The sequence below is a fragment of the Chitinophaga sp. genome, from assembly GCF_039596455.1.
GTDB lineage: Bacteria > Bacteroidota > Bacteroidia > Chitinophagales > Chitinophagaceae > Chitinophaga.
In genome coordinates this window covers 1-57,671 of record NZ_JBCNJR010000008.1, presented here as the reverse complement: position 1 = coordinate 57,671, position 57,671 = coordinate 1, and the positions used below count along the sequence as shown (strand labels likewise).

Sequence of the window (57,671 nt, the reverse complement as noted above, 5' to 3'; positions counted from 1 at the left end):
GCATCAGGGCGCGGTCACGGGGCTTTCAAGATCGCAGGTATGGGGGCAGCGGTGGCCACGCTCCATGGCCTCCGCATCTTCGGCGGGCGGCAATGCCATGGCCCTGCTCACACCAGGTATCCAGGGCGTTTCGTAAGCTATCAGTTTCTCCGCAATATCTTTTCCCTTCGCATCTACCGGCAGCAATACAAATACCACTTCTTTCTTGGGGTTCAGGCCCAGGTAGATCCTGATACCGTCTGCGCCTTTTTTATTCAGCAGGGCGGCAATAGCATGCCGGTTGAAAGATTCAGCTTTGGGGAGGTTAAAATTGCGGTTGAGGTACCCTGTATCCTGCAATTGCTTCTGCAACTCCATTTTGGCGCTTGAAAAAGCCTTGGTATAGGCCGCAGCTTCGTCTACCGGGATCACATGCTCCCTGGCCCTTTCCTTGTCTACAGGAATGCCGCCATCCCGTCCAAATTCCCGGTAAATAAGCAATATGAGCAGGATGAGGATGATGAAATAAAGCACTGTTTGGGATCTTTTCATAACAATTGTATTTTTTTATGTGAGTAATTGCAAGGTAAAACGATGAATGGAAGCGCGGGCAGGTACAATTGCCCGAAAAAAAACGTATAAATACCTGTTGCATTTCCCGGAGGGGTATAACCGGTGCCGCCCAATGTGTACAAGATAGGAATTTTCTTTAATTTCAATTATGGACGCAACTACCCTGTATATCTCGAAAGCAGCTCCCTTTGCGCAGCCCATCCTGCAGCACATCCGCAAGCTGGTGCTGAAAACCTGCCCGCATGCCACCGAGACCATCAAGTGGGGCGTACCTTTTTTCGAGACCTATGGAGATAACCTTTGCAGCATAGCCGCCTTCAAAAAACATTGTATCGTGAACTTCTGGAAAGCCTCGCTGCTGAAAGACAGCCACGGCCTCTTCACCCAAATCGGGGAAACCGCCATGGGGCAGCTGGGGAGAATTACCAGCCTGGAAGACCTGCCGTCAGACAAGATACTGGCCGCCTACCTGAAAGAAGCAGACCAGCTCAACAAAAAAGGTATCAAGCCCAGCAAAGCCGCTAAAACAGATAAAAAAGAGATCAGCACCCCCCCGGCGCTGGCAGCCGCGCTGAAGAAAAACAAAACCGCGGCCAAGAACTTTGAGGCATTTAGTTACTCTGCGCGTAAGGAATATATAGAGTGGATAGAAGACGCCAAAACGGAGGCTACGCGCAATAAACGGCTGGAAACGGCGGTGGAGTGGATGGCGGAGGGGAAGCACAGGAACTGGAAGTATCAGAAGTAGAAAGGATTTATTTCCCGGAAGCATTATAAAAACAATGCTGCATTCTCTCCATATCGCGCCGTGGAATGCCAATACCGGTAGCTACTTCACGCCAGTGCCCTGCAACTTTGGAAACCTCCTTTATAATTGCTTCACGTTTCTTTTCCTGAATGCGGAACCGTTCAGCCACTTCTCTTGCCAGGTCCAGCTCCAGTTCATTCCCGTACTCAGAAATATTCAGGCTCAGCCCCGTAGCGTTGGGCACGGGGTTAATATCATACGCCGGTGATAAACGCCAGCCGCGTGGCGTAAGCAGAAAGCCGTGATTGCGCAGGTGATCGTCACTATTACTGATGCAGATGTAAAAAACGATTCGCCGCCACAGCTCTTCCAGGTCTTCATCAGGGGCAGCACCATGCCGTACAATAAACTCGGCAAGGTGCAGGTACGATACATTGGCCGCAGCGTCAACCCCGTCAGTTTTTCCCAGCAGCGTCATTGCGGACGCGAAATGAATACGGCCGGCTGCTGTGCGGTCAAAGCGCTTTGAGAGGAAAGTCTGATTATCCTGCGAATATCGTTTTGCCTTACTTTGCGCTACATTCAAGCCCGCCTGCGTGGCAAGCATATGGGATACCTGTTCCCATCCACCGATATCCCAGCCATCACGCCCGCTGGGAAATTTGGCTATCCATAAATGTCCTTGGGGGTCAACAACACTGGCCTTGGGCCTGGCCCCACCCAGTGAGGAACCCGGAGACATCAGCATGTTCAGCCATTGAGAAAAAGCAGGGTCTTCCGCAGCGTCGTCCCTTTCCAGAGCCAGGCTGGCTTCTTCAAGCGTACGCAACGATGTCATGGGTGGCGCTGCCATAGCCGTATTATCATTCAGGAACGGGCCGTCAGGGTCAAGTTTAAAACGCAAGGCTCCCATCCGGTAAAGGTCATGTACACCCAGCAGATAATCACTTTCCATCAATGCCCTTGCTCTGCGCCCTTCCTGCCGTGCATTGTAAGCTTCCCGCCGCTCCATCAGCACGCGGCCCCAGCGGTCAGGTGAAGAATCTGTAAAGAGTCCGAAATTCGGTTTCTCATCACGCACATACTGCGGGCCTGGGTATAGCATCAAGTCCGGGTCAAGAAGAAGAGCCGGCGCCCCTTCCAGCCACACAGGGTTATAAGAGAATGAAAAGGTTTCCCGTCCGCGCCCTGATCCTACCGTCAGCACTCCCATTAATTGGGCGCCGTTTAGCTCAAGCCAATCCGCGTAAACAAAGATCTCCTTCTGTAAAGCTACTTTTGCCATGTTCAATTTCCTTTTTTCAATAGCCGGGCATCCTCCAATTTCCTTCCCAATGGATCATCCGCAGCCACTTTCATAATATCCTTGTCCAAACCTAATACAAAGAGTACCTGCACGTATGAAGACATAGCCACGCCGGGGTCGCCCTTCTCGATCAATTGCAGGGTAGACCGGGCAATGCCTGCCCTTTCCGCAACCTGGTCCGCAGTTAGCCTGCGGCGCTTGCGGGCAAGCTTCATATTGCTTCCCAACTCCTTCAGCGTATTTTCAGCAGAAGGAAGTAATATGGTCTTTTTAGGTTTCATTCTACCGATATTTCAGTCAAAAATACAAAAAAATACCGAAATATCAGTCAAATAAGTAATTATCTGTATTCGTAAGAGCACATAAAAAACGGGCGCTGACCAACAACGCCCGTTACCTATAATATCCTCCAGCTTACACCACCTTCCCCATCAACGGGTCACTCATACTCGCCGCCCCCGTTTCCACATGCCCCGCATACCGCCGCATAAAATTGTTTTTCCCTCTCACAGAGATCAGCTGGTCATACCAGCCATGGCTGCCCCCCAGCGCCACCGCTACTTTCTGCCGGGCGCCTGCGGGCAGGGTGAGCTTCCGGCTTTTGCCGCCGTAAGAAACGTCTGCTACCGCAATTTCCAGGGAGTGTGACGATGTGTTGTGCAACAGAAATGCAACGTTGCCGTCAGCCTTTTTACCGCTGCGGGTGTATTCCATTTTTACGGTGAGGCCCGGGTCTGATGCGTCTCCCTTCAGGTCACGGTAAAAGCCGTTGGGGCCGTATACTTCCAGGGAGTAACCATCGGCGGTGCTCCATTCGTCCGTCAACTTGTCTCCCGCCGCTACGGCATAGGCCCTGCTGTTGCGGTTGTTGCCGGTGTATACATGAAAAGGCGCGCCGGCGGCCTGTTTGCCGAAAAGCGTATTGCCCGCTTCCAGTTGCAGCACCACCTGTTTGCCGTTGGCGCTGAGGGCGGCATCCGCGTACAGCTCGTACGGAATGGCGCAAGCGGGGCGTATGCCGGGCTCCTGTTCGGGCAGCAGGCCCAGCTCCTGCCCTTCTCTTACGGAAAGCACCGCCTGGCCGGTAACGTTTTTAAAATTGGCCGGTGGCGCCTTGAAACGGGCCTTGTGTACCGTTTCAATAAACGCCTCTTTTTCTACAGATGCGGGCGTGGCAATTTTCTCGCCGTTATAAGGCCGGAAAATAGAGGAAAAGTCTCCGCAGACGGTACGCCGCCATGTAGAAATATTGGGTGATGCAATGTTCCTTTTCAGTTTATGAGACAACCATTTTTCCAGGAACTGCAGGTCTGACGTATGGTCAAACACCTGCGAGTTCACGAAGCCGCCACGGCTCCAGGGAGAGGCCACTACCAGCGGCACGCGGTAACCAAGGCCAATGGCGCTTTCCCGCGCGCCGCGGCCGGGGTCTTGCTCTGTTGCCGTTACGTATTCCACCGCCGTGTTAATCCCTTTGGATACCTTGCCGCCTTCCAGGCTGCCGGGCGTGGGCGGCACAAAGGGCGGTACGTGGTCAAAGTAACCATCGTTCTCGTCATAGGTCAGTATAAAAATGGTTTTCTTCCATATTTCGGGGTTCTGCGTGAGTATGTCCATCACTTCAGACAGGTACCAGGCCCCATACCAGGGCGCGCCGGGGTGATCAGAAAAATTCTCCGGTGCCACTATCCATGACACGGCGGGCAGCTGGCCGCTTTTTACGTCTTGCCGGAACTGGTGCAGGATGTCTCCTTTCGGCAGCTGCACTTCCCGCTCCGTATCTCCGTCTTTATACTGCAGGCGGGTGAGAGAATGGTAGTCAGGGTCGTTCACATTGGTGGTGAACGCTTTTTTATGCAGCTGCTGCTCCCGCTGCGGCAAAGCGCCGAAAGGGGTTTGGGCCACCATATTCAGCGTTTTTTCCGCATAAGCCAGCAGGTCTTTCCGGCGTTGTATTTTGCGTTGCAGGTCTTGCCGCTCTTTGCTGCCTGCCGGCAGGCCCGCCAGCTCCTTTTCCATCGCGGCGAGTTGCTGCGGCGCTTCCTGCTTCACCTTGCGGAGGTAAGCCAGGTGCGCTTCCGAATATTGTACATGGTATTGGGAGAACCATTCTATGGGATTATCTGTAAAGTTGGCCAGCCATGAATCTTCTTCGCCTTCAAACCCAACGTCCGCGCTGATCTCGTTCTGATAAATTTTCCATGATACGTTATTGGCTTCCAGTATTTCGGGGAAGGTAGGCCAGGAAGCCGGCTTGCCGTAATCTACATCGGAATTGTAGACGTTGGCCTTTACCCCGCTGCGCTGCTCCTGGCGGATGGTGCCTGTCCAGAAGTAAAGGCGGTTGGGCGTGGTGCCGGTGAGAGAAGAGCAGAAATGCTGGTCACATACCGTGAAAGCATCCGCCAGGGCGTAGTAGAAGGGAATGTCTTCCCGGTCGTAGTAGCCCATGGTGAGCGGCATTCGACTGTACTCCCGGTTGCCTGACTTCTTCACGTCCAGCCAGCGGTCGTACTGCCCGTTATTGCGCGCGTCTACCTGGTCTGCCCAGGAATGCGGCAAGGCGCTCATCCAGGTGGCTTTCGTGTCTTTGATGTTGAGGCGGAAGGGTGCATAGGTCTCTCCTGCCGTGTTTTTCTGGAGGAACACGGGGCGGCCGTCTTCCAGCTTCAGCGCGCGGGGGTCGTTAAAACCGCGTACGCCTTTGAGGCGGCCGAAGCAGTGATCGAAAGACCTGTTCTCCTGCATCAGGAACACTACGTGCTCCGCGTCAAGAAAAGTGCTGCCTGGAGCGGGGTTGATGGCCAGCGCGCGTTGAATGGTTTCAGGGAGCATGTTGGCAAGACCGCCCGCGCCGGTGAGCAGGGCCGCTTTCCGTAAAAATTCTCTTCTCGTGTCCATAAGCTGTTGCTTTGATGTTTTTATTCCACGGATCAAAATAATGATAAATGACGAATGGGCTGCAGGGATTAATGCCTTTCCTGAAAATATGCCGGAAAATTAATTTGGCTGTACCAGTACTTATTCTACATTTGTAGAGCATACTCTAAACACGTAGAACATGGTACAATTGTCAAAGGCGGAAGAACAGTTGATGGAGCACATCTGGCAGCGGGGAAAGGTGTATATGAAAGACCTGATAGAAGCCCTGCCGGAGCCGCGCCCCGCCTCCACCACGGTGGCCACCCTGCTGAAGCGCATGCAGGAAAAGGGTTTTGTGGCATATACGCAGCATGGCAATTCAAGGCAATACTATCCGCTGGTAGACAAGCAGGTTTATTTTTCGAACCACGTGAACGGTATTATCAGGGATTTTTTTAACGATTCAGCGGCACAGTTCGCTTCTTTCTTCACACAGTCCGCCAACCTTTCCAAAAGTGAGCTGGAAGAGCTGAAGAAGATCATTGACGCTGAAATTAAAAAGAAAAAGAAATGATACTCTACGCTCTTAAAGTGATCATTTGCTCCGGCCTGTTGCTGCTCGTATACCGGCTGCTGCTGGAGCGGGCCAGGCTGCACCGGTTTTCCAGGGCGTACCTGCTGGCTGCGCTGATGCTGCCGCTGCTGGCGCCGCTGGTAACGGTGCAGGGGCCTGCGGGCGGCGTGGTGGAGAGAATGGCGGAATATAGCGGCGTAGCGGGATGGTTTATGAAGGCGGATGCTGAAACGAATACCGGGAGCCTCGCAAAAGCAAATCCTGCAAGCCTGACAGAAACAAATGCAGAAAATTCTTCAAAAGCGAATACGGCAAACGCTACGGGAACAAATACAAAAGCTGCTGAAACAGGTCCCGGAAATTTCCCGAATTCCAATGCCGGAAACCATACTACCATAAATACCGGAAGCATGTCTGCAGACGCAGCCTATTATAGTACCGGCACACCTGCCCGCTGGTTGCCGGCCATCTACATAGCCCTCACCACCTTGCTGCTGCTGCGCCTCATCCGCAACCTCTACCGCATATATGCAAAAACACGCGGCTGCAAAAAAACACCTTACCACAGAGCCTGGGTAATAGAGACAGGAGAAGCTGTGGCGCCCTACGCTTTCCTCCGGTACGTTTTTGTTGGCAATGCAACTACCATCCCCACTCCCATGCTGCAACATGAGTATGCACATGCCAGGGAGCTGCACAGCATAGATATTCTGCTGGCAGAACTGTTGCTGGTATGCTGCTGGTGGAACCCCGTGCTTTGGTTATACAAAAAGGCCATCCGCCTCAACCATGAGTTTCTGGCAGATGGCGCGGCGCTGGGTCACTGTTCGCTGCAAGACTATCAGCAACTGGTGTTCAATGCCCTGGCCAACCCGCAATATATACCCATCACCAGCGGCCTTCATTTTGCCGCCATCAAAAAAAGGTTTCTTATGATGACTACCCACACCACCCGTACATCAGCCCTGCTCCGGCAACTGGCCATTATTCCGCTGGCCGGCACAGCGCTGCTGCTGGCTGCCGCGGCAGCCCCGGGAAAGCCGCCGGTAAATGCACAAACTGCGGTCGCCCCACAAGACACGCTACCTGTTAAAGCGCAGCAAAAAAGAAAAGCAGTACCGCCCCCGAAGATCGAGCGTATCAATTTCACACCGTCTCCGAAAGCAAAAACCGCTGCCAGAGATACTTTCCCTCCTCCCAGGATCGAGCGTGTCAACCTCACTCCATCTCCCAAAGCAAAAACCGCTGCCAGAGACACCTTCCCGCCGCCGGTCATCACCCGCCGCACCCTTGCCCCCGGCAAAGGCGCGTCTCAGGAAGAACTGGATGAGTACGCAGCCCTGGCAAAAAAAGTCAATACAAAAATCCGTACGGAAAGCGGTCGTGATATGTACCAATTGGACGGAAAAACACATGCCCGCATGATCGAGATATATAGGAAGATGGACGGCCCTCAGCGTCTCAATGCGCCGGCACTCAAAATAAATGTAGACATGACGGGCAACCCGCCCCCGCCGCCTGTTAAGATATCTCCCACCGCCAGTCAGCTAACGGCCTGGAAAAATGCCTCCAAATACGGGGTTTGGATAGATGGAAAACGTGCTTCTAACGAAGCGCTAAACAAGTACCGCCCTGCTGATTTTGTGCTGTTCCATGAAAGCAGGCTGGAACACAATGCCATAAACTATGGTAAACACTACTTTCAGGTAGACCTTTACACCGCGCCCTACTACAATGAGGTGTTCAAGTCAAGGCTTTGACCTTGCAAAAGCCGCAATTTCCAGAATACTATATATAGTGTAAGCATGAACACGGGTTTCAGGGCGCCGGCTTGCCGGTGCCCAAACCCAATTTATAACAACCCGCCTATTCCCGAAAATCCCTTAGATTTAGTGCAACATTTTTGCCCCTCACCTGTCTAATCCACCCAGTGCATGCTTTAACAGGAAATACTCCAACAGACCACCACCTCGTAAACCAGGTGCTGCGTGGTGATGCGCAGGCTTTTAGCGCCATTGTCAGGAACACCGAGGCCCTGGTGGCGCAGATCGTCTGCAGAATGGTGAAGCATGTGGAAGACCGGAAAGACCTGGTACAGGAAATTTACCTGAAGGCCTACCAGCACCTGCCCGGCTTCCGGTTCCGGTCAAAGTTATCTACCTGGGTAGGACAGATCGCGTATCATACCTGCATCAATTATTTGGAAAAAAAGAAGCTGCTGCTGCCGGGAGATTCGGGAGAAACGGCATTGCCTGACACCGAGCCCCCTGCCGCTTTCCTGTCACGCAAGGAGCTGGCGGGTATACTGCAGGCCGCCATAGAAAGGCTTCCGCCTGTTCAGCAAACCATTATTTCCCTCTACCATCAACAGGAATGCAGCTACGATGAAATTACCCAGATCACCGGTCTCCCCGCCGGTACGGTAAAAAGTTATTTATTCAGGGCCAGAAGGGCCCTGCGTGACCATTTATTGCTTCAGTATAAAAAGGAAGAGCTATGACATTGAAACACCTTTCTGACGATGTTATCCAGCAATACGCGCTGGAAGCCGGCACTGAGCCGGGAGCACAGGAGCACCTGCAACAGTGCCCCGCCTGCCGCGCCAAAATGGAGATGTACCGCAACATGGCGGCTGCCTTCCGGGAACTGCCTGCCCCCTCCTTCAGTTTCGACGCCCACGCGCTGGTAATGGCGCGCCTCCAGCCTGCTGCCCTGCGCCCGGCGCGGCGCATAGCCGGCCTGGTGCTGTATGTGGCGCTGGCGGCATTGCTGCTCCCCGCAGCGGCCGCTTTTTACCTCTTCCGGCATGATGTGGCACAGCTCTTTAGCGGCGCCGTTTCCATGCTGACAGGGCTGGCCGCCACTACCATACTGACCATACTGGTCATGCAGGGGCTGGACATGCTGCAATCCTATCGGAAAAAAATACACAAGATCCTGCAACATTAACTGACCTGCCATTGTCTAATCCATAACATCATGAAAAAGATAACCATTACAACGGCCATCCTCACAACTGCCACAGCAGTGCAGGCGCAAGACCTCACCCGGCCCATCCCCATGGGCAGCGTGCTGGAGCTTTCCTTCCGCATCTTCGCCATCGTGCTGTGCATGTACCTGGTGGGCACATTCATTATCACCATCGTAAAACTGGTACTGGACCATCAGTTAAAAAGCAGGATGGTAGACAGGGGGTTTTCCGGCAGCGAGATGTCCAGCTTCTTCCGCGCCGGCAATACCGCCGCCCGCAATACCGCGCTGAAGTGGTTTGCCGTGCTGTCAGGAGTGGGGTTCGGGCTGATGCTCATTACGTTCTTCCAGCCCCTGGGCATGCACTCGCTGGTGATCATGACCTTCAGCGTGGCGGCCGCCTTTCTGCTGTACGCTCAATTCATTAAACGGTCAGATACTTAACGCTATGAATACGGCTTCTCTCCCTTTCCTGGCTGCCGCCCTGCTATGCCTGCATGCCTTTACCGGCTGCCATCACCAGCCCGTAAAAGCAAAGGAGCGCAAGCCCAGCCAATACCGGTTCAGGCCGGTGTCAGACATCCCTACCACCCCTGTGGCAGATCAGCAAAGCTCCGGCACCTGCTGGTGCTTTTCCACCACCTCGTTTCTCGAAACAGAGATACTCCGCATCACCGGCCAGGAAACAGACCTCTCCGAAATGTACTTTGTACGCTGCGCATACATTTACAAAGCCCGCAACTACATCATGCGCCAGGGCGCGGCCCGGTTTTCGGAAGGCGGCCTCAACCATGACCCCGTGATCAGCGCCGCAGAATTTGGCATGGTGCCGCAAAGCGTATATACCGGGCTGGTGGGCAAAGATTCCGTGCACAACCACTACCGCCTCTTTGAGGAACTAAAAGAACGGGTAGACGGCTACGCGCAGAAAAAACTGCGCCCCGCCACCGCCTGGAAAGAGGAAGTACCCGCCATTCTTGACAAATACCTGGGGCCCGGCGTAAAAACGTTCACCTGGAAAGGCAAAACCTATACCCCGCAAAGTTTTATGGCGGCCACAGGCCTCCGGTTATCAGATTATGTGACCATCACCTCCTTTACCCATGAGCCTTTTTATAAACGCTTTATATTGAACATCCCCGCCAACCACCTCAACGAAAGTTTTTATAACCTCCCGCTGGATGAATATATGGCCAATATAGACCATGCCCTGGCCAATGGCTACAGCCTGGCGCTTGATACGGACGGCACCGAAAATGGCTTTGCGGACGGCCTGGCAGTGGTAGCAAACCGGCAGGAAGATGAAGAAATGATACTCACGGAGCCGGCCCCGGAAAAAAATGTGACCCAGGCATACCGGCAGCAGGAGTTCGAGAACTTCAACACCACAGATGATCACAACATGCACATCACCGGAAAGGTGCAAGACCAGACAGGGAAAATATACTACAAGGTCAAAAACTCATGGGGCGTACGCAGCGGGAAAGACGGGTACTATTACATGAGCATCCCTTACATTAGGCTGAAATCCATTTCTGTAATGCTGCATAAGGACGGGCTGGCAGACTCCACCCGCGCACGGCTAAATTTATAACGGTATGAACAGAAATCTTCTATTATTCATTTTCGGTGCGCTCTGCATTCTTGGCGCCCTTTACATCTACGGCAGGCAAACCGGCTGGGGCGGCCATCTTTTTAACGACGGTAATTTCTCCTACCACGTAATGGACTCGGACAATACGTATGAAATAAAAGCACAGTACAACAGGGCGCAAACTGACAAGGTGCGCGCCTACCTGCAGGAGCAACTGGGCCCATACACCAACCTCTCCTTCCGGGATGTTGAGCTGGATGCCACCACCACCCTGAAAAACGGCGCTATTTTTTACATCCTGCTGAAGCCGGGGAGGCTGCGCATCAAGCTTAATAAAAAAGAAAACAGCCAGGCCACTTATGAACGCTTTAGCCAGATGGGCAGGGAGCTAAGGCCTGTTATGAGCCGGCAGTGAAAAAGGCTCGCTGTGCCGCCAGGCGCAAGCCAGCCACGTAAACCCAATTTTACCACTGCTGGTACCGCCGCATAGCTTCTGTAAAATAATAATCCGCATAGATCAACGGCACGTCAATATCCGCATTACGGGGGTAGTTGCCTACCCCGTGCATCAGCAGAAAACCGCCATTGGTACCGGCAGCCGCCAGGTAAGCAGGTGAGCACATGGCTTGCAGCATGCTCTCCGCTGCCTTGAAATACGTGCGGGCGGTGCGGCCATCTACATATTTCGCGAGTTCGAAAAGCGCGGAGCAGATCACCGCGCCGGCTGAAACGTCTCTTGGCGCGTTGGGAATGCCGGGTGCGTTGAAGTCCCAGTAAGGTATTTTGTCTGCCGGCAGGTTGGGATGCCGGAGTATGAACTGCGCAATATGATTGGCCTGATCGAGATACTTTTTGTCTTTTGTTTCCCGGTACATCACGGTATAACCATACAGGCCCCAGGCTTGCCCCCGCGCCCAGGCGGAGCTGTCAGACGCGCCCTGCACGGTCTGTTTTTTAGACACCGCGCCGGTGGCGGGGTTGTAGATCACCAGGTGGTGAGAGCTGTAATCCGGCCGGAAGTGATGCTGCATGGTGGTGTTGGCGTGGGTAACGGCCACCTTGTAATACGTTGAGTCACCGGTGAGGCGGGTGGCGGCAAACAGCAGCTCCAGGTTCACCATGTTGTCTATGATCACCATAAAGCGCGCGGCATCTGAATCCCAGGAGCGGATGCAGCCTACCTTTTCGGAGAAACGGGTGCAGAGTGATCTGGCGCTGTTGATCAGTACCTGGTCATATTCCGGGCGGGGCGCAATGCGTTTGGCGTTGCCGAAGGAGCAGTACATCATAAAACCCAGATCGTGCGTGGTTTTGTTGAACTGTTCTTTTTCCATGGGGCCCAGTTTGCGCATGGCTTCGTTGAAGAGCGCCGTGTCTTTGGTGCCTTCGTACAGGTACAGCAGCGCGCCGGGGTAAAAGCCGCCCACCCAGGGTTCTGAGCCGCTGGTCACCAGCTTGCGCGTCTTTTCATAATAGGTTACGGGAAAGCGGTCTAACGGCAATTGCTGCATGAGCAGCTTGTACTGCGCCGCGGATGCCTGCTGGCTTTGCGCTACCGTTCTCAGCAGCTTTTTATTCGTTTTCAGCCGCTGCGCCGTTGAAGGCATGGCGGCCAGGCAGATCAATAACAAAAAGAGTATGTGGCGAATGTGTAACATCTGTGTCTGTTTTATAAGATTTCCTGCAGTTGCGCCATGCTGAGGCTGGTTTGCGGCTGAAAGCGGTTGCTGCGCATGTACTCCAGCATGCTGTAATAAAGCTGCCGGGCTTCCGGCTGCTGCTGTATGGCGGGCAGGTTGGCCATGCATACCAGCAGGCTGCCTTTGCCCGCGCGGCATTCGAAGATCAGCCCCAGCTTGTGGTTGCGGTCAATATTGTCTATCACCTGCACAATAGGCCGGTAAGCGGTATCTGTTTTATCAAGCACCAGCGGGCGGGCATTTTTGAGAATATGCCACCACTGCCAGTTGGTATGGAACTCCGTAGGGAAATGCCGGAACAGCGGATGCTCCGGGTCTGTAAGAATGCCCAGCGTACCGGCAGATACGGGTCTTTTCATGCGCTCCGCCCCGCCTTTGAACACCAGCCAGTTCCAGAACTCGGCAATGAACTGCGGGCCTACGGTTTTGTTTTTTACTGCCTGATGGTCAGGGAAAAGCAGCACCTTGCCGCCGGCGTTCAATACCTCTGTAACCTCCGGCGTGAGGGCGGTGGCTATGGTGATGTCTGCGTTTGGCTGCGGCACGTTGCTTTGCGCGGCACCGGGGCGGGCGGCAAGCGCTACACCTTTGCCCGGATACACGGCTGCCTGCTGCGGGTACACCCACACCGGGTATTCCACCGCACGCACACCGGCAGCCTCCAGCCTGATGGTCAGTTTAGCTGCCGCCCTGACCTGCTGCAGCGGAATGCGGATGCGGCCTGCGGGCTGAATGCCGCCATTGCGTGCCAGCGGTACGGGCAGACTGCCCTGCGCTACTACCCTGCTGCCATCGGTGGCCGTCCAGCGGATGGTTTTATTGCGCAAAGCGGCCGGACTATAATTCACTAACTGCACGTCCGCGGCATAGGTTTCATTGCTGGCCCAGGTGTACTTGTCCATGAGCAGCTGCAGCACTACATCACTGTTGAAGCTGCGGAACGTGGCCGTATCTATCAGCCCCTTGCTTTCCATAAATGCGTTCAGCAAACCTACCAGCGCCGTGCCCTGGCCGGGAAAATCCTGCAGGTCCAGCAGCTGGAAGCCTGCCATGCCCGGTGTTCTGAACACCATTTCAATTTCTTCGCGGTACAGCAGCGCGGTCAGTTTACCGGAGGCTTTGAAAAAGTCTTCCGCCTGGCCGCCCATGCCCGCTTTTTGCAGCCTGTCCCTGAAAATGCCCAGGTTGGCGGCTTTCAGCACGCCGGTGTATTGCGGTATTTCCTGGTAGTTGGGGTATACCTGGTATTGCCCGGTTTCATGGCCCACCACGGGCAGGCCAAAGCCTTTCAGCGCGGCGGAAAAGTTGCGGCGGGTATTTGGCGGGCAGGCATTGAGCAGGCCGTTCTCCACATCTTCTGTAGTAGCAAAAGAGCCGCGCACGTCCGTTTCCCGCTGCGGAGATTCTTTGCCGGTGCGCATGGTTACCCAGAAATCATCTGCCGGGCCCGGCCGGGGGTCTGCGTAGAAAGCGTTGGTGCCGTGCGCGTAAAGGCGCCGCGGGTCATGCGCTTTGAGGGCGCGCACCAGCTTGTTATGCACCTCATCGTCCCCGCTCAGCTCGTTGCCCAGGCTGCACATCACAAAAGAGGCGTGGTTGCCGTAAGCATCCAGTATGGCCAGGCCTTCCCGCAGCTGAAAACCGGCGCGGAAGGTATCTGCTATCTTGAGATCAGACCAGTTGGGCAGCTCCGCCTGAATGTAGATACCTTCCGCATCGGCCGCCGCAAATGCGGCCTGCGGCGGGGTGTAGGAATGAAAACGGTAATGGTTGATGCCGTAGCTTTTGGCTATACGGTACAACCGGCGCCAGGCGGCAGTATCTGTTGGGGGGTAACCGGTGAGCGGAAAGATGCAGCCATCGTTCTTGCCCCGCAGAAAGGTAACAACGCCGTTCACGGCAAAGTGCGTACCGGCGGTTCTGAACTCGCGCAGGCCAAAGTCTGTAACAGACCGGTCCAATATCTTTTTCCCGTTCCGCAAGGCAATGTTCAGCCGGTACAGCGCGGGGTTATATTCGCTCCACAGGGCGGCCTGCGGGCCCAGGGGATATGAAAGTGTTATCACCGTATCCCTGCCTTTCACTTGCAGGGCCCGCTGCAACGGCGGGGCGTTGTGTTTGCGCGGGCTGTTCCACAGAGCGGCCTGCAACTCGAGCGTAGCGGTCTGCAGAGCCGGAAGGTGGTTGAGCACACGCAGCTTCACCAGCGCCCGGCGGTTCTTCACATCCGGTGTAATGCGCACCTGCGTTATCTCCAGCGGGGGTAACGCCTCCAGGTACATGTTGCCGATGATGCCGTTCCAGTTGGTTTGCGTATGCTCGCTGAGAATGTGGGAGCCGCCTACGGGCAACAGCTTCGGGTCATTGTTCACCATAATGGTGAGGGTATGTTTACCAGGCGTGAGCAGGTGGCCCAGGCGGTATACCTGCGGGGCGGACAGCAGCGTGCTCTCCCCTGCCGGGCGCCCGTCTACCCACACGCGGGTGGCTTTGGTGCGCTCCAGGAACAGCTGCGCCTGCCGGCCGCTCCATGATGCGGGCACTTCAATTTCTTTCCGGTACCATGCCGCGCCGGCGTATTGCCAGGTCTGGTTCAGGTATTGGGGTGATGCTTTCTGCACCGGCCTCCCCTTCCTGTTCTCCTCCATGGTGCCGGGCAGTTGCACGGTTTCGGCAAACGCGGCGCGCTGCCAGTTTTCCTGCAGGCCTTTGCCGGTACTATCTATCCTGAACTGCCACGTTCCTTTCAAAACGATCTGCTCCCGCTCCTGCGCCTGCGTTTGCAAAGCGGGCAGGCAGCAGAGCATCGTCCATATCCATATCCTGTTCCTCATCATTCAGCCAGTTTTACGGCAGACCCGTCTTTGGGAAGGGTCACTGCCTGGGTGGTATGACGCATGGTAACGTTCACCGTAATTCCCTGGTGCGCAGGGTCACTGAGGTGAATGCAGTTCTTTTTCCGCATCAGCAGGCAGGGCTGGTCTACAGCAATGCCACCCGCTTCCCCGGCTGCATAGAATACGGCCATCAGCGTACCATCTTTGAACTGTACGGCCTGGCAGGTAGTATCGTTCCTTAACACTTTCCACTGCGGACGTTTGGCTAGCTTTGCGGCCTGCGCGGGCGTTTCGCAGAAGGCCAGCGCATAGCCGGCGGCAGATTGCCCGCGGTGCAGCATCACCGGGCTGAACACTTTTTCAGTAACCGGCGCACCAGATTCGGAGGCGTTTACGGCAGACCAGGCGCCGGTCACTTCTTCGAGCTTTACATTGAAGGGCGCAGGCTCTAGCGGAATGTAAGCAAACCCGGCATGATGCACCCATTTCACCTGCTCCACCGGGTGCACGCCGGGCTGCAGCTGCTGCCCCGGTTTATTGACGGTAACCGGGCCCTGTACGCGGCATTGGTCAAGGGCGGTGTAAACATCGCCGGTTACCTGCTGCGCCTGCAAACCGGCTATGAGGCAAACCACCACGTTACCATGAAAGGCCCAGTACTTGCGGGCCCTGAGCGCCTGCCTGCCCGTTTCGTCCTGCATGTTATAGTCCATGGCGGTAAGGCCGCTGGTGCTGTCACTCACGCCGCCGGTGAACGGCAGGCGTTTGATGTGGTCTGCGCCTTTAAAGGTGGTGATGCCGGGCAGGGCGGTATAGTCCCACACGGGCATCATGTTATAATATTCCTGGCCGTTGCGTACCAGGTACGCATCCCCGCTGTTGAGCAGGCGGCCTTTCAGGTTTTCGTTGTTGATAGATTCTGTAGCCAGCGTGCGTGTGGAAATGGTTTTCAGGAACACGCTGAAGCCGGGGCGGTGGTAAACGGTAAAGTCTGAATAAGGATAATGACGATGGCCATTCAGCGCGCCCCTGCCGTTCTGCATCTCTTCCATGCGGGCCAGCGCAGCAGCTTCACGCGGTTGCAGCTCCGCCAGGAAGGGAATGGTAGGGCGAAGCTCCGCGCCGTGCATTTCCCCTACGCGGGAAGAAGAACGGTCCATGGTGCCGGGTACGGTATGAATGCCGCGGCCCATCCACTGCCAGCCTTTGAGCGCAAAATTGCTGAGGATGTCTATTTTCTCCTGCGGGAAGGCCTGCGGCGTGCCGCGCAGCTGCCAGGCTATGCGCACGCTCTCCGTCAGAAAAGCTTCACCGTACTGGTACATCTGCAGCCGTGCGCCGTGCTGGTGAAAACTGTAATCTGGCTTCACGCCTTCCCCGTCGCTGATCTGGATCTCTTTCAGGATGAGGCGGATGCAGCGCTCCACCATTTTTTCATTGCCGGTAAGGGCGCCGTAATTCAACCCAAGGTCTGCGCACCAGATGAGGTTGCTGCCCACATAGTTCTCACGCACGCGCAGCTGCGCCATCACTTCGAGGCACTGCCGGAGCCGCGCCGTGTCCAGCTGGCGGCGGAGCAAAACAATAATATCCCGCATGTACCGTGGCACGCCAATTTCGTTATGCCACCAGTTGGCGCTCTGGTAGCGGCAGGCCAGCCAGTGGTCTAAGGCCTGACCGGCCTTTTCCAGCAGCTGCGGGTTGTTGCGCACGGACGAAGCAGGGTGCGCCCATGCCAGCGCCATATCCCGCACGCGCGCCAGGTGGAGGGTTACTTTCCAGCCGGAAAGCTGCTTGTCGTCATACGGTATGTCTGCCCATTGCCCTTTAGCGTTCAGCGTGGCGGCCCAGTCTTGCGCAACGGCGGGCTGCGGTACATTAGTGCGCAGCAGGTAGGCCTCATAGCGGTTCACAATAGTGTCCAGCTGCGCATGGGCTGTGCTGAAAAATATGCATTGAAAAATGATGGCTGCTAAAAGTCTTTTATTCATCTTCATGATCACTTCGTTATTCCCCCAAAGCCCGGTACCGCATCAGCGCTTCCAGGTAATAATAGTCCGCGTAAGAAAGCGGCACGTCTACTTCAATATTGCCCGGCACGCCGCCGGAAGCATGTTTCAGGATGAACCCGCCGTTCTCCCCTGCCGCCGCGCGGTATTGCGGGGAGCTTAAGGAGCGCAGCATGGCTTCTGCCGCGGCCAGGTATTCTTTGCCTGCCTTGCCTTTTACGTAGCCAGACAGTTCTATGAGCGCGGAAGATACCACCGCGGCCGCGGAAGCATCTCTCGGCACTTCAGGGTAGCGCTTCGGGTCAAAGTTCCATACGGGGTTGTAACCCGGCTGACCCACGTTAAAATCCCAGTAAGGCACCTTGTCTGCCGGCAGGTTGGGATGGTGCAGGAAAAAATCCGCCATCTTGCACGCGGCCTTCAGGTATTTTTTGTTACCCGTTTCGCGGTATACCATGGTGAAACCGTAAATGGCCCATGCCTGCCCGCGTGACCAGGTGGAGTTATCAGAAAAACCCTGGTGGGTTTCCTGGCTTTTTACGGCGCCGGTTTCCCCATCGTAGTTCACTACGTGGTAGCTGCTGTAATCAGGCCTGAAATGGTTCTTTAGAGTGGTTTCCGTATGCGTTACGGCAATGTTCCGGTAGCTGGGGTCTCCCGTTACGCGGGAGGCAAAGAACAGCAGCTCCAGGTTCATCATATTGTCTATGATCACCGGGAAGTCCAGCATCCTTTTCCCGTCAAGAGATTTAACGCCGTCCCAGCTCTTGATGCAGCCCACTTTCGGGTAGAAGCGGCTGGCCAGTGATTTGGCGGATTGTACCAGCACGTCTTTATCATGCGGTTTATTGAACAGGCGGTAGCCGTTGCCCACGCTGCAGTACATCATAAAGCCGAGGTCATGGTTGGCGGTGACGGTCTGCAGCTTTTCCTGCTGCCGCAGTCTTTCTACACCTTCCCGCAGCAGCGCGGTATCTTTCGAGTACTCATAGAGATAGAGCACGGAACCGGGGTAGAACCCGCTGATCCAGGCATATGGCGTTACGGTGAGCAATTGCCCTTTCTCGTACGTACGCGGCAATTTTTTCGGCGGCAGCTGTTTCATCAGCAATTTATACTGCTGCACTGATTCGCGCAGCGCCTGGTCTGCCATTTGCAACACGGCCGCATCTGCCCGGCGACTTACTTTTTTCTGTGCGATTCCGTTCTGCGCGGTAACTGCCATACAAAACAGCACCGCCATCATTTTCAATCTGCTTATCATAACTGTCCGAAGTAAGTTAAAACCTGTTGAGCGATCAGCGTGTGCCCCTTCCTGTCAGGATGGTTGCTTTGCGCCATCAGCTCTTTTAATGCCTGCCCTTGCGCGGCTACGGCCCTGAAGGCGGCGTAGCTGTCTGCCAGCCCTATCTTGTACTGCGCGGCCAGGGCTTTCAGCTGATTGGTATGCTGCTCCAGTACGTTGCCGTCTTCCAGGAGGTCTACCTGCAGGTCTGGCGAAGGGGTGAGCAGTATTACAGGGATGTGTTTCTTCAACGCCATTTTGATCATCTTCTCCATGGCCTTGCGTGACCTTTCCAGGCCAATAGCCCTGTCGTTCAGCGCATAGTCTATGAACAGCACATCCGGTTGATGCACCAGCACGTCTTTTTTGAAACGTTTTTCGCCCTGTTCGGAGTTTTCACCGCCAATGGAGGTGGTGATGGCGTTCACTACCGCATAGGGGAAGCGCTCCTTCACCGCGGTCAGTACCTGCATAGGGTACGCGTCCATCGTTCTCACATCTGGCGTTCTGAAATAGCCGCTGGGCACGGAGTGGCCGTGAAATACCAGGTTGATGGTGCGGTTCTTCGGCCATTTCTTCACCAGCTCGGCCTTTACGCCGGCCAGGTACGTAGCCGTATCCGCCACCTGTGCGCTGGCGCTAAACAGGGTGCCTGTGCACAACAGCGCCGTCAGCATAAATCTGTTCATCCTCATCATTTAAAAAGTTTATCTATCAGTGCCGCATCTACCTGCTGCACCGGTGCAAAATCTTTGCTATTGGCGTACGCCTTCAGGCTGTACAGCATTTGCCGGGCTACCGGGCGTTTCTCCATATCGTTCCGCAGGTCTGAAGCAGTCACCAGCAGGCTGCCTTTGCCTACACGGGCCTCAAACACCAGGCCTATTTTACGCGGGCGGTTCCAGTCTGGCACCATCTGCACCAGCGGCGTAAAGCCATACGGCAGGCTGTCCAGCACCATTGGTTTGGAATTGCGCACCACATCCCACCACTGCCAGTTGGAGTGAAACTCTGTAGGGAAGTGTTTCAGCGCCGGGTGTGAGGGATCGCAGAGAATGCCCAGCAGGTTGGGCGGCATGCCAGACCATACGGTGTTCCAGGATATGCCGGAGAATACCGGGTCTGCGTCTGATCGCACTTTGGCCGTATCTGCCAGCAGCAGCACCTTCCCTCCTTTCTCCAAATAGTTTTTTACTTTATTGTCCCAGTTGTAGGCGATCATTACATCTTTACCGGGCAATGCGGGCAGTTGCTGCGGGTACACCCAGATGCTCCACTGGTTGCTGTACTCCGTGCCTTTCACGCTCATGGTTAAACGAAGCTGTACAGCTTCCTCCACTTTGTTCAGGGGTACAGACAGCTCACCCAGTGTAAACGGAGAACCTACCGGTATGTTGGCTGCGGGCAGGTCTCCTTCGGCATACACTTTCCCGTCAGGGTACTGAAGCGCCCAGTGTACTACCGCGTTCTCCATGGGTGCGGCCCCGAAGTTAGCGAACTGGGCGGTAGCTGCAAACAACTGGTTATTGGTATACGTGAAGGTATTGGTTCTGAGCAACGGCGTTCTGGCCGCCTGGAACTTGCTGAACTCTGCGCCGTTGGTGTAGGGCTTGGGACGCCAGAAAATGTCTACCACGCCCACGGGCGCCGTGCCCTGGCCGGGGAAGTCATTCAGCTGCAGCATGTGGTAGCCGCCAAAGCCGGGCGTGCGCAGGTAAGATTCCACTTCTTCCTTTTTCATGATCACATGAAACTTGCCGGAAGCCATGGTGAAATCCCTGGCCTGCGCCAGCATGCCGCTTTCCCGCAGCATTTCACGGAACAGCTCGTAGTTGTATGGTTTCAGCACGCCGGTGTAGGCGGGTATTTCGTCAAAGTCGGGATACACGCACCACTGCCCTATTTCATGCGTGATCATGGGCACGGGGTGTTTGGACACGTAGTCTGCATAGTCATACCGCGTATCCAGCGGGCGCACGTTGAAGCGGCTTTTCAGCCCTTCCTTCCAGCGGTGCGGGCGGGCGCCGTACAACACGTTGTACTGGCTTTCCGGCACTATGGGGTAAGCGGCGCTGCCGGTGTACAGGTGGCGGGGATCGTACTCCTTCCAGTGTTTCACCTGTTCGCTCAGGAACTCTTTTACTTTCGGGCCTACCATTTCGTTGCCTTCGCAGAACATGATGAAAGAAGGGTGATTGCCGTAAGCATCCAGTATGCGCTCCCCTTCCTCTTTCAGGAAACGGTTGGTGGCGGAGTCTTTACCCACAGTGAAACGCCAGTCAGGATTTTCTGCCTGCAGGTAAAAGCCCAGGCTGTCTGCCGCAATGAAAGCGGCTTCCGGCGGGCACCAGCTATGGAAGCGCATGGCGTTGAGGCCATAGTCTTTACATACTTTAAAGATGCGCATCCATTCTTCCACGTCTGCCGGCGGGTAACCGGTGAGCGGAAACTCTGAAGAGTTTACCGTACCGCGTATGAAAGCAGGGCGGCCGTTGAAAACGAACTGCGTGCCTTTTGTGGCCAGCGTTCTCACGCCAAAGGGCACGGTGGCGGCACTCTGGTATTCTGTACCAGCGCCGGTAGCGGTGAGCTGTACCTGCATGCGGTATAGGTTGGGCGTAAACTCGTCCCACCACTGTATGTTATTGCCCAGCGGCACGTTGGCCGTGAGCACCATTACGGAATCTTTACCCGTTACGGCCATGCTGTGGGAGGCGGCGTCTCCCCCGCTTTGCGGCGGCACTACGGCAAACTGCAGCTGCCCGTTCACGGCCAGCTTGCCGGGGTTGCGCAGCGTTACCTTCACCCGGGCGGTTTTAGCGGCCGCATCCGGGTATACCTGCACGTCAGCCACATGCACCTTGTCAAATGCGCGCAGCTCTATTTTGCCGATGATGCCGTTCCAGTTGGTTTGTGTTTCCGCACTGATGGCATGGGCGTATTCTATATCATAGATCTTGTCATTGTTCACCCTGATCCGCACCTTGTTCCGTTTACCCGGCTCAATGAGGGAAGAGATGCTGTATACATGCGGTACGGAAAGGCTTTCCCGGCGCCCGGCGGGTTTGCCGTTCACCCACACGGTGGTTTCCCAGTGGGCGCGCTCCAGGAAGAGGTCTATTTCCTTGCCCTTCCACTGCGCAGGCACAAATATTTCTTTTTCGTACCAGGCAATGCCTTTGTACTCAAAAGCGCGCGTAAGGCGCAGGGATGTCATGCCCTGCGTTTTGATGCCTTTGCCGCCCACGTCTGTAGAGCCGGGCAGCGTAATGGTCTCTGCCAGTTGGGGTTGCAGCTGCACGCCGTTGGCATTCACTCCTGTCTCGAAAGGATCGGGTTTAAAAGCCCAGATGCCGGCCATGGGTAGCACCTCGTATTGGTGCTGCCCCGGCCGGCCCTGTGCAAAAAGCTGAATATTAAAACAGATGATTCCCGATAAAAAGAAAAAAAAGGATTTTAACATGATATTTTTAGAAAGTTATTGGCGCTAGTTGCCGGTTCTGACTGCTCTCATTCTCTGCAAAACAATATCGTACGTCACTTTGAAGGTGCCTGCCTGTGCCAGGGAGAAGCCCCAGTTGGCCCCGCCGCCGCTGGCGCCTACCGGCCCCACTTTGGTGATCAGGCTGCCGTAATCGTCTTTCATATTGGCGCGGGCGGCAACCATCCTGAACCAGCCTTTGCCCCACACATCAGTGTTGGCGGCCAGGGGCGCGTTAAAGCTGATATTCTCCGAGTTGCCCTGTGTTTTGAACGTACCGGTGTAGAGGTACGCATGGTTGGCCTCCTTGTTGAGCTTGGGTGAAGTGGCTACCTCCGTCCATCCGGCCGTACCTACCACGGAAGCGCCGGTTACGGCCAGGTAAGCCCAGGGGTTGGCGGCCGTCCAGCCGGGGTATTTGGTAGCGTCTGCGGGCGCGGGCGGCGTGAAAGAAGTGACCTTCACGGTGCGGGCCGTCATGTCTACCGTCACTTTATAATACCCTTTCTGGCTAACGGGCAGCTTGAAGCCGGCCGCGGCCAGGCTGGTGGTGATCTTGCCTGACTCCGTGGCGCTCATGGCCACCACGTTGGGGCCTGTGAGGGTGTAGTTCACCTTGCTCTGGTTGGTGATGAAGGGCATGTCTGTACCCAGGAAGGCCACAAAGCGGATATTGTCCGTGGCTTCATTGCGGTAGTAGAAATCCGCTTCAAAAGTATTGGCGCCCTGCTTTTTCATGGAAAGAAGGGTACCGATGCCGCGGGCGTTGCCATAGTGGTCAAAGCCCTGGTTCAACACCTCGGCCTCAGTTTCGGCGTCCGAAAGGTACAGCCTGTCTATGTACCCCACGGTAATGGTACCGCCTTTCACTGATTTGTTGCCGGCGGCATCGGTAGATCTTACCACGTACTGGTACTCGCCTACTTTACCGGCGGGCAGGGAGAACGTTCTGGCATATTTGAAATTCTTTTCCTCATCTGCATTAGCGGGCTTTTTCACGTCTTCCACCAGCAGCGGCTCGCCGGCGGCCGTTTCGCCCCATACCCTTACTTCCACAGAAGCGATCTTCGAGTCTTTGATATCCGCCTCCACGTCCAGGTTGATGGCATCGTTGCTGAAGCCCAGGTATTTGGTAACGGTGGGCTTGGTAACGGTGATGGCGGGCGGCACCAGGTCAGGACTGTAGCCGGGTATCTGGTTTTCCGCGGAAAGGTCTTCCACGTTTATGTTCGTTTTTACCACGCCGCCTTTGCTGTTGGTAATGGTCAGCTCCACAATGTGTTTGGTGGCGTTCACGTCTTTCACTACCAGGAAGGTATCGTTGATGGTGAAAGACTGCTGGTTGTTCACGGTGAGCACGGAATCAATTTCCCACTCGCCGTTCTTGATCCTCACCTTGCTGATACCTTCACCGTCTTCCAGTTTGGCCTGCAGCGCCAGCTTGTATTCAGGGCCTATCCACAGGAACTGCGCGGCGGCCTCTTTCAGCTGGGGCACTTTGTCTGAAACAGTATCGGGGAACAGGCGTACCTTGGCGCAAGCGGCCAGTAATACCACTGCCGCTGCTGCCGAAAATTTTAGAATTGTGTTTTTCATTCGTACTAATTTGAAAGCATCAATACTGAAATATTGTTACCAGCCCGGGTTCTGTGTGATGTTGCCATTGCTTTTCAACACCTCCACTTCCGGGATGGGATACAGGTACATGCGTTCGGTAAATTGCCTGTCTTCTGCTTTTATGACCTGGTAGCTGAACGTATTATTGGCGTTGCGGGTAATGCTCATGGCCATTACGGGTTTGTTTTCCGTTTGCATGGCTATTTTCCAGCGGCGCACGTCAAAGAAACGGTGCTCTTCAAAGGCCAGCTCTACCCGGCGCTCGTTGCGGATGCGCTCGCGCATTTCAGCTTGTGAAAGGCCGGGCGGCAGCGGCGGCATCTGTATGCCGGCGCGGGCGCGCACCATGTCTACCGCTTTTTTGGCGGTGAGCGTCATGCCGCCGGTGGTTTCAGGGCCGTAAGCTTCGTTCATGGCCTCTGCGTAGTTCAGCAGCACTTCCGCGTAGCGGAACAGTATCCAGGTGTGCATGCTGGACTGGTTCTGCGCCAGGTTCAGGCCTTCGTCCACAAACTTGCGGAGGTAGTAGCCGGTGGTAGTGGCGCGGGGCTTGCCGAGACCGTCCAGCCCGCCTACCCAGCTCTCCACCGGCCTGTTTTTAAAGGTGGTGTTGTTGGTCAGGATAGACAGGGCCAGGCGCGGGTCCCGGCCGGTATAGGGATTGGCAGGGTCATAGCCTGAGCCGGGCTCGCCAATAGGCTGGCCGGTGGCTTTCATCTCGTAGGCGTCTACCAGGTTCTGGCTGGGCGATGTGCTGCCACGGCCGCCCTGGTCGTACCCGATGGGATAGTTGTACATCTCGAAGTCGTTCCTTGACCAGCCATGCTGCGCAAAGATCACTTCGGCGTTGCCGTCTGCGCCGTTGCCCAGCCTGAACAGGTCTTTGTAATTGCTGTGCAGGGAGTAGCGGTTGAGGGCAATCACATCATGAGCGGCTTGTGCGGCCTTTCTCCATTTAGCCACGTCGTTAGACGGGTTGTGGAGCGGGCTGGCGGCATACAGCAGCAGGCGGGCCTTCAGGGCCAGCGCCGCGCCGCGGGTAACGCGGCCGCGCCACTTCTCGGAGTCAAAGCCTACCCAGGTCTCTTTCAGCAGGGGCAGCACGGCGTCACACTCGCTCACAATATATTCCACACATTCATCAAAGCTCTTGCGCGTCATGGCCTGCAGCTCGGCTACATCGGTAGTGGCCTTCTCCATAATGGGCACGCCGCCGTAGCGCTTCACCAGCTCAAAGTGATAGAACGCGCGGAGGAAGCGCACTTCCGCACGCAGCCATTCTATGTCACGCACGTTGTACTCGTATTTGGCTTTGTTGGCCACGTCTATAGTATCCCGGAAAATGATGTTCTTGTAATCTTCAGAGTTCTGGAGGAAGAGGTTGGCGCGGCGGATGCCCTGGTAGAAATACGCCCAGCAGTCTTCCGGGTTGGAAGCGGCATTCCAGGTGCCCATGTTGAACCGCTGAATGGAAGAGTTCACGTCCGCATGGTCTGCCTCATCACTGGCGGAGGCCAGCATGGCATTGTCTATACGGTGAAAGCCGAAGCGGTTGAACAGGAAGGTATACACACCGTAGCCTACCTTGCTCATGCGTTCGTAACTCACAAATATCTCGTCTTCGCTGTAGTTGACGGGTATTTCCCTTTCCAGGAAGTTTTTGCTGCACCCCGTGAGCATGGCCAGCAGCAAGATGAGCCCTGATATAAGTTGTGAAAGTTTCATGATATATCTTTTAAAGTCCACGGTTCTAGAAATTGACGCTTAGGCCTGTTGTATATGTTTTGAGCACCGGGTAGCCTATGCTGAGCGTTTCCGGGTCTATGTTCGCATCCAGGTTATCCCAGCTCAGCAGGTTCAGCCCGCTCACGAATATGCGCAGGTTTTGCATGTGCAGCTTGCGGAGCATGTGTTTGGGGAACGTATAGCCCAGCTCCACGTTTCTCAGCCGCAGGAAAGAACCGGAGCGGAACCAGAAGTCTGACGCGCGGTAGTTGTTCGGGTTAGGCTCCGTGGTCAGGCGCGGCGCAGTGGCCACGGCGTGGCGTTCCGGCGTCCAGCGGTTTTCCATGTACCAGTCGGTAATGTTGGCGCCGTTGGCAAAGGGCTGGAACAGGTAACCTTCCATGTAAATAGTTCTGTTGGCCATACCCTGGAAGAACAGTTCCAGGTTGAAGCCTTTGTATTCCACGCCGGCGTTGAAGGAGAAGTTGATCTCCGGGTAGCTGTGGCGGCCCAGGGGCACTTCGTCATTGATGTCTATAATGCCGTCGTTATTCTGGTCTTTATACTTGATGTCTCCGGGGCGTACGTTGGAGAAAGTTTGCGTGGGACTGGAAGCAATGTCGCTCTCGTTCTTGAAAAAGCCCAGCGCCTCCAGGCCGAAGTATTGCGCCACCGGCTGGTTTTGCCGGGAAGCGTAGGCTTCCTTGCGCGGTACATCGTACGCTTCGGTCACTTTGTTGCGGGCAAAGGAAAACTGGCCGCCCGCAAAGTAGTTCACGCTGCCGGCCTTGTCTTTCCAGGTGGCAGATACTTCCGTACCGTAGTTGAGCACCTTGCCCCTGTTCTCCATGGCCGCGGTGGGAATGCCCGCCAGGCCGGGTATCACGTTGCCCATGTTCACGAGTATATCATACCGGTTTTCGCGGAACACGTCCAGCGTAAGGCTGAGTTTGTTTTGCAGGAAAGCCGCATCTGCGCCGAAGTTGTAGATCAGGCCTTTCTCCCAGGTAATGTTGGGGTTGGCCATGCCCAGCTGCACAAAGGCCGGGGAAAAGGAAGTACCCGTGCCGAAGTAATAACCCTGGCTGGACTGCTCTCCCCAATACTGGTTGTAAGCAAAGCGGGACGCTCCCCTGTCATTCCCCACCAGCCCGGCGGAGGCGCGCAGCTTGAGGTAGCTGATGGTGCGGCTGTTTTGCAGGAAATCTTCCTTGTGCAGCAGCCATCCGGCAGACAGCGCGGGGAAAAACCCGAAGCGGCGGCCGGGAGGATAGTTTTCCAGGCCGCTGTAGGAGAATGAAAATTCCGCCAGGTATTTCTGCTGGTAGTCATAAGAAATTCTGCCGGCCAGGTTCTCCATGGCAAAAGCGCTCTGGTTGTTGAGCACGGTATATTTATCCCGCTGGAACATCACCATGGCGGCCAGCCCGTGCTGGTTGAAGCGGCGGTTATAGTTGAGGCCGCCGTTGAAGATGATGCGGTTGTTCTCGTAGTCGTTGCCCGTGGTAACGGTGAGGTCTGTATTCAGCCCGCGTTCCAGGAAGCTCACCTGCGGCAGCCCGTCAGGGCCGGTGGTGCGGATGGGTTCATAGTAGGCGTAATTGCGCAGCTTGTCATACCGGCCGTTGAACTCGTTGTCAAACATCATGGCGCCGAATATTTCCAGGCCGGGCGTGATCACGTCCAGCTTTTGGGTAACGCGCACGGTAGATTGGATGTTCCTGTCATGCCGGCTCTGGTAGCCTTTCTCCAGCAAATAACCCACCGGGTTGTTGGGGTAGTTGGCGCTGCCGGTGATCTTGCCCTCAGGCGTTCTCACCGGGTAGAGGTTGGGCGCGTAGGTCACCATGTTGCGCCACATGTCTGCCGTGCTGATGGGCGGAAACTTCCTGTCTTGCATATTGCCGCCCAGGCCTGCCTGTACGGTAAGGCTTTTGGTGATGTTCAGGTCTACGTTGGCCCTGAAGTTGATGCGCTGAAACTGGATGTTGGCGTTGTTCTTCCCGTCTGTACCGGCGTAGAGGCCCTGGTTGTTCATATACCCCAGCATCACAAAGTACCGGGCCGTTTCGCCGCCGCCGTCAAAGGTGAGGCTGTAATCATGCAGGGGCGAGCTTTTGCGCAGCACCTCATCATACCAGTTCACATTGGGGTACAGGTAAGGGTCTGTGCCGGCCCTGTAACCGTCAAGGTCTTGCTGGGTATAGAGCGGCGCCAGCCCGTCATTCTGCCGGGCTTCGTTATGCAGCCTGGCATAATCGTAAGAGCCTGCCAGCTTGGGCATAACGGTAGGCGCCTGGAAGCCGTAGCGGGCGTTGAAGCCGATGTTGACCTTTTTGCTTTTGCTGCCCCTGCGGGTGGTAACCAGCAGGGCGCCGTTGGCCGCTTTGGCGCCGAAGAGGGCCAGCGCGGCGGCATCTTTCAACACCGTTACGCTTTCAATTTCATCTACGGAAAGATAGCTGAGGCTGTTGATCTGGATGCCGTCTACCAGCACCAGCTGGCCGTTGTTGCCGGTAGTATGGCGGCCGCGGATGAAAACGTCCGGGTCGTCAAAGCCCGGCTCCCCGCCGTTGTTCATGATGGCGAGGCCTGGCAGGCGGCCTATGAGGGTATTGGAGAGGCTGGTGGTATGCGTTTTGCGCAGCTCCGCGCCGCTCACAGAGGCAGCGGAAACGGTTACCTGGTCTTTGGGCTGGGAGCCGTAAGCCAGCCGTTGCAGCGAGTCTTGCGCGGGGGCAGACTGTGCGGCTGCCGTGCCCGGCCATGCGGCCAGGGAGAGCAGCAGCGCGGCGGCGGGAAGTATATGTTTATGCGGTTGAACTTTCATGACTGTGGTTGTTGAATAAAAACAAATAGCTGTTTTTGCATGGCCTTACCATCCGGGGTTTTGTACAATGTATCCCAGGTTGGTCTCGCTCACGCGGAAGGGGTACAGGTACATTTTATCTTCCCAGGCCCGGTCTTCAAACTTCTGCAGCGTGTAGGTGGGGTTGGCGCCACCGGCCAGCTTGAGGCCCCACATGCCGCCTTTCATCACGCCCTCCTGCCCTGCAATTTTCCAGCGGCGTACGTCAAAGTAACGGTGCTGCTCAAAGGCCAGCTCTACCGCCCTTTCCCGGCGTATCTTCTCCCGCATCTCTGCCTGGCCGGTGTAGGCAATGCCAGGCATGTTCACCCTGCTGCGCACTTCGTTCAGCGCCCAGGTGATTTCAGAAGAGGAGCCGTTGATCTCGTTCAGCGCTTCCGCATAGTTGAGGTAAAACTCCGCCAGGCGGAAAGTGATCCAGCGCGGCGCCGGGCTGGAGTTGTTGGATACGCCCTTTACGAACTTGCGCAGGAAACCTACGCCGTTGTAGCGGTCCAGCTGGCGGGCGGCATGCTCGTAGAAATGATAACGAACGTTGGTACCGCGAGACCATTCGGTGCCGGACTGGAACACCGACGCCTGGAAGCGCGGCTCCAGCTCGCCCAGCTTCCGCTGGTACTCCGAGTAGGGATAGGCCGTGCCCGGTGTTTCATTCCACACCTGGTCCGTACCGTCCGCTTTCTGGTAGAACCTGGTGAAGTTGAAGGTGATGCCTACGTTCACGGGGTCTGTACCGCCGTACACCACCATGCCGGGTGTCAGGAAACGTACAAAGTAGTTGTTGGTATTGGTGCCCATCAGGCCCGCATCGAGTATGATCTCGTTATTATTGGGATTGATGAAGATCTCTTCATAACGGTCTACCGGATTGTTTTTGCCCATGTACAGGCCACACCAGCCGCTTTCCGTTTTAGCCCAGTCCAGCACCGCCTTGCTGGCCTCTGCGGCCAGGCGCCAGCGGTCTTCTTTATACCCGTCTGTATACCCTACCATGGCGCGCAGGGCGGGGTCTGATACCGGCACGTACGGCTCGCCGGAATTATACAGCGGGCTGGCGGCGTACAGCAGCGTTCTGGCCTTCAGCGCCAGGGCGGCGCCTTTCACGATGCGGCCGCGGAAGCGGCTCTCATACACGTTAGGCAGGTCTTTAGCCGCATCGTCACAGCTTTTTACAATGAAGTCTACTGTTTCCGCAAAGGTGCTGCGGGGAATGGTCACTTCAGGAATATCTTCCGCAGAGCTTACTTTCAGCACTTTGTCTACAATGGCCACACCGCCGAGGCGCTGCATCAGGTCAAAGTGCATCAGCGCACGCAGGAAAATGGCCTCCGCTTTCATGGCGGCCTTTTCCTGGTCTGAGAAAGGAGACTGGTCTATGTTCTCTATAAAGATGTTGGCGTTGCGGATGCCTTTATAGCAAAACTCGCTACGGAACTCGTACCAGTAAATATCAGAGGGCCCCCAGTTTCCTTTGTTGAAGGCTTCGGCGCCGGTGTAGTTGGCGTAAGCGTCTGCCTCGTCACACGCTGCTGCCAGTATGGTGTATGTAGCGCCGTAGTGGTAATAGCCGCTGCTGGTAGAGTTCCAGTAATACGGAAATTCGAATATGGAACAGGTGCTGTACACGTTCCAGAGAAACTGCTCCGCCTTGTCTTTGGAGCCGAACACCTCTTTGAGCGTTACCTCGCTGCTCACCGGCTTCTCCAGTTTTTTGCAGGCTGTGAACAACAGGGTGAGTACCACTACCAGGCTGCCTTTTAAAAATACATTCCTTCGCATATCAGGTAAGTTCAGGTTCTTTAAAATTGAAAGTTTACGCCGCCGTTATACACCCGCATGGAAGGGTATACCCTCCCCCACAGTTCCCGCGCATCGGGGTCTTTGGCGTATTTCATGTTCGTCCAGGTAATCAGGTTGTTGCCGCTCATGTACACGCGCATGGATTTTAAGCCGATGCGTTGCAGCGCCCTGGAGCTGAAGCGGTAGCCCAGCTCCAGGTTTTTGAGGCGTACATAAGAAGCGTCCTGTATCCAGAAGCTGGAGGCCTGGTAGTTGTGCTGTTTGTCTGGAGACAGCTCCACGCGGGGGAAGCTGATCTTCTCCCCTGCGGCATAGCGCTCCGGCGTCCACCGCTCCAGGTGCCACTTTTGCGCAGAGCCCCATTCAGCCGTGAAGGGATAGGCGGCGGCGGAAGCAAAGCTCACAGATACCCTGTCTGTTCCCTGGAACAGTACGGACATGTCAAACCCTTTCCAGGCGGCGCCTGCAGATACGCTGTAGGTCACTTCCGGCCAGTTGGAATAGCCCACCGGGCCCATATCGTTCACGGTGATGCGGCCATCGCCGTTCAGGTCTTTATATTTCATGTCTCCCGGCTTCAGGCCCGCGCCTTCCCAATCTGATTTGGGGCGCTTGGGGTCATCTATCTCTTCCTGTGTATTGTAAAACCCTTCGAAGACCAGGCCGAAGTACTGGCTCAGGGGGCGGCCGGTGCGCCGCAGGTACTCATGCGGCAGGTTGGTAGCCTCATCCTGGTAAATGATCTTGTTTTTGGCAACGGAGTAAGCGCCTTTCACCCAGTAGTCCAGTTTGCCCACATGATCTTTCCAGCCCAGCTCCAGCTCGTAACCTTTGTTCTCCACCTTGCCGATGTTGGCGGCGGGCAGATCTGCAGATACCAGTTCCGGAACAGTGTTGAGCCGCCATAAGATGTTATTCCTTTTTTCAGTGAAGTAGTCGCCGGTGAAAGAAAGGCGGTCTGAGAAGAAACGCATTTCAGCGCCGAGGTCCATTTTACGGGCACGTTCCCAGGTCACGTCAGGATTACCCAGCTTACCCTCCCGGTACATGTTGTAGCGGGCCATGTTAGAGCCGGCCTCTCCAAATACCACGGCCTGAAAATCTCCGTTGGTAAGTGTGTACGGGCCGTCCAGGTAGAGGTACCGGTCAAAGCCTATCTTGTCATTCCCCACTTCGCCGTAAGAGCCCCTGAACTTCAGGAAAGTGAGCACTTTGTTTTTAGGCATCCAGGGCTCTTCCGTTACCGTCCAGCCCAGGGAGAACGCCGGGAAGAAACCGAAACGTTTGCCTTCCATGAAGTTTTCCGAACCATTGTAACCTGCATTGATCTCCGCCATGTAACGGTTGGCATAGTCATAAGTAACACGCCCTACCACCCCCAGGTAACCGGTGGGCAGCTTGAACGCCATGTTGGGGTAATAGCCGTACTCAAAGTTGCCCAGTGCAAGGCCTGTTACGGTATGTTTGCCGAAAGTGCGTTTATAGTCAATAGCCGCTTCCGTGTACATCTTGCGCCATTTATTGTTGTCAGAAACGCCTTCGCTCAGGCCCTGGAACGGCCCGGTGTCCGAGCTTTGGTACATGATGTATTTGGAAGGATCATTCGGATCTTTCATGATGGTGTACGCCGGGAAGAGCTTGGTGCGCCGCGCGCTTTTCATATAGTAGCTGTCATACGCGCCGGTGGCCCGTACAGACAGGCCTTTTACAAAGCGGCCCAGGTCATAGTTGATCACCAGGTTGGTATTGAGCGTGCTGGAATAATCTTCCGTTACAAAGGCGCCGCCGGTGCTGGTGGGGCCGGCCTGTCCCCAGGGGTTGAAGTTGGGCACGCCGGAGGGCAGGCCCATAATTCTTTCTATGTATTTCCCTTCCACAAAACCGGGGCTGGTCATGGGCGGCAGGTTGGCCGCCTTGTCAAACGCGCCCCAGGCGCCGCCGTTGGGAATGTAGTTATCCGTGATCTGGTTGCCCAGCCGCACGGAAATGGTGAGGTCTTTTACCGGGTTGAAATCAAAGTTCATCCGGATGTTGTACTTGTCATATTTATGTTTGTACGGAAAGCCGAAGCTCTGCTCCGGCTGGTGGTAACCGCCGCTCTGGCTGAAATAGCCCAGGGAGGTGAAGTACCGCAGCTTTTCCGTACCGCCGGAAACGTTTGCATTATAGTTCTGCTGGAAGGAGAACGGTTTGATCATCTCGTCTATCCAGTTCTTGCTGGGGTGGAAGATGGGATCTTCACCGGTCTTGTACAGGCGGATGTCTTCTTCCGTGAAGCGGGGCGTCACGCCTGAATTGCGGGCCGCTTCGTTGTGCAGCAGCGCATAGTCGTACGAGGTCAGCAGCTCCGGCAGAATAGTAGGCTGAATGGCCGCCAGGTTGCTGCTTACGCTTACCTGCGGCTTGCCCACCTTACCTTGTTTGGTAGTGATGATAATAGCGCCGTTAGCGCCGCGCACCCCGAAAACCGCTGTGGCGGAAGCATCTTTCAGGATGTTGATAGATTCAATTTCGTTGGGGTCGAGGTTGTTGTACGTTTCACGCACCACCCCGTCTACCATAATGAGGGGATTTCTGCCGCTGCCATTGAGCGTGGCCATGCCGCGGATGTAAATGGTGGCCTTGTCGTTCCCGAACTCACCGGAGTTCTGCACGGCCTGCAGGCCCGGCGCCATGCCGATGAGGGCGTTGCTGATGCCTGCTACCGGGGCTTTTACGAGGTCTTCTCCCTTTACGGTAGAAATAGCACCCGTCACCGTGGCCTTTTTTTGTACGCCGTAGCCCACTACCACTACTTCGCCCAGCTGGCTGTCTCCCTCCGCCAGCGTTGTGCTGATAAAGGTTTTACCGCCTACCGGCACTTCTTTGGTGGTATAGCCTATAAAAGACAATACCAGGATATCCGTCCCTTTTGCATTGATCGAAAACTCGCCGCTCACGTTGGTAATGGTACCCGTATTCGTATCCTTGATCTTTACGCTTACGCCGGGCAGCGGTTCTTTTCCGTCAGTTACCCTGCCTTTGACTACCGTGGTCTGAGACATTGCATTTTCGAAAAACAAAAGGGAAAATACCCATGTAAAAATGAGTATAGCGTTTTTCATCATTATAAGTTTAACGTTTTGGTTTATTTGGTTGAATCAAGTTGGCAGTATCTATGTGCATAAAAGCAAAAGAAGCATTGATCATTTCATAACGAGATTTTAAGATCCTGAATAATTATGTTAGTGAAAGCTCCGGCACGTTCTACAGGTGATAGGAGGTTTGTTTAAGTTCTATTGCTGCCGTGGAAAAATGATGATCTTCTCATGTTCCGGTACCAGGCTAAATCAGCAGTTCAAACCTACTTTCCTGCGGCAAAATATTAAATAGCGGATTCCATGAAAAAGATGGATTATTTTACGTTTTCACGTGGCATTTTATTAATTTATAATTAGTTCTTAGTTTCATCCATCATATTATGGAAGCCATTCGCACAGCATATCTCGCCCTGCCGCTCCTGTTTGCGTGCAGCCTTGTTGCCGCACAGGCGCCGCCTGTAAATACAGACAGCCTGCGGCAGCTGATAGCGGCTGAAAAAACAGACACCGTAAAAGCCAACCTGCTGTTGCGGCTGGTAGACGCATTGCGGCTAACAGACTCTGCCGGCGCCATGCAGGCCAACCAGCAGGCGCTGGCCCTGCATACAAAGCAGCGTTACAAGCCCGGTATTGCGCTGGCGCTTTTTTCTCAGGGAAGAATTTACCACGCCTACAATCGTCTTGATTCCGCAGAAGCCCTCTATAAACGCGGGCTGGCCGTCATTCCGCAAGATACGTCCATACCCGCCACCTACGCCCGTGCTAGGCTTACCGGCAACCTGGCCAATATCTACGGCCAGCGCGGCATGGCGGAAAAAGAGCTGGAAATGGTGCTGAGCGCCATACCCATGCTGGAGCGCGTGAAAGACACGCTGGCCCTGGCCGTGGCCAATTTTAACGTGGGCGTAAAGTTCTATAACGGGCAGCAGTTCTCAAAAGCGTACAACTACCTGCAAAAAGCCGTGGCCCTGCATGAAAGGCGGCCCTCCGCGCAGCTCACGGAAGCCTATCTCATCACCACCTGGTGCGCCATGAACCTGGACAGTATTGACGCCATGGCGCGCTACCTCAACAAGGCGGAGCAGATCATAGACCGCTCCAACGCAGGGGTGCTGGAGAGCTATGAAATAGCATGGGGCCTGTATTATTTTAAAAGAAAAGATTTCGCTAACGCTGAAAAGGCCTACCGCCGCGCGTTGGCGGTCAAGAGCACCGGCCTGCCGCTGAACCGCGCCAATGCCCTGGAAGCGCTGTCTGAAATGTATGAAGCACAGCGGCGTTACGGCCCCGCCAAAAAAAGCATGGAGGCCTACCTGTCGCTTTCCCGCAGCATTCCCTGGCAAACCAACATCCTCTTCGGGCTCAAAAGCCTCTCCCGGCTGGAAGAAAAAGACGGCCGGCATGCCGCCGCCCTGCGCTACCTGCGGGAGTACGTGCAGCTGAATGACAGCATCAGGGAAGATGAAGGCAAAGTGCGCCTGCATGAACTGGAAATGAAATACCAGGCGGCGGAAAAAGAAAAGAAGATATTGACGCTGGAAAACGGCAACAAACAGCAGCAGCTGGACCTGCAGCGCAGCCGCACCTACAACGTCCTGTTGCTGGCCGGCCTGCTGGTGGCGGCCCTCGCGGCGCTACTGGTATATATCATCTACCGCCACAAACACCGGCTGGCGGCCCAGCAGGAGCAATTGCAACGGCAGGAGCTGGAAAATATCAGGCAGGCCCGGCGCCTGCAAAACTACGCCGCCATGGTGGAAGGCCAGGAACAGGAGCGGCAGCGGCTGGCGCGAGACTTGCATGACGGCCTGGGCGGCACCATGGCCAGCATCCGCCTGAAGGCCGCAGACCTGGCAGACAGCTCCCCTCCCAACACCGCGCTGCAGCAGATCGTAACGCGGCTTGACGGCGCCGCGCAGGAGCTGCGCCGCATTGCGCATAACCTGATGCCGGAAATACTGCTCAGATCAGGACTGGAAGCGGCACTCAAAGATCTTTGTGAGCACATGGGCAAAGACGGCGTTCACATGGTATGCCAGGCGTACGACCTCCAGCATAACATCCCGCAGCAGCAGCAGATCATGATATACCGCCTGGTGCAGGAACTGGTGGGCAACGCCCTCCGCCACAGCGGCGCAAAGAACATACTGGTGCAATGCCTGCAAAGAGAGCAGGAAATATTTCTCACCGTGGAAGATGACGGAAACGGTTTCGATACCAGCGCCACACGCGCCGGTACCGGCATGGGCCTGCAAAGCGTACGCGCCCGTGTAGATTACCTGAAAGGCCGGCTTGACATACAGTCTGCCCCCGGCGCAGGCACCACCGTAAATATCGAATTTGATGTACAACAAACAAACGCCCATATCACTGCTCATTATTGAAGACCATCTGCTGATGATGGAAGGCCTCCGCTCCCTGCTGCTGAACAGGCCGGAAGTAGAGCTGGCCGGCAGCTTCTCCGCCGGGCTGGAAGCGTTGGCCTTTCTGGAAACGCACCCCGTAGATGTGGTGCTGTTGGACGTGAACCTGCCGGATATCAGCGGCGTTGCGCTCTGCAGCAAGATCAGGGAGATAGACGGCACGGTGAAAATACTGGCATTGAGCGCCTCCGGCGAGCGTTCCGTTATTCTGCAAATGCTGCAGAACGGCGCCAACGGTTATTTGCTGAAAAACACATCGTCCAAAGAGCTGATGGATGCCGTTCAGCAGGTGCTGGAACAGCGTATTGTGCTGGGGCCTGACGTACAGCGCATCATGGCCGCATCCGGCAGCACGGCGGAAGCGCCCCGCCTCACCCGCCGGGAAAAAGACGTGCTGCAGCTGATAGCCAAAGGCCTCACCAACCCCGAAATAGCCGTCCAGCTCGGCATCAGCACCCTCACCGCGGAAACCCACCGCAAGAACATTATGCAAAAGCTGAAGGTCAACAACGCCGCCGCGCTGATCAAAGCCGCCATAGACCATGCATTGATCTGATATCTACCATGAATATGGTAGATGCGCCTACCCCCGCCATGGTATTGTTGCCGCCTCTGCACGCGCCTAATTTTGTTGAACGCAAAAAACGTTTAAACAAAATAAATGCATATGACCATTTCAGTATTTAAAAAGTACCTGCAGCGGATGGCCGTGGTGGCGCTGGCGGCCGGGTTGTTTGTTTCCTGCAAAAAAGACAAGAAAGATGACGTGCCTGAGCCCGGTACAGGCTACCCAAAAGAAGTGAACGTAACCTACAAGGTAACGGTGGCCTCCGGCGCCATCCCCTCCTGCCGCTTCGACTACTTTAATGAAACCGGCGGCATGACCATAGAGCAGAACGTGCCTGTTCCCATTACCAAAACTTTCAAACGCACCGTGAACCGGTTAGATTATGTGGGTTTCACCGTTGCCTCCACTGCTGGCGGCAGCCTGAAGCTGGAAATACTGGTGAACAACACCCCGGTAGAATCCCAGACGTTCAGCGGCAGCGGAACGTTTGCCGGCACGGTGAAATATATTTTCCCGTAGCTGCGGCAGCTTGCCAGCGCTTTACCGCATAAGGTGCCATGCTTATGGAACGCCACAGGGCCGGCCGTTCTTCCTTCATGGAGAACGGCCGGTTATTTTTTTTCGCTCATATTGCTTATTTTACCATACGCCGCCCGGCGCCTGATGACCCTGTGCAATGCTCCACCCCCGGCGGGTAACAATGAACAATATGAAACACCTGATCTGCACCCTCTTTCTAAGCCTCTGCCTTTACACCGTCCATGCGCAGGATAATCCTTTGCGCATTGTAATGATAGGCGCACACCCTGATGATTGCGACATCAAAAGCGGCGGAACGGCCGCATTGTTTGCCCAAATGGGCCATGCCGTGAAATTTATTTCCGTTACCAATGGAGATGCGGGGCATATGGAACAGGGCGGCGGCGCGCTGGCCAAACGCCGCAGGGCCGAAGCCGCGGAAGCCGCCAGGCGCCTGGGTATTACGTATGATGTTATGGACAATCACGACGGCGAGCTGGAACCCACGCTCAATATCCGCCTTGCCCTCATCCGGAAAATACGCGAGTGGAAGGCAGACATCGTGATCTCCCACCGGCCGGTAGACTACCACCCTGACCACCGCTACACCGGCATACTGGTGCAGGACGCGGCCTTTATGGTGATGGTGCCCAACATTGCGCCTGATACCCCTCCCCTCACCAAAAACCCCGTGTTCCTGTATTTCCAGGACCACTTCACCAAACCTTCCATTTTTCAGCCGGATGTATGCATAGACATCACCGCCGTGATAGATAAAAAAATAGACGCGCTGGACGCGCATGAGTCACAGTTCTACGAATGGCTGCCCTGGGTATCCGGCTACAAAGGCGCCATACCCGCCGGCAAACAGGAGCGCAAAGAGTGGATCAAGACCACGCGGTGGCCATCCATTCCCCCTGCCCTCAAAACCGGGCTGGAAAAATGGTACAGCCCCGCGCAGGCAGGCGCGGCAAAATATGCTGAAGCGTTTGAGTTATGCGAATATGGCGCACGGCCTACGGAAGAGGAGATCAGGCGGCTGTTCCCGATGTTGAAGAAACAATAACGTGTAAAACAGTATATTGCCGGAAACATACGTGAAAATGAAAGCCATAGGATTCAAAACATCACTGCCCATTACTGATAAAGACAGCTTCATAGAATTTGATACCGCCATCCCCACGCCCACCGGCAGAGACCTGCTGGTGAAAATTACCGCCATCAGCGTAAACCCGGTAGATTTCAAAATACGGCAAAACAGCGCCAAAGACACGGTGCTGGAAACACCGAAGATCATCGGCTGGGATGCGGTAGGCGTAGTGGAAGCCACCGGCAGCGACGTCTCTTTGTTCCAAAAAGGGGACGAAGTATTTTACGCCGGGGATATTACCCGCAGCGGCAGCAACGCGGAATACCAGCTGGTAGATGAACGCATCGTGGGCCGCAAACCGCAAAACCTCACTGCCGCCGAAGCAGCAGCCATGCCGCTCACCGCCCTCACCGCCTGGGAATCTCTATTTGACCGCATCCGCATCAATGACAAGGACAAAGGGAAAAGCATTTTGATACTTGGCGGCGCCGGTGGCGTAGGCTCCATCGCTATTCAGATAGCTAAAAAAATAGCCGGCCTCACCGTGATTGCCACCGCGTCAAGACCTGAAACGGCGGCATGGTGTAAAGAAATGGGGGCAGATGTAGTGGTGAACCACCGCCACCTCGTGGAAGAAGTACGCCGGGCAGGTTTCCGGTACGCAGATTTTATTCTCGACTTTGTAGATACCAATGCTTATTGGGATGCCATGGCAGACCTCATCAAACCGCAGGGCCATATAGTATCCATCACCGGCTCCTCCACCCCCGTTGCGCTCAACAAGCTGAAAAGCAAAAGCGTTACGTTCAGCTGGGAGCTGATGTACACCCGCAGCAGCTTCCAGACGGAAGACATGCAGGAGCAGCACAACATCCTCAACAATGTTTCAACGCTGCTGGATAACGGCACGCTGGTCACTACCCTGAAAACCACCCTCCGCGGCCTTACGGCGGAGAACCTGAAAGAAGCCCACCGGCTGCAGGAAAGCGGGAAAAGTATTGGTAAAACGGTGATCGTTTATTAAGCGGCTTCCTGAAAAGGCCGTCCCGGCAACAATTACAAAGCCATCCTGAAAAAGCATGCAGCGCCATGCCCGTCAATGCTGTCTTGCAACAATACAGAGCCCTCTTCCCTAACTCCGGAAAATAAATTTGCGCAAGTAAACCCTTGCACATATATTTGCAAGCAAATACTTGCATATAATGGAATCCAGACGAGACGTATTTCAGGCCATTGCCGATCCTACCAGGAGGCAGATCATAGAGATGCTCTCCCGCCAGCCCCTGAACGTAAACGCCATTTCGGAGAAATTTGACGTAAGCCGCCAGGCCGTTTCACTGCATGTGAAAATCCTGGAGGAATGCGGGCTGATTGTGGTGAAAAGACAGGGCCGGGAAAGATATTGCGAAGCGAAGGTGGACAAATTGAATGAAGTAGCAGACTGGGTAGATTATTGCCGGCAATTCTGGACGCAGCAGTTCAAGTCACTGGATAAATATCTCACCAACGTACAAACCCAAAAACCCAAAAAATGAGTACCGTTCAAACAAGCTCTCAAAAGGACTTTTCCTTGACGTATGAATTTAACGCCCCGAAGCAGCTGGTGTTCAATGCCTTTAGCACCGCAGAAGCGCTGAATGAATGGTGGGGCCCCGCGGAAAGCAAAAACAGCGCCATCAGCCTCGATTTCAGGCCCGGCGGCATGTTTCACTTCAAAATGGAATTCGGGGAACAGGTTTCCTATGGCAGGTTGATCTTTGATAAAATTGAACCGTACGACCTGTTGGAGTTCACAAACGCGTTTGCGGACGAACAGGCCAATGTGGTAAAAGCTCCGTTTGATATTCCGCTGCCGCCGGAGATCGCCTACCGGCTTGTATTCAGCGAAGAGAACGGCAAAACCCGCATTGTTATCACCGGCAAACCGGTGAACGGCACGGCGGAGGAAACAGACGGTTTCCACTCCATCCGTGAAGACATGCAGCGCGGCTTCGCGTCTCAGTTTGACCAGCTGGCCATCTACCTCAGCAAAACCGGCAGCCGTCAATAAATGCCATTACCGGGAGTCATGCCCCCTTCATCATCGCCGGCGGGAATCTTTCCCTTCGTGGTTGCAGATAAGCCTCTCCTCCGCTACCCTGCTTTCCCGTTCATCATCCTGGACGAACCTGGCCATCATGAAACCTTCCCTATGCCGTCATAGGATGAAAGGGGAAGGAACATACCGGGGAAAGCGTAGGGAAAGCGAAGGAAAAGCGAATGGTAGGTGGACTTGATGCGGAAATGGTGCGGAGGTGGTGTGCAGATACCCTGTTGCGGGTGATTGGCTGAAAAATGCGGGCGCTCTTCATGGGAAATGGGAGATTTTCACTTCACATGGCAGCAAATGTGCTGTGCGTAGGCGGAAAATATCGGAAAAATGAGGGGAAAGCGCATGGGGAGGCGCTCTGCGTGGACAGAAGTGGGAAAACTAAGGGTAAATAAACGGAAACGGCGGAAAAACGGCAGGCGCTATTCCCGTTGCGGGAAATTGATGACCAGTCCAGGCACCAGCGGAAGCGCTCCGCGCCCGGCCAATGCTTCTTGCTCCGGCTCTGCTGCGTGGCTGTGCTCCTTCGGTTCCTTCCTGCTCGTCAGCACGGCAATCACCTCCGCAGCGGAATACTTCCTGTTCAGCAGCATCACCATCCGGCCATTTTCCTGCTTGCAGCACATGACTTCCAGGATGACGGTACACAGCGCGCCTTTTTGCGCAGGCACCACCAGCGTCAGCTCTTCACACGGCCGGCTAACGTCTACCAGCACCGCTTCAGACGCCGTTGCCGCAGCTTCCGTAAAACCCGGCTGCAGGAACACGCCTACCGCTCTGATGCGCAGGTGCGTGGCCACAGGGTTGCAGGTGTAGGAAGACATAGCCGGAACAGTAACGTGCAGGTTGCCGTAAAAATCCCGGGTAACCACAGGAGTTACCGTCAGCACCTCGTCAAGCGCGGTGTGCTGGTTGAAGCTGAACCCCTTCAGGCCGCGGAAGTTTTGCGGGATGAACGTTTTGGAATGGTGCAGGTCGTCTTGCCGCAACACGCCCAGGAGCGCCCTGTTCAGGCGGTTGCCCAGCCCCATTTCCCCCGGAATGTCCAGCAGGCCGTACGCGGCATGCCGCATGGCGGCGCCCAGCGTACTGGCCTTGCCAAAATAACGCGCGCTGATCTTTGTGCGGGGGCTTTGCCGCACCTCAGCGGGCATGGAGCGGAGGTAGTGCTCCTTGCCTACGCGGTAACCAATCAGGTCTCCTACCTTCTTGGTGAATTTGATGAGCCCGGTTTGCTTTGCCATAATGGCCAGCTGCCCCAAAAAATACGCCAATCACTGCGCAGAGGCCGTCTAAACATGAAATGGCACAGCGATTTTAATATATGTTAACTTTTATGGGAGAGAATATTCACTAATCTGCCGAAAGGGTCGCGCACAAAGAAGCGCCTCACGCCCCAAGGCTCATCCGCCGGGCCGTACTCAATGGCAAAACCCGCCGCTTTCATTTGCACAAATGCCTCATCCACCTCATCTACCTCAATGGAGATATCAGGCACAGGCGTGCCGGAACCGCCCTGCTCCGCAAAGCTGACCTGCACCCGCATGGATTCGTCATTGCCGTAGGTGCGTATCCATCCATGGTCCATCAGTACATCGAGGCCCAGCACGTCTTCGTAGAATTTGCGGGCGGCTTCTATATGGCTGGTCTTGATATTGGTGACGATGCGTTTTACTTTCATGATCTTTTGATTTACTGACCAATCAAGGTAGCGAAAATGACGTAAATTGTTGCCGGTATTCTCTTCAACATGACACAACAGATCGAAAAGGCCGTTATCATTCACGCGGCCCCGCATACAGTATGGAACGCGCTCACCTCGCCCGGCCTGATCAGGCAATGGATGGGAGAACCGGAGATGAACATTACGGTAGTGACCGACTGGCGGGTAGGGCAACCTGTCGTTATCAGCGGCTTCCACCATGCAACATTCGAAAACAGGGGTACCGTACTGCAATTTGAGCCGGAAAGCGTGTTGCAATACGACTATATCAGCTCCCTCTCCCGCCTCCCGGACATACCCGAAAACCGGACTTCCCTTACGTTCATGCTAACGCCCCAGGGCAACCAGACCCTGCTGACGCTGAGGCTCGGCAATTTCCCGACGGAAACCATTTTCAGGCATGTGGATTTTTACTGGAGGGGTACGTTGATGGTGTTGAAGAAGTTTGTGGAGGAAAATGGGCCGGAGACGATTCCATCGGCGACTAGTGCCAGTATAACGCAGACCTCATAAAAGACTGCGCAAGTTGTGCACGATATAGTCCGTTCGGTTACGTTCGGAAAAATCGAGGCTCGCAGCGATCCATTCCTCCACGTATGGGACTTGCAACAATTGAGCAAAGCGGTCTTTAAAATACTCTAATAAATGGAGGTCTGCCTCCCGCATTTCATTCCAGATCGTTGTGCGGTTATTGAAAATATAAACAATATCTTCAAAATCGGTGCTGGTTCTACCATCTCCACGCCCGCGACCTATAAAAGCTTCCAGTTTCGTGGCGATAAAGTATGCTGGTCGTAATATGCGAAAAGAGTATCCCTCTTCGGGTGCAATCACAACAGCAGATGCGAATGCGGGTTTATACCACCTGTTGGAAAAACCAAGAATGTTTTGGTCTGTAGGCATCACATCCACAATAACGCCATTAACCTGATAGCGGCATATCACACGGGAGTTTTGATCATTAGTAAAACCCTTCCGGCGCAGTTTTTCTTCTAACGCTGAATATCCCCCATATCCTGCTACTTCCACCATGATGTCAACATCGTCCGTTGGCCGAATTTCGCCGGCAGGACGGTCAGCATAAAGGGATACTGTTGCTCCACCTACAAAAACCACTTCATCCGCGATCTCCCCTAATGCATTGTAGACAATCTTGATCCGTTCGATGTTTTGGGCGTGACTCATAATATTAAGGGAATGATATCATCAGGATCTTGTAAGATCATCTTTTTCAATAATGCAGACGCGGTTTCTATTTCCCGTTTTTTGCCTACTCTGAGGATATCTACACTTGCCAGCAGCTGATAAAGCACCGGGTCTTTAACAGCCGCACCGGGAACGCCAGGGTGCAAGGGGTCTATGGCCTGTCCCCTGACTTGACCATTTGAATCCGGCCAAACATATTTTTCCACCGATATGAACTTTTCTTGGAAATAAGGATGGGAGTGTGCTGTAGGCATACCTATAACAACACTACCAGGCATTTCGGGAAATACATAGCGTACGCCGTGTTGCAGAAACTCCAACAATGCCTGCCGATGTACGCGCTTCTTTGTTCCGTCAACCAACCCCGCAATTTGGCTTCTGTTCAAGGATACGGATATTTCGGAAACAGAGATACCCAGTCCGGTTGCCAGATCCCGTTGCTGCCATGACCTATGGCCTATACTTATAATTTTTAACAGGATAACGATGTCCTGTGGACGCATTCCATGATGTCCCGTCATAAGGCAAAAGTAATGATTTTCTGTTCGCGAATCGCGAATCAAAAAACAAGTAAGTAGACAGCACTGTACTTACTGATATTCATATTTTTATACTTTATAAAATATATATGATCAATGTCGCGGTTCGGCTATGGCTACGCAGAACGAACTGTCTGCCTTAACCATGCCCCTTCAGGAACCCCACCACATCCGCCATATCCTTCTCCGTAAGCTGGTTGCTTACAGGGTCTGGCATCAGGCTCTTGCCTTGTTTCTTGCGGGAGCTGATCTTCTTTTTGTCTATCACATGTTTTTGCCCGCCGATGTCTTTGATCACAATAGACCGTTCGTTTTCCGACAGCAGGAAACCGAACAGCGTGGCGCCGTCGGTTGTATTGACCAGCCATGATTCATAGCCGAATACAATGCCCGCGCTGGGGTTCACAATGGCATCCAGCAGGGCGGCATTGTCAAACTTTTTGCCGATGTCGGTGAGGTCTGGCCCAATGCTGCTCCCCGCCCCGTTCAGCTTGTGGCAGCTGCCGCAGCGGGTGGTAAATACCGTTTTGCCGTTGGTCACGTCGGGCTTCATCTGCAGCATGGCCGGTATGGAAAAAGACTTGTCTGAGCCGGGCTGTTTAAAGTATTTGCCGGCTTGCATGCGCACGGTAGCGTCAGGGTTAAGGAAGATCTTTTCCGCTACAAAACCCATCAGGTCTTGCGGCAGCGTTTTCTCTTCCGCCATGCCGATGATCATCTGGCCGCCCACGGAATCTGCCGCCATTTGCTGTACCTGGTGCTTTCTTTCCGGAAGCGACTGATGTTCATCCAGCACCATTTGTTTTTTAACACGCATGCGCGCCAGCTTGCGCTCGTAGGCAGTATTGAGGCTGATGCTGCTCCAGTCAAGCAGGTTGAACCAGTCATTCCCCTGCCGGAAAGAAAGCCAGTAAGCGGCCATCTCCGCCACATCCTGCAGGCTGTCTTTTGCCAGCGCGGCCATGGCCTGCGCAGCGGGTGGGGTGTTCACAAAGGCCAACGCGGTTAAGGCGGCGCGCCGGGCTTGCTCAGGGAGTTGTTTATTGCCTGCCCTTTCTGCTAAAGCGGGTACTGCTTCCGGCGGGTGCAGGCGCCAGGCAAACGCGGTCATTTGCGGGTTCCATTGGGAGGGGACTTTCCCTTCCCCGAATATGTTCACGATCTCCGGGTAGATGTCTGATGCATGGCCTTCCAGGCCGGCGCCCAGGGTTTCCAGGTACCAGCGGTCTGCGCCGTCAAATTGTTTGATCAGTTCTACCAGCAGCGGTTTCTTTTGTTCATAAGGCATATCCCGCAGGGAAATGGCCACTTCTCTTCTCACAAAAGCAGACGTATCCCGCAGCAGTTGCCGCGCATAGGGCAATATGTCCGCATTGCCCTGCCGGAGGGCGCGGTATGCGGTGGCCCTTAGTTCCACATCCGGGTGTTTGAGCGTTTCTTCCACCACTGCCCTGCCTTTTGCGCCCAGTTGCGCCAGCAGCCAAACGGCCCTTGCCCTGATGTAGGGATTGTCATCTTTAAGCAGGGCCTGCACGGGCGCTACAGCTGCTTCCCCCTGCTGCCGGAGCCGCTCAAAGCCCTGGTTGCGCACGTTGATGGCCGCGCTCTTCAAAGCGGCGATCTGGCCTGCTGTAGTGTGAAGATCTATTTTGGGCGCTGTCAGTTTTTTGCCGCGCGGCGTTATGCGGTAAATTCTTCCATAGCCTATACTGTCTTGCATCTGGTGGCCGCCTACCACGGGGTCATACCAGTCGGAAACATAGATGGCGCCGTCTGTGCCAATGGTCACATCACTGGGGCGGAACCATTTTTCCTGTTTCCTGTTCTGCGCCGTGTCGTTCCATACGTACGGCTCGTCTGCGTTAGAGATGGAGCTGATGAAGTTTTCCCGCTTGCCCAGGTTGTAGCCTGATTGCTGGATGGCGGGGTAATATCCGAAAATAACGTTCCGGCCCGCATCTGCGCTTAACAGAAGGCCGCGGTAACCGCTGCCCAATGCATCACTTTCGTTGACGGTGATGCCGGTGGGCGCGCCTGCGCCAGACCGGTCTCCTGCGGGCATCACACCGGGATCGTCCTGGTGCCAGTGTGCGGCAAATATATCCTGCCCGGGGCGCTGGTCTGCCTGCCAGTAGCGGGTACCGTCTGTGCTGAAAAAGCCTGCATTGCCGCCTTCCATCAGCCAGGTTGTTCTGCAGGTGACCACCTGGTCATCATTATCATTCTGCCAGAGGTTGCCGTAAGAGTCCGGTATTATTTCATAAGAGTTCCTGAAGTTGTGGCCCAATACCGTCAGGCCCGTGCCGTCTGGTTTGATGCGCAGGGCCAGGCCGCCAACCCACACCTTGCCGTCATCACTCTTCCTGTTGCCGCTGTTCTCTTTGTTATAGGGCGAGCCGCCGGTGTAGATGCTGCCGGAGCGCAACGTCCACCCGCTTTTGTCTGTCACCAGGTGCGGCCCGGCATTGCCGGTGTTAAAATACCAGTTGCCGTCCGGGCCGGCGTATACAGCATGCAGGGAATGATCGTGGTCAACGCCACCGAAGCCGGTGAGGAATATTTCTTTTTTATCAGGCCGGTCATCTCCATCTTCATCTGTGTAGATAATGAGGTTGGGAGAACAGGATACCAGCACCTTGTTGCCGATCACGGCAATGCCCACGGGGGCAATGAGGTCGCGGTCTTGTACAAACACTTTGGCCGTATCTGCCTTGCCGTCACCGTCCGTATCTTCCAGCACCATTACACGGTCTCCCGCAGTATGGTGCAGGTGTTGGAGAGAGTCGTTGTTGTAGTTGCGGTAATCTACCGCTTCGGTGATCCACAGCCGGCCGCGGCTGTCTACGTCCATATTGGTGGGGTTGTAGAACATGGGAGATTCCGCCCAGAGGGTGGCCTCCAGGTCTGCGGGCAGGTAGAGGTCAAGGCTTTTCCATGTTTCCGTTGAGCGCTGGCGTTCTTTTTCTCCGGCAGGCTGCCCGCAGGCCATGGTGGCCAGCAGCAGCGAAAGGGACAAGTAGCGGGTGATATTCATGACGTGGTGCTTGGTTATTGTGGAAAAAGTGATCTTAAAAAACGGAGGTTCCGCCGGTAGCTGTCTGTTATGTCCGCTTTGGCAGGCAGCGCTCCTTCTATCTGCATCCAGCCGTCAAAGCCAGACTGCTTCACCGCTTCCGCAACAGCGGCCCAGTTCAGCGTTCCTTTCCCCAGCAGAGAGCCGTTCTCTTTCATATGCAGCTCGCAGATGTGTTCCCTGCCCAGCGCCTTGAATTCTTTTACGGCGTCAAAGCCTGCATCCGCCGTGTTCCGGAAGTCGTAATAACATTGTACGCTGGCGGAACCTACGGCGTCTATGATCCGCAAGTGCTCCGCGGCATTGAGGTAAGATTCTATGCCGAGTATCACGCCGTTCTTTTCGGCTTTGGGCGCGGCTATCTTCAACCGCCTGATCACTTCCTGCTGGCCCTGCTCGTCTTGCCGCAGGTCGTTCTTGCCAAAAAATGCCAGCAATACCACCGGCGCATGCAGCTTGTTTGCCACGTCAATACTGTCCCACACCCATTCTTCCGTGCGGGCGTCTGATTTGTAGGGTATGTTGTTCAGCTCCGCAATGGCCAGGCTGGATATGGTTATACCGGTTCTTTGAGACGCTTCCAAATAAGCTTCCTGCAATGCCGGCTGGCGGAGATGCAGGCCGTTGGCCAGCGAGCCCATATTGACCTGTATGCCTTCCAGGCCAATTGCTTTGGCTACGTCGAAAGCCTTGATGTTGCTGCTGTTGCCGATAGACCAGTCGCACGCGCCGATGCGGAAGCGGCTTTTTACAGGCGCTTCATGCCGTTGCACCCAGGCGGCCAATGGCGTCAATGCCGCCAGCATAGCGGTTTGCGTCAACCATTTTCTACGGGAGATCATGCCGGTCATTTTACCTCCACATCATTTTCCCAGCCGGTCTCTTTCAGCGCCGGGTCGTTCTCTTTTTTCAGGAAGTCCGCTTCAGAAAGGGAAGCCGCTTTCCACTGCAGCAGCGCTTCGTCCGGCACTACCTGCACGGGCTCTTTCCAGGCGGTGGAAGTTTCGTTATACGCCAGGTTAGACTGTGAGCTGTAGCAGGAAATAACAGACCAGCGCGGGTGGTCAGAGAGATTGGCCTCGGAGCGGTGCAGCGTGTTGGGGTGAAAGAACAATGCATCACCGGGTGCTATTTCCACGTACACGAGTTCCATTGTTTGCAGCGCATTGTTCACCATCACCATGTCTGCCCCCACCTGCTCACCGGCAAAACCATGGTTTACGCGGCCTATTTTATGCGAGCCTTTGATCACCTGCAGGCACCCGTTCTGCCTGTTGGCAGCCGTTAGCGCCACCATGACGGAAATCAGCTGGTCAGGGAACATGAACTGGTTCTTGTACCAGTAGCCATAGTCCTGGTGCCACTCCCAGGCCCCGCCTACCTTCGGTTCCTTTTGCATGAGCTTGGAATGGAAATGGCAAACAGGCGCCGTACTGTCCAGCAGCTGCGCAGCCCTGCCCACTATTCTTTCGCTGCGGGTGAGGTAGCCGAATACATCGTTGCCGGGGGTGAACCAGAGCGAGAGCCTTGTTTTTTTGCCGGCCTGGTCATTCAGGTCAAGCGCGTTCTTGCGCATGGCATCATCTTCCAGCGCCGTTTTATAGAGCAGGTCTGTTTCCTGCCGCGATACGAGGTCTTTTACAATGATGTACCCGTCTCGATGGTACTGCTGTATCTGTTCAGGAGTGAATAACGTGGTCATACAGTTCAGTTTGATAGCTATCCAAAATTGGGGATTACCGGCAGGCGGCTGTACAACTATTTGGGCTAAAAAAACAACTTTTTTGACCTTTTTTACCACGGGCAGGGCATTTTTCAGTATTTTAACTTTATATCCAAAGGCAATGGTATGAAGTCCCTCATTCAAAAACTGCCCCTTTCGGAGCAATCCTCTTTTGTAGCGGACCGTTACATCACACCGCATTTTGAAACGCCATGGCACTGCCACCCGGAATATGAGCTGGTGCTGATCATCAAGGGGAAAGGCAAACGTTTTGTAGGAGACCATGTGTCTGACTACGCTGAAGGCGAGCTGGACCTGCTGGGCCCTAACCTGCCTCACTGGTACCGGAAACATGATGAAGAAAAAGAAGGCGGATCGCTGGTGATACACTTCAGGGAAGAATTCCTGGGAAAAGACTTTTTACAGATCCCGGAAATGCAGAAAATATTGCTGCTGTTCGAGAAGTCTGCAACCGGCCTGCACTTCAGCGGTAAAACCAGTGCCAGCGTAGGCGCAAAAATGGAGGCCATGCTGGCGCATACCGGTATGGAACGGCTGATGTACCTGCTCTCTATGTTGAAAGAGCTCTCTGAATCTGCCGAATACACCGTGCTCTCCAGCCCTGAAATGACCGGCGGCAGCCACAAGACGAACGACCGCCTGCAGCGGATATTCGACTACGTGCTGGCCAATTTCAAACAAGACATACAGCTGGAAGAAGCGGCGCGCATGGCCATGATGAGCCCGTCCAGCTTCAGCCGGTATTTCAGGCAGGTCACCAAAAAGAACTTCTCCCATTTTGTGAACCAGATCAGAGTGGGTTATGCCTGCCGGCAGCTGATGAAAAGCAACTTCAGCATCAGCTATGTGTGCCACGAGAGCGGCTTCAACAATATGACCAATTTCTCCAAGCAGTTCAGGAAAATAGTGCACCTCACTCCCTCGCAGTTCAGGCAGCGGCACCGGGTGTAGCACTGGAGGCAATGATCAGCCTCGTGAAAGAATAGCGGTCAATTCCTCCAGGAAAGGGATTTGCGCGGCCTTGATCTTCTTTTTCGCATCCGCCAGCGTGAACCAGTCTCCTTTGTCTATCTCCGGGTACAATTTCTTTTTACCTGAACGCGGCGGCCATTCCAGCTCAAAAGTATTGCTGCGAATGGCCGCCGCGTTCAGCTCACCCGCAACGGCCCAGCACAGCACCTTTTTGCCGCCCTTTTGTACAATAGGCCCCAGCTCGATGAAATTCCCCGAAGGGCGGTAGCCTGTTTCTTCCTCAAACTCCCTGATGGCCGCATCTAGCGGGCTTTCTGACGGCGGGTACTCTCCTTTCGGCACCGTCCAGTGCCCCTCATCTTTACGGGCAAAGAACGGCCCGCCGGGGTGTACAAGAAAAAACTCCGGAACGTTGTTCCGAAGCCTGAACAGGAGAATGCCGGCGCTCAATTTCATGTGAGAGGCGGCGCAAAATATATGCCGGGCAAACGGGGGCATGAAGGTATGCGTTCCGGGAACGGCCCGCATCATCTGCCGGTCACCGGCTGATGCGGATCACCAGCCCGCCCGTTGGCGGCAGCGTGAACTTGAGCGCATCCTGCCGGCGGATGGTTTGCTCCTCCAATACGAACCCGTTGCCATCTTTCACCACCAGTGCGCGGTGCCTGCCACGGGGAAGAAAATCCGGCCGCAGGGTGAACTCCCTCGGCTGGTCTGTACCGTTGATCACCGCCACGTACCATTCTTTCCCGCTTCTTTTTGCCAGCGCCGCCAGCTCCCCTATTTCACTGCCCTCCAGCACGCGCGTTTCATCCCAGGTAACGGGCAGCGTTTGCAGCAGCGGAATGATGGGGGCGTATAAGGGGTCATTAAGAATAGTGACCGGGTTTTCTGCCACACACTGGAAAGGTGAATTGAACAGGTACATCAGCGCCAGCTGGTGCGCATAGGTGGTAGGGCCTTTGTTGGTGAAAAAGCCGGGCGTATAGTCGCCATGCCCGCAGAGGAAGCGGGTAAACGGCAGGGCCGCATTATGCCAGGCCGGAATAGGTTCGTTCATGGGGTTCAGCTCCAGGCCGCGGATGCCCTCTCTGGTCATTTCATTCGGATAAGTAACGCTTTCGCCCGTGGGCGCATGGCAGCCATGGAAGTTCACCATCAGCCTGCGGGCGGCCGTGGCTTTGAGGAAACCGATCTCGAAATCTATCAGCTCCCTGGCCTCACTGTTCATAAAATCCGTCTTGATACCTGCCACGCCGCACTGCACCAGGCTGTCCAGGAACAGGTCCCGCTGCCGGGGGTTGCGCAGCAGTTTGGAATCGCGCCACACCCATACTTTCACCTTTCTTTCCTCCGCGTACCGGCAAATATCTGTCAACTGCTCCCATTTGTCGGGCCATATGGTTTCCCAGCCTTCGTCCAGCAGCGTATAATCAAATTTCAGCGCGGCCGCCGCGTCTATAAAACGTTTTTCTTCCGCCGGCTGCATGTAGTTCTCTTTACGGGTGATCCAGCTCCATACGGCCTTACCGGGGCGGATGTAGGATACGTCACGGTAGAGGGAGGCGTCCGGCTGCGGGTTCAATGCCCTGATCATCCCGTTATTCACCAGCGAGTTAAGATCGGTTGCATACATGATGACGCGCCAGGGCGTAAGCTGCCCTGCGTCAACATGAAACCCTGCATTCCCTTCGGTGAAATTCACCTGTACCATGCGGTTACCCGTTGCTTCCAGCCGCATGCCGCTGTAGTTGTACAAGGCTGCTTCGGTGATGGCCATATAAGAGCGGCCAGGCAGCTCCAATACCAGCGGCTTGCCCTGCACCGGCCCGGTGGGGGAAATCACCGGCAGACTGTCTACCGTGGTATGCGTCCACCACCCGGCGTATGATTTCAGCTTCCAGGCGTTCGTCCTTTCAAAGAACCATACCCGGCTCTCTGCCGGCATGCCGAAGGCCGTCAGCTCTTTCATCAGCTGGCCGCCCGCAGGCAGTATGTACCGGAAAGCGCAACCGTCTTTAAACAGCCGGAACTCCATGTTGAAAGCACCCTGCCGGTCTTTCACCGCAACGGTATATTTTGATCCTGCACCGTGCAATACTTCCATCTGCTCTACTGCAAGGCCAAAGGAAGCATTGTTAAGCTGGAAACCGGCGGCAGAGGGCGCTATGAGTGCTTTATGACCGGCGGTAACAGACCAGTTCAAAGCGCCATTCTCGGCAGACAATACTACAGAAAGCGGACTGCCCGCGTGAGTAAGGCGCAAAACGGATTGCGGGTAAACGTTCAGGAAAATGCACTGCAGTACCAACAGGCAACAAATACGTGGAAACATCCTCAAATGTAAAAAACGGGCGGGGCAGAACGTATGCCTCAACCGGCAGAAAAGCGCCGGGAACCCTCCCAATACTGTGGGAATGTTCCCGTAAGGCCAATGGCCCTGATTCAATGACGCAGCAGTCTTTTATTACTTTTTAATCTATTTTTATTGTTTTTCAATAAATATTTATACTTTTGCGTTATCACTTCTAAAACTCTTACTCATGGAGATCAAAATAGGTACAAAGCAGATACTCATGGTACTGTATATCCTTTCGTGGATCATATTTGTTGGTATATGTATTGACGCGGGTGGTTTCTTGTCCAACACCATTTATACGCTGGCAATAAACCCTGAGGGCGCCAGATCTTTCTGGCCGCGGATGGACCTCTCAGACCTTTTCAAGTATGACCGGGGGCATTTCCTCGTGCTCACCTTCTTCATGTTTGTTGTGAACCTGATGAAAGCATGGATGTTCTACCTGATCATCAAAATACTGCACAATAAAAAGCTGAACATGTCGCAGCCCTTCAACAAGCAGGTGGGGCGTTTCATTTTTGATATATCTTACCTCTCCCTGCTGATCGGCCTGTTTTCCCTGTGGGGCATCAAGTATGCGGAGTGGCTGGCGGAGAAAGGCCTGGCAATGCCCGATGCGCAACATATGCGCCTGGGTGGCGGGGATGTGTGGCTGTTTATGAGCGTTATACTTTTTGTGATCGTACACATTTTTAAACGCGGTATCCAGATACAGCAAGAAAACGAATTAACCGTATAACCATGCCGATTATTGTAAACCTGGACGTGATGATGGCCAAACGCAAGATGTCATTAAACGAACTGTCTGAAAAAGTAGGTCTCACCCTATCTAATCTTTCCATACTGAAAACCGGCAAGGCCAAAGCGATACGGTTCAGCACGCTTGACGCTATCTGCAAGGCGCTTGATTGCCAGCCTGCGGATATACTGGAATACAGGGAGGAGGAATAGGAAGCGCTATTTACAGCACCTCCACATACCCCTCAGTTCCGTTCACCCGTATCCGCTGCCCGTCTTTGATCAGCGTGGTAGCCTTTTCCACCCCCACCACCGCCGGCAGGCCATATTCCCGCGCAATGACCGCGCCGTGGGTCATTAGTCCGCCTACTTCCGTGACCAGGCCTTTGATGGATACGAACAGCGGCGTCCAGCTGGGGTCTGTAAACGCGGTCACCAGTATATCCCCCTCTTGCAGGTCGGCGTCCTCCATGTTCAGGATCACCCGTGCCCGGCCTTCTACGACCCCGGAAGAAACTGCCAGTCCCGGAATAGCCCCGGCCGGAAGGTTTTCCCGCTGATACCTGCCGGCAACGGCTTCGCCGTCAGATGTGAGCACCCGCGGAGGCGTCAGTTTTTCATATACTTTGTAGTCATTCTTTCGCTGGTGAATGACCTGGCCATCCAGCTGGCCGGTACGGACTACTTCCTGGAACTCTTCGAAGGTGAGGTAATACACATCTTCTTTTTCAGGAATAACCCCGGCTTTCACCAGTTTTTCCGCTTCCTTCAGCAGCGCCTGTTTGTAAACGAAATAGCGGCTAACGATGCCGTATTTCGGATATTCCCGGTAACCGGCCAAATCCCTGATCTGGTCTATCATCCGTTTTGTTTCCTCCGCCTTTTGCTCACCATCCGGCAATTGCCGCAACCGAGCCAGTATTTCCGCTTCCTTTTTCAAGGCCTCCTGCCGCCCCTGCTCAAATTTGCGGTGGCTGGCGTTGGGCTCGAAGTTCCTGATATTGCTGAGTATCATGGGTACAAGCGTGGCCGGCTTCTCGCTCCAGCGGGTTTTGGTGATATCGATCTCTCCTACGCAGCGCATGCCGTATTTATCGAGATACGCCTGGATGGCGCTGCGGGCCGCTTCTCCCCCTTCCAGCTTCACCAGCTCATCCAGGAAGTTATCATCTTCCACCTGTTGCAAATAATCAATTACCGCCGGGTAAGGGCGTATCACATCCGCCACGTCCAGCAGGGCCAAGCCCATTTCAGACGTAACATTATGGGGCACAGACTGGGAAAGCGTGTCTGCCGCGTTCTTTTCGCCCAGCCACTCCTGCATCTTCTCATTGACCCATGACGCCGCGTTGACGCCGGCCATGATCACGGCCATGTTCCTCGCATCAAACATCACCTGCTTCAGCTGCTGAATGTCTTCACGGATAAAATCGAACAGCGCCGGCCCTGATGTGGCCGTGATGTTTTGTTTTAACGCTGTGACGGCCGCCTGGCTCGTCTTGATCAGATCAGCTACCACGGCCGGGCCGTTTTCTACCGGCGTGCCGGGGTGAGACAATGCGGTGTGCCTTTTGCCTGTACTGGCCTCTTCCCCTGTTGATGGTTTGATAAATCCTTCCCGCTCAATAACAGTCAGCAATGCATCTTTCATGAGCGGATCGGACTTGCCCATAGCGTTCAATAAATTTTCCCTGCTCACAGGAGAAGCCACCATCTGCGTAACGTCCACAAACAACCTTCCTCCGGCCTTGCGCATCGGCGCGGGAGTCAATAGCAGGTAGAAAGATAGTCCCAGGGGTTTGATGGGATCGGTCATCATCTGCTGATGGGCTACAGATATATATACGTGGTTCTCCCCGTCATTCGCCTCAGGAATGGGATATAGCGTGGTGATGGGGCGGCTCTGCACAATATAAAACGTACCGTCCGCCAGGCACCATTCAATGTCTTGCGGGCTGCCAAAGTGTGCTTCAATTTTCCGGCCTGTACGCTCCAGCTCCAGTATCTGCTCCTCCGTCAGCACCTGCCTGTTCTGGTGTTCAGGAGCCATCTTCTCTTCTTTTGTACCACCGCCTGCCATTGCATGGATAGCCAGTTTTTTGGCGGGTATCTGCTTGCCTGTAATATGACCGTTAACCACTTTATAGTTGTCTGCATTTACCAGGCCTGCTACCAGCGCCTCCCCCAACCCAAAGCCCGCATCAATAGACAAAACCTTTCTGTTGCCGGTAACCGGGTCTGCCGTAAACAGGATACCCGCGGCCTGCGGGAACACCATCTGCTGTATCACTACGGCCAGCTGCACCTTGCGGTGATCAAAGCTGTTTTGAATACGATAAGTAACGGCCCTCTCCGTAAACAGGGACGCCCAGCATTTGCTGATATGCTGCAATACGGCCGCTTTGCCGGTGACGTTCAGATAGGTGTCTTGCTGGCCCGCAAATGATGCCGTTGGCAGGTCTTCCGCCGTAGCGCTTGAGCGTACGGCGTAGGCTTCCTGCTCATCAAGCCTTGCCATGATCTCTACGACAATATGCCCAGGAATGGTTATCCCTTCAATCACCCTGCGTATCTTTTCGCTGATTTTCCCGATGTGCGCCCGCTCTCCCGGCCCAACACGCGCCAGTTCATCCAGCAGGCTGTTCAACTCCCTGTTATTTTCTGTTGCTTCCCTGTACGCTTCGGTAGTCACACAAAAACCATCAGGTACCTGTATGTCGCTGATAGTGGCTAGTTCCCCCAGGTTAGCGCCTTTACCGCCTGCAAGCATCAGTTTAGACTTGTCCAGTTCCCGGAAGCCAATTACGTATGTGTTCATATGCTGGGTGTCTTGAGGTGTGAGGGGACAAAAGTATAGGGTATAACGTATCAAAGTGCGGTTTTTCAACTATATTTTTTCATGCACAATAATGATGAAAGCAGGGGCGTTTTCTGCTCAAATGGCTGGTTGATAACGGCCGAATGAATGGCGGCAAAGAACAGCTACGATGAGCTGCCGCAAATGGTTTTGATGATTACCGGCTTCGTGGTCAAACTGCAGTCTTCACAAATGGGTACTTTAGCCATATCATCACCAGGGGCATTATCAAAAAAGGGATTTCTATCAATGCCATTCTGAAATTCCCGGCTCTGACGGCCAATGCCATCACCACTACAATGGATATTGCGTTTAACACGTTACCCAGAAAAAATGTTCTGGGTATCAGTAACAGCACCCCGATCAGCATTGTTACCGCTCCAAAAAAAGGAATGACCGGTTCACTGATTCCCAGCTCATGCATCATCTTCAGAGATTCGGGATTATTCTTGTAATTAAGCGCCTCCCAGCCATGTTTGAAGGCCAGGTAGACAGACAGAAGCAATAATATTAATGATACGATACTCCTTATCATATTCTTTTTAACTAAATATAGTTTGTTCTTTAAATTTTGCAAAACCCGGCCGAAAGTGCCTGCCACAGTGCCTCGGGGCACGTATTTTCACGGCAATAACTTTGAGGCGGCCTTTTAAACAAAGCATATTCGGCCTTTTAAACAAAGTCGGCTCAAAACCTGCGCGCTAGTTTTGTATCAACAAAAACAAATTGAAATGATACAGAACAATTACCAGGGAGCACTTCAGCACCCGCTCCGCACGGGCTTCAACGCCCGATCAACTACTGCAGATATTATCAAAGGCATTGACCTCAGCGGCAAGATGGCCGTTGTAACCGGCGGCAATACAGGCATTGGCCTGGAAACCACGAAGACGCTGGCCGCTGCCGGAGCTACAGTGATCGTTCCGGCAAGGAACGTGGAAAAGGCCAGGAAAAACCTGGAAGGTATTGCCAATGTGGAGATCGAAGTTATGGACATCATGAATCCTGCGTCAATAACTGCCTTCGCGGAAAAATTCCTCGCTTCAGGCCGGCCCGTGCACTTCCTGATCAATAATGCGGGAATCATGTGGGTACCGCTGCGCAGAGACCAACGGGGCATTGAATCCCAACTGGCCACCAATTACATCGGGCAATTCCATCTGACTGCCTTGCTCTGGCCCGCGCTCAAGCAGGCAAATGGAGCGAGAGTAGTGAATGTCTCCTCACTCGGGCATCACATGTCACCATTCAACTTTGACGACCCCCATTTTGAGCACCGCCCATATGAAACACTGCAAGCCTACGGTCAGTCAAAAACAGCCAGCAACCTGTTCTCGCTGGAACTGGATAACCGCGCGAAATCTTATAATGTAAGGGCATACGCAGTACATCCGGGATCAATAGCCGGTACCGAGCTGGCCAGGGAAGCATCCGTTGAGCTGTTTCAGCAAATGGGGTTCCTGGATGACAAGGGGAATATGCGGCCGGAGGTGCTGGCCACGCTAAAGACTATACCACAGGGAGCCGCCACTACCATCTGGGCTGCCACCAGCCCGCAGCTCAATGACATTGGCGGTGTCTACTGTGAAGATGCAGACATTGCGGAGTTGCTGTCTTCAGACCTTGCGCATATGAAGCTTCACAAAAGCGGCGTACAACCATATTCGCTGGATGAGCACAGCGCCAAGCGCCTCTGGGCGCTCACAGAAGAAATGACAGGCCTCCGGTTCACCATCAAATAGGCCACTGTAAAACATACCGGCGGTTTCCAGTAAATTTGTAACACGGTAATACGGTATCAATATGGAATATCAGGCTAAATATATTACTGAAGACATTAAGCTGTCCTGCTACCAGGACAAGTTCTTTAAATCAGACATCATGTTCGAACAGCACATGCTGATCTGGTTCATTTCCGGCGAAACCAAAATTGTCCGCACCGAGGGGACCTACCTGTTTCAAAAAGGAGATATTTTCTTAATTCCAAGAAATCAGCTCGCCACCATTATCAACTATCCTAAAGACGGGTTGCCCCATAAAACGGTGGTCATGCACCTGACAACCGAATGGCTGCGGAACTTCTATGCCAGGCTCGATGTCAGGCCCGTAACGGAAGATACCCGGCGGATACGGCATTATGCCCGTCACCCCTTGCTGGAAAGCTGTTTATCGTCACTGGTCCCGTATTTCGATATGAAAGAGCTGCCGAAAGACATTGCCCATCTGAAGCTCACCGAAGCCGTCACCATCCTGCGTTCGATAGATGCCGGCATTGACAATGTACTTGCCAATTTCGAGGAGCCCGGCAAAATTGACCTGGCTGACTACATGGAAAAGAATTATATGTTCAACATGCCGTTGGAGAAGTTCGGCTACCTTACCGGCAGAAGCCTGACAACCTTTAAAAGGGATTTCAAAAAAGCATTTTCCACAACGCCGCAGCGATGGCTGACTAAAAAACGCCTGGAGCTGGCATATTATCAGTTAACGGAGAAAAAGAAGAAGCCGATAGACGTTTGTTATGAAGTTGGTTTTGAAAACCTGTCCCATTTCTCTTTCGCGTTTAAGAAGCAGTTTGGCTATGCGCCAACAGATTTTTCGAAAAACGGGAGGTAGCGGGTTCCGGGATGGAGTGCCCCTAAAACACCAATGCCCCGCAACCTGCGAGACATTCAAAAGTGAGCGGAGGAAGAGGGATTCGAACCCCCGGACCTGTTACAGTCAAAATCGTTGTTGCAAAGATTGCCACACTCCCCTAAAAC

At 54.5% G+C, this 57,671-nt stretch carries 47 protein-coding genes; 21 read left to right on the top strand and 26 right to left on the bottom strand.

All coding sequences use genetic code 11. The features are described from left to right. Positions 1-3 precede the first annotated feature (3 nt). Entirely contained in the window at positions 4-531 is a 528-nt protein-coding gene (locus tag ABDW36_RS21115) for a hypothetical protein (protein ID WP_343703912.1), read from the bottom strand. A 169-nt stretch (positions 532-700) separates the two neighbouring features. Here ABDW36_RS21115 and ABDW36_RS21110 point away from each other — a divergent pair, with 169 nt between their 5' ends. Next, positions 701-1,300 (top strand): YdeI/OmpD-associated family protein, encoded by a 600-nt coding sequence (locus ABDW36_RS21110; protein ID WP_343703911.1) that lies wholly within the window; start codon positions 701-703, stop codon positions 1,298-1,300. Between the two features lie 7 nt (positions 1,301-1,307). Here ABDW36_RS21110 and ABDW36_RS21105 read toward each other — a convergent pair whose 3' ends face one another. The 3 genes from ABDW36_RS21105 to ABDW36_RS21095 all read right to left on the bottom strand — a co-directional run bounded on the left by ABDW36_RS21105 (position 1,308) and on the right by ABDW36_RS21095 (position 5,507). Next, complete coding sequence (locus ABDW36_RS21105; RefSeq protein WP_343703910.1) at positions 1,308-2,585, bottom strand: HipA domain-containing protein; 1,278 nt, start codon at positions 2,583-2,585, stop codon at positions 1,308-1,310. A 2-nt stretch (positions 2,586-2,587) separates the two neighbouring features. Next, on the bottom strand, positions 2,588-2,887 hold the full coding sequence (locus ABDW36_RS21100; protein WP_343703909.1) for a helix-turn-helix domain-containing protein: 300 nt from the start codon (positions 2,885-2,887) through the stop codon (positions 2,588-2,590). A 133-nt stretch (positions 2,888-3,020) separates the two neighbouring features. After that, positions 3,021-5,507 (bottom strand): phospholipase C, phosphocholine-specific, encoded by a 2,487-nt coding sequence (locus ABDW36_RS21095; protein ID WP_343703908.1) that lies wholly within the window; start codon positions 5,505-5,507, stop codon positions 3,021-3,023. 160 nt (positions 5,508-5,667) lie between these two features. Between ABDW36_RS21095 and ABDW36_RS21090 the strand changes: the two genes are divergently transcribed. From ABDW36_RS21090 to ABDW36_RS21060, 7 genes are all read left to right on the top strand, one after another. Further along, positions 5,668-6,042, top strand: coding sequence for a BlaI/MecI/CopY family transcriptional regulator (locus ABDW36_RS21090; protein ID WP_343703907.1), 375 nt, complete (start codon positions 5,668-5,670; stop codon positions 6,040-6,042). Further along, the gene (locus ABDW36_RS21085) at positions 6,039-7,802 is read left to right on the top strand and encodes a hypothetical protein (RefSeq protein WP_343703906.1); all 1,764 of its coding nucleotides are present in this window, start codon (positions 6,039-6,041) and stop codon (positions 7,800-7,802) included. Before ABDW36_RS21090 ends, ABDW36_RS21085 begins: the two co-directional genes overlap by 4 nt. 170 nt (positions 7,803-7,972) lie before the next feature. After that, entirely contained in the window at positions 7,973-8,542 is a 570-nt protein-coding gene (locus ABDW36_RS21080) for a sigma-70 family RNA polymerase sigma factor (RefSeq protein ID WP_343703905.1), read from the top strand. Then, positions 8,539-8,991 carry a hypothetical protein gene (locus ABDW36_RS21075; RefSeq protein WP_343703904.1) on the top strand — a complete coding sequence of 151 codons (453 nt, stop codon included), beginning with the start codon at positions 8,539-8,541 and terminating at the stop codon, positions 8,989-8,991. Before ABDW36_RS21080 ends, ABDW36_RS21075 begins: the two co-directional genes overlap by 4 nt. A 30-nt stretch (positions 8,992-9,021) precedes the next feature. After that, on the top strand, positions 9,022-9,456 hold the full coding sequence (locus ABDW36_RS21070) for a hypothetical protein (RefSeq protein WP_343703903.1): 435 nt from the start codon (positions 9,022-9,024) through the stop codon (positions 9,454-9,456). A gap of 4 nt (positions 9,457-9,460) precedes the next feature. After that, complete coding sequence (locus tag ABDW36_RS21065; RefSeq protein WP_343703902.1) at positions 9,461-10,606, top strand: C1 family peptidase; 1,146 nt, start codon at positions 9,461-9,463, stop codon at positions 10,604-10,606. Positions 10,607-10,610: 4 nt separating this feature from the next. After that, on the top strand, positions 10,611-11,021 hold the full coding sequence (locus ABDW36_RS21060; protein WP_343703901.1) for a hypothetical protein: 411 nt from the start codon (positions 10,611-10,613) through the stop codon (positions 11,019-11,021). A 49-nt stretch (positions 11,022-11,070) separates the two neighbouring features. Here the strand turns inward: ABDW36_RS21060 and ABDW36_RS21055 are convergent, their stop codons facing one another. From ABDW36_RS21055 to ABDW36_RS21005, 11 genes are all read right to left on the bottom strand, one after another. Beyond that, positions 11,071-12,264 (bottom strand): glucuronyl hydrolase, encoded by a 1,194-nt coding sequence (locus ABDW36_RS21055; RefSeq protein WP_343703900.1) that lies wholly within the window; start codon positions 12,262-12,264, stop codon positions 11,071-11,073. 11 nt (positions 12,265-12,275) lie between these two features. Next, positions 12,276-15,143, bottom strand: coding sequence for a sugar-binding domain-containing protein (locus tag ABDW36_RS21050; protein WP_343703899.1), 2,868 nt, complete (start codon positions 15,141-15,143; stop codon positions 12,276-12,278). Continuing rightward, positions 15,140-17,134, bottom strand: a complete 1,995-nt coding sequence (locus ABDW36_RS21045; RefSeq protein ID WP_343703898.1) for a polysaccharide lyase family 8 super-sandwich domain-containing protein — start codon at positions 17,132-17,134, stop codon at positions 15,140-15,142. Before ABDW36_RS21045 ends, ABDW36_RS21050 begins: the two co-directional genes overlap by 4 nt. 16 nt (positions 17,135-17,150) lie before the next feature. Beyond that, entirely contained in the window at positions 17,151-18,416 is a 1,266-nt protein-coding gene (locus ABDW36_RS21040; RefSeq protein ID WP_343703897.1) for a glucuronyl hydrolase, read from the bottom strand. Then, positions 18,413-19,126 carry an SGNH/GDSL hydrolase family protein gene (locus tag ABDW36_RS21035; RefSeq protein ID WP_343703896.1) on the bottom strand — a complete coding sequence of 238 codons (714 nt, stop codon included), beginning with the start codon at positions 19,124-19,126 and terminating at the stop codon, positions 18,413-18,415. Before ABDW36_RS21035 ends, ABDW36_RS21040 begins: the two co-directional genes overlap by 4 nt. A gap of 5 nt (positions 19,127-19,131) precedes the next feature. Then, positions 19,132-21,798: a sugar-binding domain-containing protein gene (locus tag ABDW36_RS21030; RefSeq protein ID WP_343703895.1), complete on the bottom strand. Its 2,667-nt coding sequence runs from the start codon at positions 21,796-21,798 to the stop codon at positions 19,132-19,134. A 126-nt stretch (positions 21,799-21,924) separates the two neighbouring features. Then, positions 21,925-23,514 (bottom strand): hypothetical protein, encoded by a 1,590-nt coding sequence (locus ABDW36_RS21025; RefSeq protein WP_343703894.1) that lies wholly within the window; start codon positions 23,512-23,514, stop codon positions 21,925-21,927. A 36-nt stretch (positions 23,515-23,550) separates the two neighbouring features. After that, positions 23,551-25,260 (bottom strand): RagB/SusD family nutrient uptake outer membrane protein, encoded by a 1,710-nt coding sequence (locus ABDW36_RS21020; RefSeq protein WP_343703893.1) that lies wholly within the window; start codon positions 25,258-25,260, stop codon positions 23,551-23,553. Between the two features lie 25 nt (positions 25,261-25,285). Then, complete coding sequence (locus tag ABDW36_RS21015; protein ID WP_343703892.1) at positions 25,286-28,090, bottom strand: TonB-dependent receptor; 2,805 nt, start codon at positions 28,088-28,090, stop codon at positions 25,286-25,288. A 45-nt stretch (positions 28,091-28,135) separates the two neighbouring features. Then, on the bottom strand, positions 28,136-29,908 hold the full coding sequence (locus ABDW36_RS21010) for a RagB/SusD family nutrient uptake outer membrane protein (protein ID WP_343703891.1): 1,773 nt from the start codon (positions 29,906-29,908) through the stop codon (positions 28,136-28,138). Between the two features lie 20 nt (positions 29,909-29,928). Further along, complete coding sequence (locus ABDW36_RS21005; protein WP_343703890.1) at positions 29,929-32,973, bottom strand: TonB-dependent receptor; 3,045 nt, start codon at positions 32,971-32,973, stop codon at positions 29,929-29,931. A gap of 416 nt (positions 32,974-33,389) precedes the next feature. Here ABDW36_RS21005 and ABDW36_RS21000 point away from each other — a divergent pair, with 416 nt between their 5' ends. The 7 genes from ABDW36_RS21000 (at position 33,390) to ABDW36_RS20970 (ending at position 39,659) form a co-directional block, all read left to right on the top strand. Beyond that, on the top strand, positions 33,390-35,393 hold the full coding sequence (locus ABDW36_RS21000; RefSeq protein ID WP_343703889.1) for an ATP-binding protein: 2,004 nt from the start codon (positions 33,390-33,392) through the stop codon (positions 35,391-35,393). Further along, complete coding sequence (locus tag ABDW36_RS20995; protein WP_343703888.1) at positions 35,353-35,988, top strand: response regulator transcription factor; 636 nt, start codon at positions 35,353-35,355, stop codon at positions 35,986-35,988. The genes ABDW36_RS21000 and ABDW36_RS20995 overlap by 41 nt, the downstream gene beginning before the upstream one ends. Before the next feature lie 111 nt (positions 35,989-36,099). After that, complete coding sequence (locus ABDW36_RS20990; RefSeq protein WP_343703887.1) at positions 36,100-36,519, top strand: hypothetical protein; 420 nt, start codon at positions 36,100-36,102, stop codon at positions 36,517-36,519. 190 nt (positions 36,520-36,709) lie between these two features. Continuing rightward, positions 36,710-37,585, top strand: coding sequence for a PIG-L family deacetylase (locus ABDW36_RS20985; RefSeq protein WP_343703886.1), 876 nt, complete (start codon positions 36,710-36,712; stop codon positions 37,583-37,585). Between the two features lie 37 nt (positions 37,586-37,622). Next, positions 37,623-38,633, top strand: a complete 1,011-nt coding sequence (locus ABDW36_RS20980; RefSeq protein WP_343703885.1) for a zinc-binding alcohol dehydrogenase family protein — start codon at positions 37,623-37,625, stop codon at positions 38,631-38,633. A 178-nt stretch (positions 38,634-38,811) separates the two neighbouring features. Then, positions 38,812-39,144, top strand: coding sequence for a metalloregulator ArsR/SmtB family transcription factor (locus tag ABDW36_RS20975; protein ID WP_343703884.1), 333 nt, complete (start codon positions 38,812-38,814; stop codon positions 39,142-39,144). After that, positions 39,141-39,659 (top strand): SRPBCC domain-containing protein, encoded by a 519-nt coding sequence (locus tag ABDW36_RS20970; RefSeq protein ID WP_343703883.1) that lies wholly within the window; start codon positions 39,141-39,143, stop codon positions 39,657-39,659. Before ABDW36_RS20975 ends, ABDW36_RS20970 begins: the two co-directional genes overlap by 4 nt. 461 nt (positions 39,660-40,120) lie before the next feature. Here ABDW36_RS20970 and ABDW36_RS20965 read toward each other — a convergent pair whose 3' ends face one another. Next, on the bottom strand, positions 40,121-40,942 hold the full coding sequence (locus ABDW36_RS20965) for a hypothetical protein (protein WP_343703882.1): 822 nt from the start codon (positions 40,940-40,942) through the stop codon (positions 40,121-40,123). Positions 40,943-41,025: 83 nt separating this feature from the next. Next, entirely contained in the window at positions 41,026-41,379 is a 354-nt protein-coding gene (locus tag ABDW36_RS20960; RefSeq protein ID WP_343703881.1) for a VOC family protein, read from the bottom strand. A gap of 69 nt (positions 41,380-41,448) precedes the next feature. Between ABDW36_RS20960 and ABDW36_RS20955 the strand changes: the two genes are divergently transcribed. Then, on the top strand, positions 41,449-41,934 hold the full coding sequence (locus ABDW36_RS20955) for an SRPBCC domain-containing protein (RefSeq protein ID WP_343703880.1): 486 nt from the start codon (positions 41,449-41,451) through the stop codon (positions 41,932-41,934). Here the strand turns inward: ABDW36_RS20955 and ABDW36_RS20950 are convergent. The 5 genes from ABDW36_RS20950 to ABDW36_RS20930 all read right to left on the bottom strand — a co-directional run bounded on the left by ABDW36_RS20950 (position 41,929) and on the right by ABDW36_RS20930 (position 47,941). Continuing rightward, positions 41,929-42,606 carry a hypothetical protein gene (locus tag ABDW36_RS20950; RefSeq protein ID WP_343703879.1) on the bottom strand — a complete coding sequence of 226 codons (678 nt, stop codon included), beginning with the start codon at positions 42,604-42,606 and terminating at the stop codon, positions 41,929-41,931. The two genes, ABDW36_RS20955 and ABDW36_RS20950, sit on opposite strands and share 6 nt — an antisense overlap. Beyond that, positions 42,603-43,148, bottom strand: a complete 546-nt coding sequence (locus ABDW36_RS20945; RefSeq protein WP_343703878.1) for a hypothetical protein — start codon at positions 43,146-43,148, stop codon at positions 42,603-42,605. The genes ABDW36_RS20950 and ABDW36_RS20945 overlap by 4 nt, the downstream gene beginning before the upstream one ends. Before the next feature lie 157 nt (positions 43,149-43,305). After that, the gene (locus tag ABDW36_RS20940) at positions 43,306-46,200 is read right to left on the bottom strand and encodes a PVC-type heme-binding CxxCH protein (protein WP_343703877.1); all 2,895 of its coding nucleotides are present in this window, start codon (positions 46,198-46,200) and stop codon (positions 43,306-43,308) included. Between the two features lie 14 nt (positions 46,201-46,214). Continuing rightward, positions 46,215-47,081, bottom strand: a complete 867-nt coding sequence (locus tag ABDW36_RS20935; protein ID WP_343703876.1) for a sugar phosphate isomerase/epimerase family protein — start codon at positions 47,079-47,081, stop codon at positions 46,215-46,217. Positions 47,082-47,086: 5 nt separating this feature from the next. Further along, positions 47,087-47,941 (bottom strand): phytanoyl-CoA dioxygenase family protein, encoded by an 855-nt coding sequence (locus ABDW36_RS20930; RefSeq protein WP_343703875.1) that lies wholly within the window; start codon positions 47,939-47,941, stop codon positions 47,087-47,089. Positions 47,942-48,088: 147 nt separating this feature from the next. On the opposite strand from ABDW36_RS20930, the gene ABDW36_RS20925 reads away from it, so the two are divergent. Further along, on the top strand, positions 48,089-48,934 hold the full coding sequence (locus ABDW36_RS20925) for an AraC family transcriptional regulator (protein ID WP_343703874.1): 846 nt from the start codon (positions 48,089-48,091) through the stop codon (positions 48,932-48,934). A 15-nt stretch (positions 48,935-48,949) separates the two neighbouring features. Here ABDW36_RS20925 and ABDW36_RS20920 read toward each other — a convergent pair whose 3' ends face one another. Beyond that, positions 48,950-49,411, bottom strand: coding sequence for an NUDIX domain-containing protein (locus ABDW36_RS20920; RefSeq protein WP_343703873.1), 462 nt, complete (start codon positions 49,409-49,411; stop codon positions 48,950-48,952). Positions 49,412-49,493: 82 nt separating this feature from the next. Next, complete coding sequence (locus tag ABDW36_RS20915; RefSeq protein WP_343703872.1) at positions 49,494-51,221, bottom strand: glycoside hydrolase family 97 catalytic domain-containing protein; 1,728 nt, start codon at positions 51,219-51,221, stop codon at positions 49,494-49,496. Between the two features lie 277 nt (positions 51,222-51,498). Between ABDW36_RS20915 and ABDW36_RS20910 the strand changes: the two genes are divergently transcribed. Next, positions 51,499-52,053 carry a DUF2975 domain-containing protein gene (locus ABDW36_RS20910; RefSeq protein ID WP_343703871.1) on the top strand — a complete coding sequence of 185 codons (555 nt, stop codon included), beginning with the start codon at positions 51,499-51,501 and terminating at the stop codon, positions 52,051-52,053. A gap of 2 nt (positions 52,054-52,055) precedes the next feature. Beyond that, a complete protein-coding gene (locus ABDW36_RS20905) occupies positions 52,056-52,265 on the top strand; it encodes a helix-turn-helix transcriptional regulator (RefSeq protein ID WP_343703870.1) in 210 nt (69 codons plus the stop codon). 10 nt (positions 52,266-52,275) lie between these two features. Here ABDW36_RS20905 and ppsA read toward each other — a convergent pair whose 3' ends face one another. Both ppsA and ABDW36_RS20895 read right to left on the bottom strand, forming a co-directional pair. Beyond that, positions 52,276-54,870 carry a phosphoenolpyruvate synthase gene (gene ppsA / locus ABDW36_RS20900; RefSeq protein ID WP_343703869.1) on the bottom strand — a complete coding sequence of 865 codons (2,595 nt, stop codon included), beginning with the start codon at positions 54,868-54,870 and terminating at the stop codon, positions 52,276-52,278. A gap of 211 nt (positions 54,871-55,081) precedes the next feature. After that, positions 55,082-55,444 carry a hypothetical protein gene (locus ABDW36_RS20895; RefSeq protein WP_343703868.1) on the bottom strand — a complete coding sequence of 121 codons (363 nt, stop codon included), beginning with the start codon at positions 55,442-55,444 and terminating at the stop codon, positions 55,082-55,084. Between the two features lie 196 nt (positions 55,445-55,640). On the opposite strand from ABDW36_RS20895, the gene ABDW36_RS20890 reads away from it, so the two are divergent. Together ABDW36_RS20890 and ABDW36_RS20885 are read left to right on the top strand one after the other, a co-directional pair. Continuing rightward, positions 55,641-56,651 (top strand): SDR family NAD(P)-dependent oxidoreductase, encoded by a 1,011-nt coding sequence (locus ABDW36_RS20890; RefSeq protein ID WP_343703867.1) that lies wholly within the window; start codon positions 55,641-55,643, stop codon positions 56,649-56,651. A gap of 61 nt (positions 56,652-56,712) precedes the next feature. Beyond that, on the top strand, positions 56,713-57,525 hold the full coding sequence (locus tag ABDW36_RS20885; RefSeq protein WP_343703866.1) for an AraC family transcriptional regulator: 813 nt from the start codon (positions 56,713-56,715) through the stop codon (positions 57,523-57,525). The last annotated feature ends 146 nt before the right edge of the window (positions 57,526-57,671 follow it).

Excerpts from the sequence above, each read along its gene's own strand:
- ABDW36_RS21055 (WP_343703900.1), bottom strand. The coding sequence starts at position 12,264 with ATGTTACACATTCGCCACATACTCTTTTTGTTATTGATCTGCCTGGCC.
- ABDW36_RS20895 (WP_343703868.1), bottom strand. The coding sequence starts at position 55,444 with ATGATAAGGAGTATCGTATCATTAATATTATTGCTTCTGTCTGTCTAC.
- ABDW36_RS20960 (WP_343703881.1), bottom strand. The coding sequence starts at position 41,379 with ATGAAAGTAAAACGCATCGTCACCAATATCAAGACCAGCCATATAGAA.
- ABDW36_RS21015 (WP_343703892.1), bottom strand. The coding sequence starts at position 28,090 with ATGAAAGTTCAACCGCATAAACATATACTTCCCGCCGCCGCGCTGCTG.
- ABDW36_RS21095 (WP_343703908.1), bottom strand. The coding sequence starts at position 5,507 with ATGGACACGAGAAGAGAATTTTTACGGAAAGCGGCCCTGCTCACCGGC.
- ABDW36_RS20980 (WP_343703885.1), top strand. The coding sequence starts at position 37,623 with ATGAAAGCCATAGGATTCAAAACATCACTGCCCATTACTGATAAAGAC.
- ABDW36_RS20940 (WP_343703877.1), bottom strand. The coding sequence starts at position 46,200 with ATGAATATCACCCGCTACTTGTCCCTTTCGCTGCTGCTGGCCACCATG.
- ABDW36_RS20985 (WP_343703886.1), top strand. The coding sequence starts at position 36,710 with ATGAAACACCTGATCTGCACCCTCTTTCTAAGCCTCTGCCTTTACACC.
- ABDW36_RS20945 (WP_343703878.1), bottom strand. The coding sequence starts at position 43,148 with ATGACGGGACATCATGGAATGCGTCCACAGGACATCGTTATCCTGTTA.
- ABDW36_RS21010 (WP_343703891.1), bottom strand. The coding sequence starts at position 29,908 with ATGCGAAGGAATGTATTTTTAAAAGGCAGCCTGGTAGTGGTACTCACC.
- ABDW36_RS20965 (WP_343703882.1), bottom strand. The coding sequence starts at position 40,942 with ATGGCAAAGCAAACCGGGCTCATCAAATTCACCAAGAAGGTAGGAGAC.
- ABDW36_RS21050 (WP_343703899.1), bottom strand. The coding sequence starts at position 15,143 with ATGATGAGGAACAGGATATGGATATGGACGATGCTCTGCTGCCTGCCC.
- ABDW36_RS21065 (WP_343703902.1), top strand. The coding sequence starts at position 9,461 with ATGAATACGGCTTCTCTCCCTTTCCTGGCTGCCGCCCTGCTATGCCTG.
- ABDW36_RS21100 (WP_343703909.1), bottom strand. The coding sequence starts at position 2,887 with ATGAAACCTAAAAAGACCATATTACTTCCTTCTGCTGAAAATACGCTG.
- ABDW36_RS21085 (WP_343703906.1), top strand. The coding sequence starts at position 6,039 with ATGATACTCTACGCTCTTAAAGTGATCATTTGCTCCGGCCTGTTGCTG.
- ABDW36_RS21005 (WP_343703890.1), bottom strand. The coding sequence starts at position 32,973 with ATGTCTCAGACCACGGTAGTCAAAGGCAGGGTAACTGACGGAAAAGAA.
- ABDW36_RS20970 (WP_343703883.1), top strand. The coding sequence starts at position 39,141 with ATGAGTACCGTTCAAACAAGCTCTCAAAAGGACTTTTCCTTGACGTAT.
- ABDW36_RS21070 (WP_343703903.1), top strand. The coding sequence starts at position 9,022 with ATGAAAAAGATAACCATTACAACGGCCATCCTCACAACTGCCACAGCA.
- ABDW36_RS20910 (WP_343703871.1), top strand. The coding sequence starts at position 51,499 with ATGGAGATCAAAATAGGTACAAAGCAGATACTCATGGTACTGTATATC.
- ABDW36_RS21020 (WP_343703893.1), bottom strand. The coding sequence starts at position 25,260 with ATGAAACTTTCACAACTTATATCAGGGCTCATCTTGCTGCTGGCCATG.
- ABDW36_RS21025 (WP_343703894.1), bottom strand. The coding sequence starts at position 23,514 with ATGAAAAACACAATTCTAAAATTTTCGGCAGCAGCGGCAGTGGTATTA.
- ppsA (WP_343703869.1), bottom strand. The coding sequence starts at position 54,870 with ATGAACACATACGTAATTGGCTTCCGGGAACTGGACAAGTCTAAACTG.
- ABDW36_RS20930 (WP_343703875.1), bottom strand. The coding sequence starts at position 47,941 with ATGACCACGTTATTCACTCCTGAACAGATACAGCAGTACCATCGAGAC.
- ABDW36_RS20990 (WP_343703887.1), top strand. The coding sequence starts at position 36,100 with ATGACCATTTCAGTATTTAAAAAGTACCTGCAGCGGATGGCCGTGGTG.
- ABDW36_RS20955 (WP_343703880.1), top strand. The coding sequence starts at position 41,449 with ATGACACAACAGATCGAAAAGGCCGTTATCATTCACGCGGCCCCGCAT.
- ABDW36_RS20935 (WP_343703876.1), bottom strand. The coding sequence starts at position 47,081 with ATGATCTCCCGTAGAAAATGGTTGACGCAAACCGCTATGCTGGCGGCA.
- ABDW36_RS21090 (WP_343703907.1), top strand. The coding sequence starts at position 5,668 with ATGGTACAATTGTCAAAGGCGGAAGAACAGTTGATGGAGCACATCTGG.
- ABDW36_RS20925 (WP_343703874.1), top strand. The coding sequence starts at position 48,089 with ATGAAGTCCCTCATTCAAAAACTGCCCCTTTCGGAGCAATCCTCTTTT.
- ABDW36_RS21075 (WP_343703904.1), top strand. The coding sequence starts at position 8,539 with ATGACATTGAAACACCTTTCTGACGATGTTATCCAGCAATACGCGCTG.
- ABDW36_RS21045 (WP_343703898.1), bottom strand. The coding sequence starts at position 17,134 with ATGAATAAAAGACTTTTAGCAGCCATCATTTTTCAATGCATATTTTTC.
- ABDW36_RS20890 (WP_343703867.1), top strand. The coding sequence starts at position 55,641 with ATGATACAGAACAATTACCAGGGAGCACTTCAGCACCCGCTCCGCACG.
- ABDW36_RS21060 (WP_343703901.1), top strand. The coding sequence starts at position 10,611 with ATGAACAGAAATCTTCTATTATTCATTTTCGGTGCGCTCTGCATTCTT.
- ABDW36_RS20885 (WP_343703866.1), top strand. The coding sequence starts at position 56,713 with ATGGAATATCAGGCTAAATATATTACTGAAGACATTAAGCTGTCCTGC.
- ABDW36_RS21040 (WP_343703897.1), bottom strand. The coding sequence starts at position 18,416 with ATGATAAGCAGATTGAAAATGATGGCGGTGCTGTTTTGTATGGCAGTT.
- ABDW36_RS21035 (WP_343703896.1), bottom strand. The coding sequence starts at position 19,126 with ATGAACAGATTTATGCTGACGGCGCTGTTGTGCACAGGCACCCTGTTT.
- ABDW36_RS20950 (WP_343703879.1), bottom strand. The coding sequence starts at position 42,606 with ATGAGTCACGCCCAAAACATCGAACGGATCAAGATTGTCTACAATGCA.
- ABDW36_RS21110 (WP_343703911.1), top strand. The coding sequence starts at position 701 with ATGGACGCAACTACCCTGTATATCTCGAAAGCAGCTCCCTTTGCGCAG.
- ABDW36_RS20905 (WP_343703870.1), top strand. The coding sequence starts at position 52,056 with ATGCCGATTATTGTAAACCTGGACGTGATGATGGCCAAACGCAAGATG.
- ABDW36_RS21000 (WP_343703889.1), top strand. The coding sequence starts at position 33,390 with ATGGAAGCCATTCGCACAGCATATCTCGCCCTGCCGCTCCTGTTTGCG.
- ABDW36_RS20975 (WP_343703884.1), top strand. The coding sequence starts at position 38,812 with ATGGAATCCAGACGAGACGTATTTCAGGCCATTGCCGATCCTACCAGG.
- ABDW36_RS20995 (WP_343703888.1), top strand. The coding sequence starts at position 35,353 with ATGTACAACAAACAAACGCCCATATCACTGCTCATTATTGAAGACCAT.
- ABDW36_RS21105 (WP_343703910.1), bottom strand. The coding sequence starts at position 2,585 with ATGGCAAAAGTAGCTTTACAGAAGGAGATCTTTGTTTACGCGGATTGG.
- ABDW36_RS20920 (WP_343703873.1), bottom strand. The coding sequence starts at position 49,411 with ATGAAATTGAGCGCCGGCATTCTCCTGTTCAGGCTTCGGAACAACGTT.
- ABDW36_RS21030 (WP_343703895.1), bottom strand. The coding sequence starts at position 21,798 with ATGGCCGGCATCTGGGCTTTTAAACCCGATCCTTTCGAGACAGGAGTG.
- ABDW36_RS21115 (WP_343703912.1), bottom strand. The coding sequence starts at position 531 with ATGAAAAGATCCCAAACAGTGCTTTATTTCATCATCCTCATCCTGCTC.